This window comes from Salipiger sp. PrR002 (genome assembly GCF_010500775.1).
Taxonomy (GTDB): Bacteria; Pseudomonadota; Alphaproteobacteria; order Rhodobacterales; family Rhodobacteraceae; genus Salipiger.
The window spans coordinates 1-56,108 of the sequence record NZ_JAAGOU010000001.1 but is presented as its reverse complement, the minus strand read 5'-3'; the positions used below and the strand labels follow the sequence as shown (position 1 = coordinate 56,108).

50 protein-coding genes and 2 tRNA genes (1 of these 52 running past the window's edge) are annotated in these 56,108 nt (G+C 67.2%); 21 read left to right on the top strand and 31 right to left on the bottom strand.

Annotated features, from left to right (window positions below; translation table 11 throughout):
* From G0A00_RS00260 to G0A00_RS00235, 6 genes are all read right to left on the bottom strand, one after another.
* Positions 1-511 carry the 5' portion of a hydrogenase small subunit gene (locus G0A00_RS00260; RefSeq protein WP_066101279.1) on the bottom strand. 584 nt of this gene lie to the left of the window's left edge, so only the first 511 of its 1,095 coding nucleotides appear in the window; the start codon lies at positions 509-511; its stop codon lies off the left edge, out of view.
* 251 nt (positions 512-762) lie between these two features.
* Positions 763-3,003, bottom strand: coding sequence for a carbamoyltransferase HypF (gene hypF, locus G0A00_RS00255; protein WP_164178929.1), 2,241 nt, complete (start codon positions 3,001-3,003; stop codon positions 763-765).
* Positions 3,004-3,091: 88 nt separating this feature from the next.
* Positions 3,092-4,522, bottom strand: a complete 1,431-nt coding sequence (locus tag G0A00_RS00250; RefSeq protein ID WP_164178928.1) for a nickel-dependent hydrogenase large subunit — start codon at positions 4,520-4,522, stop codon at positions 3,092-3,094.
* A gap of 20 nt (positions 4,523-4,542) precedes the next feature.
* Positions 4,543-5,535, bottom strand: coding sequence for a HupU protein (locus tag G0A00_RS00245; RefSeq protein WP_164178927.1), 993 nt, complete (start codon positions 5,533-5,535; stop codon positions 4,543-4,545).
* A complete protein-coding gene (locus tag G0A00_RS00240; protein WP_164178926.1) occupies positions 5,532-6,887 on the bottom strand; it encodes a sensor histidine kinase in 1,356 nt (451 codons plus the stop codon). Before G0A00_RS00240 ends, G0A00_RS00245 begins: the two co-directional genes overlap by 4 nt.
* Before the next feature lie 141 nt (positions 6,888-7,028).
* Positions 7,029-8,273, bottom strand: a complete 1,245-nt coding sequence (locus G0A00_RS00235) for a malonyl-CoA decarboxylase (RefSeq protein WP_164178925.1) — start codon at positions 8,271-8,273, stop codon at positions 7,029-7,031.
* 307 nt (positions 8,274-8,580) lie between these two features.
* Here G0A00_RS00235 and G0A00_RS00230 point away from each other — a divergent pair, with 307 nt between their 5' ends.
* The 5 genes from G0A00_RS00230 to G0A00_RS00210 all read left to right on the top strand — a co-directional run bounded on the left by G0A00_RS00230 (position 8,581) and on the right by G0A00_RS00210 (position 14,538).
* Positions 8,581-9,606, top strand: a complete 1,026-nt coding sequence (locus G0A00_RS00230) for a BMP family protein (protein ID WP_164178924.1) — start codon at positions 8,581-8,583, stop codon at positions 9,604-9,606.
* Positions 9,606-11,144 carry an ABC transporter ATP-binding protein gene (locus G0A00_RS00225; RefSeq protein WP_164178923.1) on the top strand — a complete coding sequence of 513 codons (1,539 nt, stop codon included), beginning with the start codon at positions 9,606-9,608 and terminating at the stop codon, positions 11,142-11,144. The genes G0A00_RS00230 and G0A00_RS00225 overlap by 1 nt, the downstream gene beginning before the upstream one ends.
* Positions 11,145-11,260: 116 nt before the next feature.
* Positions 11,261-12,307 (top strand): ABC transporter permease, encoded by a 1,047-nt coding sequence (locus G0A00_RS00220; RefSeq protein ID WP_164178922.1) that lies wholly within the window; start codon positions 11,261-11,263, stop codon positions 12,305-12,307.
* The gene (locus tag G0A00_RS00215) at positions 12,304-13,251 is read left to right on the top strand and encodes an ABC transporter permease (protein WP_164178921.1); all 948 of its coding nucleotides are present in this window, start codon (positions 12,304-12,306) and stop codon (positions 13,249-13,251) included. The genes G0A00_RS00220 and G0A00_RS00215 overlap by 4 nt, the downstream gene beginning before the upstream one ends.
* Positions 13,252-14,538, top strand: a complete 1,287-nt coding sequence (locus tag G0A00_RS00210; RefSeq protein WP_164178920.1) for an amidohydrolase family protein — start codon at positions 13,252-13,254, stop codon at positions 14,536-14,538. It abuts the gene before it with no gap.
* Positions 14,539-14,697: 159 nt separating this feature from the next.
* Here the strand turns inward: G0A00_RS00210 and G0A00_RS00205 are convergent.
* The 6 genes from G0A00_RS00205 to G0A00_RS00180 all read right to left on the bottom strand — a co-directional run bounded on the left by G0A00_RS00205 (position 14,698) and on the right by G0A00_RS00180 (position 20,036).
* A tRNA-Glu gene (locus G0A00_RS00205) sits at positions 14,698-14,772 on the bottom strand.
* A 124-nt stretch (positions 14,773-14,896) separates the two neighbouring features.
* Positions 14,897-14,971 (bottom strand) — tRNA-Glu (locus G0A00_RS00200).
* A 131-nt stretch (positions 14,972-15,102) separates the two neighbouring features.
* Positions 15,103-16,848 (bottom strand): single-stranded-DNA-specific exonuclease RecJ, encoded by a 1,746-nt coding sequence (recJ, locus tag G0A00_RS00195; RefSeq protein WP_164178919.1) that lies wholly within the window; start codon positions 16,846-16,848, stop codon positions 15,103-15,105.
* 226 nt (positions 16,849-17,074) lie between these two features.
* On the bottom strand, positions 17,075-18,043 hold the full coding sequence (gene glpX / locus G0A00_RS00190; protein ID WP_164178918.1) for a class II fructose-bisphosphatase: 969 nt from the start codon (positions 18,041-18,043) through the stop codon (positions 17,075-17,077).
* Positions 18,044-18,167: 124 nt separating this feature from the next.
* Complete coding sequence (locus G0A00_RS00185) at positions 18,168-19,460, bottom strand: homoserine dehydrogenase (RefSeq protein WP_164178917.1); 1,293 nt, start codon at positions 19,458-19,460, stop codon at positions 18,168-18,170.
* 162 nt (positions 19,461-19,622) lie between these two features.
* Complete coding sequence (locus G0A00_RS00180; protein WP_203595214.1) at positions 19,623-20,036, bottom strand: hypothetical protein; 414 nt, start codon at positions 20,034-20,036, stop codon at positions 19,623-19,625.
* Between the two features lie 116 nt (positions 20,037-20,152).
* Here G0A00_RS00180 and G0A00_RS00175 point away from each other — a divergent pair, with 116 nt between their 5' ends.
* The gene (locus G0A00_RS00175) at positions 20,153-20,740 is read left to right on the top strand and encodes a TetR/AcrR family transcriptional regulator (RefSeq protein WP_164178916.1); all 588 of its coding nucleotides are present in this window, start codon (positions 20,153-20,155) and stop codon (positions 20,738-20,740) included.
* Between the two features lie 141 nt (positions 20,741-20,881).
* Here the strand turns inward: G0A00_RS00175 and G0A00_RS00170 are convergent, their stop codons facing one another.
* Positions 20,882-21,382 carry a cytochrome c gene (locus tag G0A00_RS00170; protein ID WP_368667645.1) on the bottom strand — a complete coding sequence of 167 codons (501 nt, stop codon included), beginning with the start codon at positions 21,380-21,382 and terminating at the stop codon, positions 20,882-20,884.
* 199 nt (positions 21,383-21,581) lie between these two features.
* Here G0A00_RS00170 and G0A00_RS00165 point away from each other — a divergent pair, with 199 nt between their 5' ends.
* The gene (locus G0A00_RS00165; RefSeq protein ID WP_164178915.1) at positions 21,582-22,013 is read left to right on the top strand and encodes a DMT family transporter; all 432 of its coding nucleotides are present in this window, start codon (positions 21,582-21,584) and stop codon (positions 22,011-22,013) included.
* 9 nt (positions 22,014-22,022) lie between these two features.
* Here G0A00_RS00165 and G0A00_RS00160 read toward each other — a convergent pair whose 3' ends face one another.
* From G0A00_RS00160 to G0A00_RS00150, 3 genes are all read right to left on the bottom strand, one after another.
* A complete protein-coding gene (locus G0A00_RS00160; protein ID WP_164178914.1) occupies positions 22,023-23,081 on the bottom strand; it encodes a calcium-binding protein in 1,059 nt (352 codons plus the stop codon).
* 97 nt (positions 23,082-23,178) lie between these two features.
* Positions 23,179-23,862 (bottom strand): ABC transporter ATP-binding protein, encoded by a 684-nt coding sequence (locus G0A00_RS00155; RefSeq protein ID WP_066101339.1) that lies wholly within the window; start codon positions 23,860-23,862, stop codon positions 23,179-23,181.
* On the bottom strand, positions 23,855-25,141 hold the full coding sequence (locus G0A00_RS00150) for a lipoprotein-releasing ABC transporter permease subunit (RefSeq protein WP_164178913.1): 1,287 nt from the start codon (positions 25,139-25,141) through the stop codon (positions 23,855-23,857). The genes G0A00_RS00155 and G0A00_RS00150 overlap by 8 nt, the downstream gene beginning before the upstream one ends.
* 239 nt (positions 25,142-25,380) lie before the next feature.
* Here G0A00_RS00150 and G0A00_RS00145 point away from each other — a divergent pair, with 239 nt between their 5' ends.
* The 3 genes from G0A00_RS00145 to G0A00_RS00135 all read left to right on the top strand — a co-directional run bounded on the left by G0A00_RS00145 (position 25,381) and on the right by G0A00_RS00135 (position 27,626).
* Positions 25,381-25,953: a YceI family protein gene (locus tag G0A00_RS00145; protein ID WP_164178912.1), complete on the top strand. Its 573-nt coding sequence runs from the start codon at positions 25,381-25,383 to the stop codon at positions 25,951-25,953.
* Positions 25,954-26,126: 173 nt separating this feature from the next.
* Entirely contained in the window at positions 26,127-27,245 is a 1,119-nt protein-coding gene (locus G0A00_RS00140) for a pyridoxal phosphate-dependent aminotransferase (RefSeq protein WP_164178911.1), read from the top strand.
* Positions 27,246-27,422: 177 nt separating this feature from the next.
* Entirely contained in the window at positions 27,423-27,626 is a 204-nt protein-coding gene (locus G0A00_RS00135; RefSeq protein ID WP_164178910.1) for a histidinol phosphate aminotransferase, read from the top strand.
* A gap of 92 nt (positions 27,627-27,718) precedes the next feature.
* Here the strand turns inward: G0A00_RS00135 and G0A00_RS00130 are convergent, their stop codons facing one another.
* The gene (locus tag G0A00_RS00130) at positions 27,719-28,918 is read right to left on the bottom strand and encodes an alanine--glyoxylate aminotransferase family protein (RefSeq protein ID WP_164178909.1); all 1,200 of its coding nucleotides are present in this window, start codon (positions 28,916-28,918) and stop codon (positions 27,719-27,721) included.
* A 158-nt stretch (positions 28,919-29,076) separates the two neighbouring features.
* Between G0A00_RS00130 and G0A00_RS00125 the strand changes: the two genes are divergently transcribed.
* The 4 genes from G0A00_RS00125 (at position 29,077) to G0A00_RS00110 (ending at position 33,229) form a co-directional block, all read left to right on the top strand.
* Positions 29,077-29,772 (top strand): tyrosine-protein phosphatase, encoded by a 696-nt coding sequence (locus G0A00_RS00125; protein WP_164178908.1) that lies wholly within the window; start codon positions 29,077-29,079, stop codon positions 29,770-29,772.
* The gene (locus G0A00_RS00120; protein ID WP_164178907.1) at positions 29,769-31,571 is read left to right on the top strand and encodes an ABC transporter ATP-binding protein; all 1,803 of its coding nucleotides are present in this window, start codon (positions 29,769-29,771) and stop codon (positions 31,569-31,571) included. Before G0A00_RS00125 ends, G0A00_RS00120 begins: the two co-directional genes overlap by 4 nt.
* A gap of 114 nt (positions 31,572-31,685) precedes the next feature.
* Entirely contained in the window at positions 31,686-32,435 is a 750-nt protein-coding gene (locus G0A00_RS00115) for a folate-binding protein YgfZ (protein WP_164178906.1), read from the top strand.
* Positions 32,432-33,229, top strand: coding sequence for a fructosamine kinase family protein (locus G0A00_RS00110; protein WP_164178905.1), 798 nt, complete (start codon positions 32,432-32,434; stop codon positions 33,227-33,229). Before G0A00_RS00115 ends, G0A00_RS00110 begins: the two co-directional genes overlap by 4 nt.
* Here the strand turns inward: G0A00_RS00110 and G0A00_RS00105 are convergent.
* Together G0A00_RS00105 and efp are read right to left on the bottom strand one after the other, a co-directional pair.
* Entirely contained in the window at positions 33,214-33,699 is a 486-nt protein-coding gene (locus tag G0A00_RS00105) for a GNAT family N-acetyltransferase (protein WP_164178904.1), read from the bottom strand. The two genes, G0A00_RS00110 and G0A00_RS00105, sit on opposite strands and share 16 nt — an antisense overlap.
* A 94-nt stretch (positions 33,700-33,793) precedes the next feature.
* Positions 33,794-34,357 carry an elongation factor P gene (gene efp / locus G0A00_RS00100; protein ID WP_066101374.1) on the bottom strand — a complete coding sequence of 188 codons (564 nt, stop codon included), beginning with the start codon at positions 34,355-34,357 and terminating at the stop codon, positions 33,794-33,796.
* A gap of 219 nt (positions 34,358-34,576) precedes the next feature.
* Between efp and G0A00_RS00095 the strand changes: the two genes are divergently transcribed.
* On the top strand, positions 34,577-34,906 hold the full coding sequence (locus G0A00_RS00095) for a DUF6280 family protein (RefSeq protein ID WP_066101377.1): 330 nt from the start codon (positions 34,577-34,579) through the stop codon (positions 34,904-34,906).
* Positions 34,907-35,103: 197 nt separating this feature from the next.
* On the opposite strand, the gene G0A00_RS00090 is transcribed toward G0A00_RS00095, so the two are convergent.
* The 12 genes from G0A00_RS00090 to G0A00_RS00035 form a co-directional block, all read right to left on the bottom strand.
* Positions 35,104-36,522: a hypothetical protein gene (locus tag G0A00_RS00090; protein ID WP_164178903.1), complete on the bottom strand. Its 1,419-nt coding sequence runs from the start codon at positions 36,520-36,522 to the stop codon at positions 35,104-35,106.
* A gap of 96 nt (positions 36,523-36,618) precedes the next feature.
* Positions 36,619-38,025, bottom strand: coding sequence for a TolC family outer membrane protein (locus tag G0A00_RS00085; protein ID WP_164178902.1), 1,407 nt, complete (start codon positions 38,023-38,025; stop codon positions 36,619-36,621).
* Between the two features lie 45 nt (positions 38,026-38,070).
* On the bottom strand, positions 38,071-38,721 hold the full coding sequence (locus G0A00_RS00080) for a protein-L-isoaspartate O-methyltransferase (RefSeq protein WP_164178901.1): 651 nt from the start codon (positions 38,719-38,721) through the stop codon (positions 38,071-38,073).
* 257 nt (positions 38,722-38,978) lie between these two features.
* A complete protein-coding gene (locus G0A00_RS00075) occupies positions 38,979-39,221 on the bottom strand; it encodes a hypothetical protein (RefSeq protein WP_164178900.1) in 243 nt (80 codons plus the stop codon).
* Positions 39,222-39,302: 81 nt separating this feature from the next.
* A complete protein-coding gene (locus G0A00_RS00070) occupies positions 39,303-39,653 on the bottom strand; it encodes a YqjD family protein (RefSeq protein WP_164178899.1) in 351 nt (116 codons plus the stop codon).
* Between the two features lie 142 nt (positions 39,654-39,795).
* Entirely contained in the window at positions 39,796-41,610 is a 1,815-nt protein-coding gene (gene ggt, locus G0A00_RS00065) for a gamma-glutamyltransferase (protein WP_164178898.1), read from the bottom strand.
* Positions 41,611-41,721: 111 nt separating this feature from the next.
* Positions 41,722-43,983, bottom strand: a complete 2,262-nt coding sequence (locus tag G0A00_RS00060; RefSeq protein ID WP_164178897.1) for a molybdopterin-dependent oxidoreductase — start codon at positions 43,981-43,983, stop codon at positions 41,722-41,724.
* A gap of 149 nt (positions 43,984-44,132) precedes the next feature.
* Positions 44,133-45,290: a FliM/FliN family flagellar motor C-terminal domain-containing protein gene (locus G0A00_RS00055; RefSeq protein ID WP_164178896.1), complete on the bottom strand. Its 1,158-nt coding sequence runs from the start codon at positions 45,288-45,290 to the stop codon at positions 44,133-44,135.
* Positions 45,291-45,470: 180 nt separating this feature from the next.
* Positions 45,471-48,146, bottom strand: a complete 2,676-nt coding sequence (locus G0A00_RS00050) for an ATP-binding protein (RefSeq protein WP_164178895.1) — start codon at positions 48,144-48,146, stop codon at positions 45,471-45,473.
* A 3-nt stretch (positions 48,147-48,149) separates the two neighbouring features.
* Positions 48,150-48,425, bottom strand: a complete 276-nt coding sequence (locus tag G0A00_RS00045) for a hypothetical protein (RefSeq protein ID WP_066101402.1) — start codon at positions 48,423-48,425, stop codon at positions 48,150-48,152.
* On the bottom strand, positions 48,422-48,805 hold the full coding sequence (locus G0A00_RS00040; protein ID WP_164178894.1) for a response regulator transcription factor: 384 nt from the start codon (positions 48,803-48,805) through the stop codon (positions 48,422-48,424). Before G0A00_RS00040 ends, G0A00_RS00045 begins: the two co-directional genes overlap by 4 nt.
* 111 nt (positions 48,806-48,916) lie before the next feature.
* The gene (locus tag G0A00_RS00035) at positions 48,917-50,230 is read right to left on the bottom strand and encodes a helix-turn-helix domain-containing protein (RefSeq protein WP_164178893.1); all 1,314 of its coding nucleotides are present in this window, start codon (positions 50,228-50,230) and stop codon (positions 48,917-48,919) included.
* Positions 50,231-50,452: 222 nt separating this feature from the next.
* Here G0A00_RS00035 and G0A00_RS00030 point away from each other — a divergent pair, with 222 nt between their 5' ends.
* The 6 genes from G0A00_RS00030 to G0A00_RS26845 all read left to right on the top strand — a co-directional run.
* Entirely contained in the window at positions 50,453-51,799 is a 1,347-nt protein-coding gene (locus G0A00_RS00030; RefSeq protein ID WP_066101411.1) for a substrate-binding protein, read from the top strand.
* Positions 51,800-51,903: 104 nt separating this feature from the next.
* Positions 51,904-52,935, top strand: coding sequence for a branched-chain amino acid ABC transporter permease (locus tag G0A00_RS00025; RefSeq protein WP_164178892.1), 1,032 nt, complete (start codon positions 51,904-51,906; stop codon positions 52,933-52,935).
* Between the two features lie 4 nt (positions 52,936-52,939).
* On the top strand, positions 52,940-54,148 hold the full coding sequence (locus G0A00_RS00020; RefSeq protein ID WP_164178891.1) for a branched-chain amino acid ABC transporter permease: 1,209 nt from the start codon (positions 52,940-52,942) through the stop codon (positions 54,146-54,148).
* A 10-nt stretch (positions 54,149-54,158) separates the two neighbouring features.
* Positions 54,159-54,914, top strand: a complete 756-nt coding sequence (locus G0A00_RS00015) for an ABC transporter ATP-binding protein (protein WP_164178890.1) — start codon at positions 54,159-54,161, stop codon at positions 54,912-54,914.
* Positions 54,915-54,926: 12 nt separating this feature from the next.
* On the top strand, positions 54,927-55,682 hold the full coding sequence (locus G0A00_RS00010) for an ABC transporter ATP-binding protein (RefSeq protein ID WP_066101423.1): 756 nt from the start codon (positions 54,927-54,929) through the stop codon (positions 55,680-55,682).
* Positions 55,683-55,930: 248 nt separating this feature from the next.
* A partial coding sequence (locus G0A00_RS26845) for an acetyl-coenzyme A synthetase N-terminal domain-containing protein (RefSeq protein ID WP_164178889.1) occupies positions 55,931-56,108 on the top strand: 178 nt, incomplete at its 3' end.

Here is a 56,108-nt window from a genome sequence, read left to right as displayed (position 1 = left end):
GTTTCGCCGCCTGCACGCAGCCATAGGAGGCGCAGGCCCCCCAGCTGATGATCGCCTTGGCGTGCTCGGCAGCCTCGCGCAGCTGCTCGACGAAGGGACGTCCCCCGACGATGCAGAACATGCCGTCCTCGTTCAGCGGCGGGTTGCCTTCGACCGCGAGGATGTAGTTGCCCTTGTATTTCTCGATGGTGTCGGCCAGCGCCGCCTCGGCCTGATGCCCCGCCGCCGCCATCAGCGTGTCGTCGTAATCGAGGCTGATCATCGACAGCACCACGTCCTTGGCGAGCGGATGCGCGCTGCGGATGAAGCTCTCCGAGCAGCAGGTGCATTCCAGTCCGTGCACCCAGATCACCGGGGTGCGCGGCTTGGTCTCCATGGCGTGGGCGATCTTCGGCACAAAGGCCGGTCCCAGCCCCAGCGCCGCCGCCGTCAGCGAGCAATATTTCATGAAGCTGCGCCGGGTGATCCCCTGCCGCCGCATCACGTCGTAGAAGGTTTCTATCTGGCTCAAGCTGGTCCCTCCCTCGCCTTCAGGTCTGGCCTCATGCTCCGGGCAGCCCACCCGGTGAGACTCTGGCGCGCCAAGTGCAAAGGCGCGTGGTCCCTCCAGAAACCACGGTATGCCGGTGTGTGCGAAGGGAATGCGCGGACGCAGAGGAAGGTTTTAAATAGTTATGATTTTCAGATATTTACGTTGCACTTCTGCAGGGTTTCTGCAGCCGCAGCACGGATAGCGCCCTGCCAGCCCGAGAGCGCAGACGGTCAGGCGCTTTCCAGCCGTGCGAGCGCCACCAGCGCCTGACCCAATGCCAGCCCGCCGTCATTGGCCGGTGTCTTGCGGTGGATCAGCACCGGCACATCGCCCAGCGCGCGCACCGTCAGATCGAGCAGCAGCGCGTTCTGAAAGCATCCGCCCGAAAGCGCCACAGCCGCCGCCTCGCCGCGGTCCACCAGCGCCCGCGCCGGGGCCGCAAAGGCCTCGGCCAGCCCGGCGTGGAACCGCCGCGCCATGACGCCGGGATCCGCGCCCGCCGCCGCATCCTCCGCCCACGCGGCAAAAAGCGGTGCCGGGTCGATCACGCCCCCGTCCGAGGCAAAGCGATAGGCCCCGCATTCCGGTGCCGCTGCCGCCAGCGCCTCAAGCCGCATCGCCGCTTCGCCTTCGAAACTCTGCCCCTCGGCGCAAATTCCCAAGGCAGCCGCGAAAGCGTCAAACAGCCGCCCGGCGCTCGACGACAGCGGCGCGTTCATGCCGCGCTCGGCCATCTGCCGCAGCAGCACCAGCGGCCGCCCCGGCAACAGGCGCTCCGCCTCCGCCCCCAGCCCCGCCTGATCGAGCCGCATCACAAGGTTGCGCCACGGCTCGCGGCTCGCCGCATCGCCCCCCGGCAGCGGCGCGGGCCGCAGCCATCCCCGCCGCTCGAACCCGTGATAATCGCCCAGCAGCAGCTCGCCGCCCCAGACCGTGCCATCGCTGCCCAGCCCCAGCCCGTCGAGCACGATCCCCGCCACCCGCCCGCCCGCCAGCGGCCAGAGGTTTTCGCCCAGACAGGCGACGAGATGCGCGTGATGGTGCTGCACTTCGACCAGCGGCAGGCCGGTGGCGCGGGCGTGGAGGGAGGCGCGGAACTCGGGATGCAGGTCGCAGGCCGCCGCCTCGGGGCGGTGATCGAACAGCGCCGCATAGTCCCGGTCCGCCTGCAGAAACGCCTCCCATGTCAGCGCCTCGTCAAGCTCCCCAAGGTGATGCCCCAGCAGCGCTTGGCGGTTCTTCACAAGGCAGATCGCCGCCTTCATCTGCCCGCCATAGGCCACCACCTGCCGGTCCGCGAAGCCCTCGGGCAGCGGCAAAGTGCCCGGCACCCGCCCGCGCGCCCGGCGCAGCACCATGGGCCCCTGCGGCGTGATCCGCTCGACGCTGTCGTCGAGCCGCCGGGCGATCTGCCGGTCATGCATCAAGAAGGCGTCGGCAAAGCCTGCGAGTTTCTCGCGCGCCTCAGCATTGCCGATGACCTGCGGCTCCCCCGAATGATTGCCCGAGGTCATCACCAGCGGGCGGCCCACCGCGGCGCAGAGCAGATGGTGCAGCGGCGTATAGGGCAGCATCCAGCCAAGCTGCGCCTGCCCCGGCGCCAGTGCCTCGGGCAGGGTCTCCCCCAGCTTGGGCAGCAGCACGATCGGCGCGGCGGGATCTTGCAGCAGCGCCGCCTCCTCGGCGCTCGGGTGGGCGAACCGTTCGAGCACTTCCAGAGGCGCCATCAGCGCCAGCGGCTTGCCCGGACGGCGCTTGCGGGTCCGCAAGCGCGCCACCGCCTCCGCTTGCGTCGCATCGCAGCACAGATGAAAGCCGCCCAGCCCCTTCACCGCGAGGATCTCTCCCGCCAGCAGCGCCTTTGCGGCCAGCGCGAGCCCATCGCCCAAAGCCTCCGCGCCGCCGCGCTCAAGCCAGAGCCGCGGCCCGCAGGCCGGACAGGCGACGGGCTGGGCATGAAAGCGGCGATCGCCCGGATCCTCATATTCCGCGCGGCAGGCGTCGCAGAGCGCAAAGCCCGCCATGGTGGTCTGCGCCCGGTCGTAAGGCAGCCCCTGCAGGATCGTGTAGCGCGGCCCGCAGTTGGTGCAATTGGTGAAGCCATAGCCCCGCCTCCGCCCGGTACCAAAGATTTCCGCCACGCAGTCCTTGCAGGTCGCCGCATCCGGTGCCACCCGCGTCTCGGCCCCAGCCGCCCCCGAAGCGGCGATGACAAAGCCCTCGGCGCGCCCGGACCAGTCAGAGACCTCGACCGTATCCACCCGCGCCAGAGGCGGTGCCTCATCGCGCAGCGCCGCGACAAAAGCGTCAAGATCGCCGCCACAGGCCAGCACCAGCACGCCCTCGGCGTCGTTGGACACTTCGCCCGAAACGCCAAAGCGCCGCGCCAGCGCCCAGACGAAGGGCCGGAACCCCACCCCCTGCACCTGCCCGCGCACCCGTATCCTGCGGCCTATCACCGTTTCGCCCATGGCTTCGTCTAGACCCAAATATCCCGGGGGGTGCGGCGCGCAGGCGCCGCGGGGGGCAGCGCCCCCAAAACCCTCACCCCGCCGGACCTCAATGCACCGTGCAGACCATGCATGGATCGAAACTCCGCACCACATGCTGCACCGACACCGGCGTGTCCTCCGCCTCGCCCACCGGGCAGCCGACCAGCGCCGCCTCCACCGGCCCCGCCGCGCCGCCCGCGTCGCGCGGCGAGAAGTTCCATGTGGTCGGCGCGACGATCTGATAGCTGGCGATCTTACCGCCCTCGATCCGCAGCCAATGGCCCAGCGTGCCGCGCGCCGCCTCGACCAGCCCCATCCCTGCGCCTGCCTCGGGCAGCGTCCATGCGCCCATGAAACGCGCCGCGGGGTCGAGCCGTGCCGCCCAATCCTCAAGCCAGATCTGCAACCGCGCGATCTCCAGCAGCCGCCCGGTGATGCGCGCCCGCACGCCGCCCTCGGCGGCCAGCGCCTGCGCCAGCGGATGGCCGTCCACCGCCTGCCGCGCCAGCGCGCCCACTTCCACCGGCTGCCCACCGAGGCGCGGCGCCTTGCACCAGCTGTAGGCCTCCTCGCGCATCTCTTCGTCGGGGGCGGTGACACCCTGCGCCGGATGCGCCGCACCGCCCAGCATCCACGCGTGGCTGACATCCTCGACGATCTGCGCCGGATCGAACGCCGTGACCGCGCCGCCCTGCCAGACCCCGGCGCGGCTCACCCGGCCTGAAGGCATCGGATAGGCCCCCGCCGACAGATACCGCCCCGGCCCGCGTCCAAGGCTGGCCAGATCGAGATCGCCTGCGATCTCGAGGAACAGCCCCGCGTCGCCCGTGCGCCAGCCGTCGAGATCGCGCAGCGAGGACAGGCCAACGAAGGCCTCCAGCGGCGCGCCAAAGAGGCTGGTCTCAAGAAACCGCCGGAACGCCCGCAGCAGCGTCTGGATGCGCACCTTGTCGCGCGCGTCCGGCGCGCGGGTGACACCGCCGGGCTGGATCGCCAGCGTGTGCGGCCACTTGCCGCCCAGCATCCCGACGATGTGCAAAAGCCGCGCCCGCGCCTCCACCATGGTCTTGGCCGCCGAGCCCTCCATGGCCGTAAAGCGCTGCAGCGCGCGCCCGTGCCACGCGCGGCCCGCATAGGACGGGCGGCAGAAGTCGGGCATGAAGAAGAGATGAAAATGCGTCACATGGTCGGCCATATTCTCGACCCCATGCAGGATCGAGGCGGCCAGCGCCCCCTGCTCGGGCATCTCGGCGCCCCCCGCATCCGCAAGCGCAAAGGCCGCCGCCGCCGACTGGCTGATCGAGCAGATGCCGCAGATGCGCGGCGTCAGGGTCAGCGCATCGCGCGGGTCCTTGCCGGGCAGCATCATCTCGAAGCCGCGAAACAGCGGCGAGTTGGCATAGGCCGCGCGCACTTCCCCGCCCTCGATGTCGAGCCGTATCTCCAGATCGCCCTCGACCCGGTTGAACGGGCCGACCAGAAGCTGTCGTTCACTCATCTCTCACTCACCCGCAGCACTTACTTGCGTTTCACCCGCAGCGTCGGCGCCACGCGGATGCGGTCGGAATGGGCGTTCACGTCGATCCGCTTGGGGGTGGCCGCCTTGCTCAGCGAGGCCAGCGCCATGAACCACGCTTTGGGCATGTCCGACGGCAGCCCCACCGGAATCCCGGCGATGGTCGGCGTCTCGGTGAACGGATGGTTCGGCTCTTCGAACTCGGGGCTGGTGCAGGCGATGCAGGGATAGCCGCCACGGGTGCAGGACCCCTCGCCATTCCACGGGCGGATGTTGCAATCGCCCACCGCCTGCGTGCCGACGCAGCCCAGATGCTCCATCATGCAGCCCATCTCGGACAGGCTGCGGGCGCTGGCCTTATACTCATAGAACTCGTTCTTGGTGCAGCCGTGGTGCACCAGATGATCGGCGTAGAAGCGCGGGCGGCGGAACGGGTCCAAATCGTCCTCACTCATCGCCTCCCCGGCGAGCAGCAGCAGCGTTTCTGTGACCCATGCCGGATGCGTCGGGCAGCCTGCCACATTGATCACCGGCAGGCCCGAGGCCGAGCGGAACGCACCGGGCAGCGCCCCGCCTTCGAGCGTGCCATCCCATTGCAGGCCAAGCGCGCCCGCCGGGTTGCCGCCCGCTGCGGTGATCCCGCCGAAGGCCGCGCAGCTGCCCACCGCCACCACATGCCGCGCCTTGGGCGCCAGCGACTGCACCCAGTCCAGCATCGAGCGCCCGGTGCCTGCGAGCATATGGTATTTTCCGGTGCCGCGCGGGCCTGTGACGATCGAGCCCTCGACGCAGAGCACGTCGAGCGGGATCTCTCCGGCCTCGACGCTTTCAAGGATGCGCCGCGCCTCGGCGCCGGTCTCCAACGAGAAGGACGGGTGCCACAGAAAGCGGATGCCCGCGTCGCCCAGCGTGTCAAAGACATTGGGGTTCTCGGCGCAGAGCAGCGACATGGTGCAGCCGCCGCAGCCCGCCGTTTGCAGCCAGAGCACGTTCATTGCGGGGGCTCCCTCTTCTCAGCTGGCCTCTCAGCTGGCCTCTCCGCCGTCGCGTCCAGCGGCAGTTCCAGCCGGAACGAGCTGCCCGGCCCCTCTTCTAGCACCAGCCGCCCGCCATGCTCCTGCGCGATCTTGGCGCTGATGGCGAGACCGAGGCCGGTGCCCTGCCCCACGGGCTTGGTGGTGAAGAACGGATCAAAGATCGCCGCCCGCACCTCCTGCGGCACGCCGGGGCCATTGTCGGACAGGGTGAGCAGCGCCCTGTCGCCCTCGGTCGCAACGCGCATCACCAACTCGGGCGCCGCATGGCCTTTCAGCGCGTCCATGGCGTTCTGCACAAGGTTCATGACGATCTGCTGCACATGGCCGGGGGCGCCCCAGATCTCCAGATGCTCGGGCCCTTCGTAGCGCACGGCGATGCCGCTTTTCGAGCCGCGCTCGACCCAGCGCGCGGCGACCTTGGCGGTCTCCACCAGATCGAAGCGCACCCGCTCGCCCGAGCCATCCGCCGACAGCCGCCGCAGATCGGCGACGATGTCGCGCACCCGCTCGGCGCCTTCGCGGGCGCCATGGATCGCCTCGCGCAGGTTGCGCAGGTCGCGCTCGAGCTTCAGGTCTTCGCGCAGCGCCACAAGCTCTTCGCGCGTGGCCCCGGCCTGCACCCGCTCGAAATAGGTCTCAAAGCGGGTGACGTATTTCTGCAGCGCATGGGTCGAGGCGTAGACAAAGCTGATCGGGTTGTTGAGCTCATGCGCCACCCCCGCCAGCAGACGGCCCAGCGTCGCAAGCTTTTCGTTGCGCACCAACTGGCCCTGCGCTTCCTTGAGTTGCCGGTGCGAGCGTTCGAGCTCGGCATAAGCGCGGCGCAGCTCGCCCAGCGGCCGCCCGGTGAGCACCGCACCCACATAGCGCCCCCGATCCGACAGCCGCGCCGACAGCGCGATGTCGAAGGGCTGCGCGCCCGAGGGCGAGACCAGATCGGCCTCGAAAGACGCGGTCTCACGCGAGAGCCGCAGATCGGCCAGCGCGCCCTCGATCCGCGCCGCGCCCTCGGCGGTGAAAAGCTCGGCCACGCGCCGCCCCGCCAACGCGCCGGGCTCTGCCTCGGCGGCGCGCATGAGCGAGGCGCTGACCTCTTCGATCACCCCGTCGCGGCCCACCACCGCCATGATGTCGCTGACCGAACCCAGCACCGAGCCGATGAAGCGCCGCGCCTCGTGCAGCGCTTCGTTCTGGCGCTCGAGCCGTTCCTGATATTCCACCAGTTCGGCATAGGTCCGGTCGACCGCCGAGAGCACATCGCCCCAGCTGTCCTCGGTAAATCCGCCGCTCGTGGTATGGCTCTGGCCCATGGCGCCTCCTGACCCGACGATAGGGCCGGGTGTTGGCGGCGGCAAGGGGCGCGCCGATCCCGGGGCGCGCGGCGGGTGGAGAGTGCGGGACCGCCTCCGGCGGGCGTATTTTCAAAGAGAAGAAGCGGGCGGCGGCGCGCCTCAGGCCTGCGCCTTCTCGCGTCCCGCCGAGAGCGATTTCACCGCCGAGGAGGCGATCACCTCGCCGGTGGCGGCAAAGCGGTCGTGGTAGGTCTCGACCTTCGGCAGATCATAGAGATAGTTGACCATCGCCCCGCCGGACTGGCGCTGGCCGTTTTCGGATGTGTCGGCCCCGGCGTGCACCGCATGCACCATGGCGCCATTGCCGAGGTGAAACCGCGCCACCGGATCGCGCGGCCGCCCGTCGCCGCGCTTGGCGGTCAGCAGGTAATGCGCGGCCAGTTGGCTCATCCGTTTGACGTCCTGCGGATCGAAGGCGGTGCCCTGCTCTTCGAGCCAGGCCACCAGCCCCGGGATCGGCGAGAGCGTGACGAAGGTCTTGAGCCCCGGCAGCGCGCTGGAGAGATCCGAGGCCACCTGCTTGATCAGCGAATTGCCGAAGGAGATGCCCGCCAGACCCGGCTGGCAGTTGGAGATCGAGTAGAACACGGCGGTGTCGGCGCTGGCCGCCTCCATCGGTTCGCGGTCCTCGCTGAGCAGCGCCTGCACCGAGCCGGGCACGCCCCGGGTCAGCGCCACCTCGACGAAGATCAGCGGCTCGTCAGGCATCGCCGGGTGGAAGAAGGCAAAGCAGCGCCGGTCCGGCGGCGCGAGGCGGCGGCGCAGATCGTCCCAGCTGTGGATCGCATGCACCGCCTCATAGGCGATGATCTTTTCCAGCACATGCGCCGGGCTTTCCCAGCTGATCGGCCGCAGCACCAGAAAGCCGCGATTGAACCAGCTTTTGAACAGATGGCGGAAATCCTCGTCGAGCGCCTGCAATTCGGGCTCGTCGCGGCTGCGCCGCAGCAGGTCCGAGCGCATCCGCACCAGCCGCTCGGTCGCCCCGGGCACCATGTTGAGACGGCGCAGCAGCTCGGCCCGCGGCGGCTCGGCGGCCGCCATGAAGGCGCGGTAGCTGCGGCCCGAGGGCGCGGCCTCATAGGCGTCGAGCGCGCTGCGCAGGTCGGCGGCGTCGATGTTGAGCGCCGCCAGCCCGCGGAAGGCCTCGAGCTTTTCCGGCCCCGACATGCCGTCATAGCGCTGCAGCACTTGCCGGGCGAGCGCGGTCACCACGCCTTCGCTGCGCGCCTCCAGCAGGTCCGAGACAAGCGTCGGAAGCGGGCGCGGATCGCGGCGCAGGCGCGGCGCGGCGCCCATCCGGCGCTCGAAGATCGTGGTCAGCAGATCGGCAAAGAGACTCATGGCAGGCTCCTGCGGTTCTCTATCAGCGGTGCGTGCCCCCCGGCCCTGCCAAGGGTGCGCAGCGCCGCGCCGCAAGGCAAGCCTGTTCGCGCCAACGCCCCGCAGCGCGCGCGGCACTCCGCCGCGCCATACCCGCCGTTGCTGTCCCGCGCCGCTTTGCCCAATTCCTAGGCAGCACGCCGCCTCCGGGCCATCGGGCGGGCGAATAGTGCAAGCCGCCGCCCGTCCACCGATTGCCCGAATCGGTGCATTCCTTACCGGTTGGTAAAAAAACCAAACAATGCACAGGGATGGATAAGGACCGACGATGAAATTCACCAACACCCACGGGCAGATGACCCGCAGACAGATGCTGCTCAGCACCGGCGGGATCGCCGCCCTCGCCAGCACCGGCCTCGCTGGCAAGCTGATGGCGCAGGAGCCGATCAGCGTCGCGGGCATCTACACGGTGCCGGTCGAGCAGCAATGGGTGAGCCGCATCCATGTCGCCGCCGAGGCCGCCAAGGAGGCCGGGCTGATCAGCTACAGCTTCTCGGAGAACACCGCCAACACCGATTATCCGCGCGTCATGCGCGAATATGCCGAGAGCGGCGCGCAGCTGATCATCGGCGAGATCTTCGGCGTCGAGCAGGAGGCCCGCGAGGTGGTGCTCGACTATCCCGAGACCGCCTTCCTCATGGGTTCGAGCTTCATGCCCGACGAGGCCTATCCAAATCTCGGGGTTTTCGACAATTACATCCAGGACGCCTCATACCTCTCGGGCATCATCGCCGGCGCGATGAGCGAGAGCGGCAATATCGGCATGGTCGGCGGCTTCCCGATCCCCGAGGTGAACCGGCTGATGCACGCCTTCATGGCGGGCGTGAAGGAAGTGAAACCCGAGGCCACCTTCCAGGTCAGCTTCATCGGCTCGTGGTTCGATCCGCCCAAGGCCAAGGAGACCGCCTTTGCGATGATCGAAAGCGGTGCCGACATGCTCTATGCCGAGCGTTTCGGCGTCTCGGACGCGGCGCAGGAGAAGGGCGTTCTGGCGATCGGCAACGTCATCGACACGCAGGCCGACTACCCCGAGACCGTGGTCGCCTCGGCGCTCTGGGACTTCGGCCCGACGCTGGCGGCGGCACTGGCGAAAGTCAGCGACGGCAGCTTCTCGGCCGAGAACTACGGCACCTACAGCTTCATGAAGGAAGGCGGCTGCTCGCTAGCCCCGCTCGGCACCTTCGAGGGCAAGGTCCCGCAAGAGGCGCTCGATCTGGTGGCCGAGAAGGAAGCGGCGATCAAGGACGGGTCCTTCACCGTCGAGATCAACGACGAAGAGCCGACCTCCTCCTGATGACACAGACACAAGAGGCGCAGGAGATCGTCCTGCGCCTTTCCGGCATCACCAAGCGGTTCGGCGCGCTCACCGCCAATGACGGCATCAACGTCGCGCTGGCGCGCGGCGAGGTCGTGGCGCTCTTGGGCGAGAACGGCGCGGGCAAGACCACGCTGATGAACATCCTCTTCGGCCATTACACCGCCGACGCGGGCACGGTGGAGGTGTTCGGCCAGACCCTGCCCCCCGGCCTTCCCGGCGCGGCGCTGGCGACGGGCGTGGGCATGGTGCACCAGCATTTCACCCTCGCGGGCAATATGACGGTGCTGGAGAACATCCTGCTCGGCACCGAGCCGCTGTGGCGCCCCGGCCTTGGGCGCAGCGCGGCCCGGCAGCGCGTGCAACAGCTGTCGCGCGATTTCGGCCTTGCGGTGCATCCCGATGCGCGCGTCGCGACGCTCTCGGTGGGCGAGCGGCAGCGGGTCGAGATCCTGAAAGCGCTCTACCGCGACGCCCGTATTCTCATCCTCGACGAGCCCACCGCCGTGCTCACCCCGCAGGAAAGCGAGGCGCTCTTCGAGACGCTGCGCAAGGCGGTGGCGCAGGGGCTGTCGGTGATCTTCATCTCGCACAAGCTGCATGAGGTCATGGCGGTCTCGTCGCGGGTGCTGGTGCTGCGTCACGGCAGGCTCGTGGGCGAGGTCGCCACCGCCAAGACCGACCGCCACCAGCTTGCCGAACTGATGGTCGGGACCGAGATCACGCCCCCCGCTCCCGCCGAGGCCCGCCCCGGCGCCACGCTGCTGAAACTGCAAGGGGTCTCGACCCCGGCGCGCGGCAACCGCACCGGGCTGCGCGGCGTCGATCTGGAACTCAGGGCAGGCCAGATCCTCGGCCTCGCAGGCGTTTCGGGCAATGGTCAGGGCGCGCTGGCCGACCTGCTGTCGGGCCTCGAGACGCCCAGCGCGGGCGTCATGGTTCTGGCCGATGAGACCGTCACCAACTGGTCGCCGCAAAGCGCGCTCAAGGCCCGCATCGGGCGCATCCCCGAGGACCGCCACAAGACCGGCACGATCGCCGATTTCACCCTCACCGAGAACGCTGTGCTGGAAAGCTACGCCGAGCCCCCGGTGGCCCGACGCGGCTGGATGGACTGGTCCGCCGCGCGCCGCACCGCCGAGCAGATCATCGAAACCTACGACGTGCGCTGCCCCGGCCCCGACACCCGCATCCGCCTGCTCTCGGGCGGCAATATGCAAAAGCTGATCCTTGGCCGCGTGCTCGAAGCGCAGCCGCGGATCATTCTCGCCAACCAGCCGGTGCGCGGCCTCGACATCGGCGCGGTCACCTATGTGCAAGAGCGGCTCATCGCCGCCCGCGACGCCGGTGCCGCCGTGCTGCTGATCTCCGAGGATCTCGACGAGGTGCTGAGCCTTTCGGATGTGGTGCGGGTGATCTGCGAGGGCCGCCTCTCGCCCGAATTCCCGCGCGGCAGCAAGACCCCCGCCGAGCTGGGCCAATGGATGGCCGGACAGGGGTTCGACGATGCTGCCTAAGACACCACCTGACGAAACGCGCCACCTCCCCCCTTCTTCTCTTTCCAAATACGCATATCACGCACCCTCCGCCCACGCCTCAGGCTGGGCAAAGGCCCCCGCCAGCAGAGCCCCTCATGCGCCTTGATCCCATCACCGCCCCCTCGCCCGCCCGCACCTTGGGGCTGCCCGCGCTGGCGCTCGGTGCCACGGTGCTTGTCGCCATGGGGCTCGCGCTCATCGCCGGGGCCGATCCGCTCGCCACGCTGGGGTTGATCATCAAAGGCGCCGCGGGCTCGAAGTTTGCCCTGCTGGAAACGCTCAACCGCGCCACGCCGCTCATTTTCACCGGCCTCGCCATCTCGGTCGCCTTCCGCGCCAAGCTCTGGAACATCGGCGCCGAGGCACAGCTCTACGCGGGCGCGCTGGTCACCGTGGTGATCGGCACGCAGCTTGGCCTGCCGGGGCCTCTCGCGCTGCCGCTGATGGCGCTTGGGGCCGTTCTTGCCGGGGCGCTGGTGCTGCTCGGGCCGGTGCTGCTGAAGACCCGGCTCGGCGTCGACGAGGTGGTCACCACGCTGCTGATCAACTTCATCATGGCACTGTTCATCTCCTACCTGCTCGAGGGCCCACTGAAGGATCCCATGGGCATGGGCTGGCCGAAATCCCCGGCGCTGCCACGCGATGCCCGCCTGCCGCGCATCGTCGAGGGGCTGCGGCTGCACTGGGGCTTCGGGCTGGCGCTCCTCTCGGCGCTGGCGGTCTGGATCATGCAGACCCGCAGCACGCTCGGCTATGAGATCCGCGCCACCGGCCTCAGCCCCGAGGCGGCGCGTTTCGCCGGTATTCCGGTGGGCCGGGTGCTGGTGAAGACCGCGCTGATCTCCGGCGGGCTCGCCGCGCTGGCCGGCTTCTCCGAGGTCGCGGGGCTGAAGGGCAATCTCACCGCCGATCTCTCGCCCGGTTTCGGCTACACCGGCATCGTGGTCGCCATGCTGGCGCTGCTGCATCCCTTGGGGGTGGTCGTCTCGGCGCTCTTCGTGGCCGGGGTCTTCGTCGGCGCCGACAGCATGTCGCGCGCCGCGGGCGTGCCGACGTATATTGCCGACATCCTGCTCGCCACCGCGCTCCTGTTCATGGTGCTGGCGATCCTGCTCACGAAAGTCCGGGTGGTGCGCGGATGACCGAGATCATCGACATTCTCATCTCCGCCAGCTTCTGGGCCGCCGTACTGCGCATCGCCTCGCCGCTGATCTTCGCCACGCTCGGAGAGCTGATCTGCGAGCGCGCGGGCGTTCTGAACCTCGGCATCGAGGGCATCATGGTCTTTGGCGCCTTCGCGGGCTGGATGGCGGTCTACGCCGGGCTGGGGCTCTGGCCCGGGGTGCTGGTGGCGCTGCTGGCGGGCATGGCCTTCGGTGCGCTCCATGCGTTGCTCACCGTGCCCTTTGGCCTGTCGCAGCATGTGGTGGGGCTTGGCATCACCATGCTCGCCACCTCCTCGGCCTATTACGCCTACCGCCTCGCCCTGCCGGAGTTCACCAGCCCGCCGCGCATCGACCCTTTCCAGCCGTTGCACATCCCGGTGCTGTCGGACCTCCCGTGGCTCGGGCAGGCGCTGTTCTCGCAGACCGCGCTCACATGGGCCGCCTTCGGCTGCGCCGCGCTGGTGGCACTGGTGCTCTACCGCACGCCGCTGGGCCTTGCGGTGCGCGCCGCCGGAGAGAACCCGCAGGCGGTCGAGGCGCAGGGGCTTTCGGTGGCCGCGATCCGCATGGGGGCCGTGATCGTCGGCTCGGGGCTGATGGCCGTGGGCGGCGCTTTCCTGACCATGTCTGCCTTCTCCTCCTTCTTCTTCGAGATGGTCAACGGGCGCGGCTGGATCTGCATCGCACTGGTGGTCTTCGGTGCGTGGAAGCCGGGCAAGGCGCTGCTCGGCGCGCTGCTCTTTGCCGGGTTCGATGCGCTGCAGATCCGCCTGCAGCAGACGCCCATGGGACAGCTCGTGCCCTATCAGGTTTTCCTGATGATCCCCTATGTGCTGTCGATCCTCGCGCTTATCCTCATGTCGCGCCGGGCCGAGGTGCCCGCAGCGCTGATGACCCCCTTCAACCGCGGAGAGCGCTGAATGGCCACTTTCGACATCCTCGTCACCGGCGGCACCCTGCCGGACGGGACCATTGCCGACATCGGCATCACCAACGGCCGCATCGCCGCCATTGGCGAACTTGCAGGCTCCGAGGCGGGCGAAACCATCGACGCCAGCGGCGATCTCGTCGCCCCGCCCTTCGTCGATCCGCATTTCCACATGGACGCCACGCTCAGCTATGGCACGCCCCGGATCAACGCCAGCGGCACCCTGCTCGAGGGCATCGATCTCTGGGGCGAGCTGCGCGAAGAGGCAACCGTCGACGAGATGGTCGCGCGGGCGCTGGAATATTGCGACTGGGCGGTCTCGCTGGGCCTTCTGGCGATCCGCAGTCACGTCGACACCACGCCCGATCACCTCAACACCGTCACCGCGATGCTCGAGGTGCAAGAGAAGGTGAAACCCTATCTCGACCTGCAGCTCGTCGCCTTCCCGCAGAACGGTTTCCTGCGCAGCCCCACGGGGCGCGAGAATCTGATCCGCGCACTCGACATGGGCGTCGAGGTGGTCGGTGGCATCCCGCATTTCGAGCGCACCATGGCGGATGGCGCCGCCTCGCTGAAAGAGCTTTGCGAGATCGCCGCCACCCGCGGCCTGCTGGTGGACATCCACTGCGACGAAACCGACGATCCTATGTCGCGCCATATCGAGGCGCTGGCCTATGAGACGCAGCGGCTTGGCCTGCAGGGGCGCGTCGCCGGCAGCCATCTGACCTCGATGCACTCCATGGACAACTATTACGTGTCCAAGCTGCTACCGCTGATCGCGGAGGCGGAAATCTCTGCCATCCCCAACCCGCTGATCAACATCACCCTGCAGGGGCGGCACGACAGCTACCCCAAACGCCGGGGCCTCACCCGCGTAAAAGAGATGCAGGCCATGGGCATCCGCGTCGGCTGGGGACAGGACTGCGTGCGCGACCCGTGGTACTCGCTCGGCACCGGCGACATGCTCGACGTGGCCTTCATGGGGCTGCATGTGGCGCAGATGACCTCGCCGCAGGAGATGGCGCGCTGCTTCACCATGGTGACCGAGGAGAACGCCAAGATCCTGCATCTCGAGGGATATGGGCTGGCGGTCGGCAATATGGCCTCGCTGGTGGTGCTCGACGCGGGCGATCCGATCGAGGCGCTGCGGCTGCGGCCCGACCGGCTCTGCGTGATCTCCAAGGGCAAGGTGGTCTCGAAACAGGCCCGCAACGACGCGCGCCTCGCCCTGCCCGGCCGCCCCGGAAGTGTGCGGCGGCGGCACAAGGTTCCCAGCTGAGGATACGCGCAGCGAAGCGCTGTCCCTGCGGGGACAGCGGCTTTCGCATGCCCCACGGCAACGCCCACAAATGCAAAAAGGCACGCGAAAATCGCGCGCCTTCGGCGTGTTGTCCGGTGTCTTATCCGGCGTCTGGTTCATGGTGCGTGAGTGGTGGGATGGCAGCCCGTAGGGGAATCGAACCCCTCTTTCCAGGTTGAAAACCTGGCGTCCTAACCGATAGACGAACGGGCCATTGCAACGCGACCGCCGAAAACTTTATCCGACGGAGAGGCTGTTGCGAACCTCATGAACCCCAGCTGACCCGGTCTCTGACCCCTGATTTTGCCTGTCCCCGCGGGGACAGAAACAAAACCAGTGGCAGCCCGTAGGGGAATCGAACCCCTCTTTCCAGGTTGAAAACCTGGCGTCCTAACCGATAGACGAACGGGCCGTGCCGGCTGGTGAGGGGCGTTCTAGTCAAAGCGCCCCCCCCTTGCAAGCGGAATTTTACGGTTTTTTTGAGCCTCAGGTGATTTTTTCTCAAACCACTGACAAAAAACGGAAATTCCGCTCGAAAATCGCTTACCCTGCGGCAGGCGCGGCATCCTCCAGCCGCATCTGCACGTTGCGCCGCCCGTTCCACTCGTTGATCTCGAAACGCCCGGCGAGGTGGAATCGTGCGCCCTTGTGCTGGCTCAGCGCCTGCCCCATGGGCGTGTCGAAAGCGCCAAAGCAGATCGCGTCGACCTTGGCCCCCATGCCGTCCCCGGCAGTGATCTTGAGGTGCCCTGTGCCAACCTCCTTGGCAAAGAGGATCTGCGCATCGGGCATGGCAAAGCGCGGCCCCGGCGCGCCCGCCCCGAAGGGGCCGGCCTGCTCCATCCGGTCGCACAGCTCGGTGCTGCACACCCCCGGCATCATCAGCCCGTCGAGCCGCAGGTCCGCCGCGCCGCCCTGCCCCGCGCCCTGTTTGGCCAGCAGCTCCGCCAGCCGTTCCATGGCCGCGTCCAGCTTGTCCTCCGCCACGGTGAGACCCGCTGCCATCTTGTGGCCGCCGCCCTTGATCAGCAGCCCCTCGGCGGCGAGTTTCTGGATGCTCGCGCCCAGATCGACGCCCGAGACAGAGCGGCCCGAGCCCTTGCCCTCGCCGCCGTCGAAGCCGATGACGACCGACGGGCGGTTGGTCATCTCCTTGAGGCGCGAGGCGACGATGCCCACGACGCCCGGATGCCAGCCCTCGCCCGCCGCCCAGACCAGCGGCGCGTCGAGCCCGCGCTCTTCGGCCTGCGCCAGCGCCGAGGCGCGCACCGCCTCCTCGACCTCGCGGCGCTCGGAGTTGAGCTTGTCGAGACGCTCGGCCAGCGCCTCGGCCTCATGCCGGTCGCGGGTGGCGAGCAGCCGCGCGCCAAGGTCCGCCTGCCCGATCCGCCCGCCGGCGTTGATCCGCGGCCCCAGCACATAACCAAGGTGATAGGACGAGGGCGCCGTGTCGAGCCGCGCCACATCCGACAGCGCCACAAGGCCCGGGCGCTCGCGCCGCGCCATGACCTGCAGACCCGAGCGCACGAAGGCGCGGTTGACCCCGCGCAGCGGCGCCACATCAGCGACGGTGGCCAGCGCCACCAGATCGAGCAGCGACATGAGGTTGGGCCCGGGCGTGCCCGCCTCGCGCATCAGCCGCCCGCAATCGACCAGCACCATGAAGACCACGGCGGCGGCACAAAGATGCGCAAGCGCGCCGTCCTCGTCCTGCCGGTTGGGGTTCACCACCGCTACGCAATCTGGCAGCGTCTCGCCGCCAAGGTGGTGATCAAGCACCACCACATCCGCGCCCTCGGCCGCCGCGATGGGCTCATGCGAGAGCGTGCCGCAGTCGACGCAGATGATCAGATCATGCGCGCTGGCAAGCTGCTGCATGGCGGGCACGTTCGGGCCATAGCCCTCGTCGATGCGGTCGGGCACATAAAGCGTCGCCTCCAGACCCAGCTGGCGCAGCCAGTCGATGAGCAGCGCCGCAGAGCTGCCGCCGTCGACATCGTAATCGGCAAAGATCGCGATGCGCTCGCGCCGCTGCACCGCCTGCAGAATCCGCCCCGAGGCCTTTTCCATGTCGCGCATGCTGCGCGGGTCGGGCATGAGGTCGCGCAGTTTCGGCTCGAGAAACCCCGGCACCTCTTCGCCCGCCACACCAAGCCGCGCCAGCACCGCGCAGAGCGGGCGCGGCAGATGGGTCATCTGCGCCAGCGCCTCGGCCTGCCGCTCGACCTCCACCGCCGGACCAACCCAGCGCCGCCCGGTCAGCGACTGCTCCACACCCAGATAGCTCATGCGCCCCTCGCGTCTTGTCATTCTGCCCGCAATCGGCCCCCTCGTAGCGCGAAACGGCGGGAAACGGAACGGGGCGCGCCTGCCCCGCGTCGCAGGGCGGCACGGGCGCGGCGGCGTATTTGGAAAGAGAAGAAGCCGGGACCTCTCGAAAACGAAAAAGGGCCCGCACCGCGAGCCCTCTTCTTCTCTTTAAAAATACGCAAATCCGGCGCTGGCCGGCCCGCGCTCAGCCCTCGAAGGGGTTGCGGTACTGCACGCGGCGCACCGAGCCGGTCTTCGAGCGCATCAGGATGGTCTCGGTCTCGATCCAGCCCGGCTGGCGCTTGATGCCCGAAAGGATCGAGCCGTTGGTGACGCCGGTGGCGGCGAAGATCACATCGGCGGTGACCAGTTCGTCGCGCTTATAGACCTTGTCGAGATCGGTGATCCCGGCCTTGGCGGCGCGGCCGCGCTCGTCGTCGTTGCGGAACAGCAGCTTGCCATACATCTGGCCGCCCATGCACTTCAGTGCAGCGGCTGCCAGAACGCCTTCCGGCGCGCCGCCCGAGCCCATGTACATGTCGATGCCGGTGATCTCGGCCTCGGCGCAATGCATGACGCCCGCCACGTCGCCATCGGTGATCAGCCGGATGCCGGCACCGGTGGCGCGCACTTCGGCGATCAGATCTTCGTGGCGCGGACGTTCGAGGATGCACACGGTGATGTCGGTCATCGCGCAGCCCTTGGCCTTGGCCAGCGCCGCGACCCGCTCGGAGGGGGTCATGTCGAGGGTGACAGTGTCTTCCGCATAGCCCGGGCCGATCGCCAGCTTTTCCATGTAGACGTCGGGCGCGTGCAGCATCGAGCCACGCGGGCCCATGGCGATCACGGTGAGCGCGTTCGGCATGTCCTTGGCGGTGAGCGTGGTGCCTTCGAGCGGGTCAAGCGCGATGTCCACGCCCGGGCCGTTGCCGGTGCCCACTTCCTCGCCGATGTAAAGCATCGGAGCCTCGTCGCGCTCGCCCTCGCCGATCACCACCACGCCGGCGATATCCAGCATGTTCAGCTGGTCGCGCATGGCGTTGACCGCAGCTTGGTCCGCGGCCTTCTCATCGCCGCGGCCAATCAGGCTTGCGGAGGCGATGGCGGCCTGCTCGGCGACCCGGGCGAGGCCCAGCGAAAGCATACGGTCATTAAAATCTGTGGGAGCCGACATGGAGTCTTCCTTGAAAAATTTACCGTTGGGAAGGGTGTAGCGCGCGCGGTTGCCGAAGGGCAAGCCCGCTCGCGCTAACCGCCGCCGCGCAGGACAGCGCGGCGGCGGCTCGGTGTCAGCGCGCTCAGACTGCCTCGATTCGCAGCGCCACGGGGGAGCCATGCACCACGCCGGTCTCTGCCATCGCAGCGAGGGCCGAATCGAGCGCCGCGCGCGTCGTCTTATGGGTCACGATCAGCACCGGCGCGGTGTCCGCCGTGGTGCTCTGCCCGTATTGGCGCAGGCGGTTGATCGACACGCCCGCCTCGCCAAGCGCCGCGGCAACTTTGGCCAGCGCGCCCGGGCGGTCGGCGAGCGCCATGCGCAGATAATAGGGCGCAGGCGTGGTGGCCTGCGCCGAGGTCGCCGCCACCAGCGCAGAGGCCGGGGCGCCGAAGGTCGACAGCCGCGTGCCGCGGGCGATGTCCATCACGTCGCCCATCACCGCAGAGGCGGTCGGCCCCTCGCCGGCACCGGCGCCGCGCAGCACGATCTGGCCCACGTCATCGCCCTCGATCACCACCATATTGGTGCCGCCTTCGAGCTGACCCAGCGGCGAGGTGGCGGGCACGAGGCTCGGCGCCATCGACTGCTCGAGGCCGCGCTCGGTGAGGCGGCAGACGCCCAGCAGCTTGATGCGATAGCCCATGTCGGCGGCCTGACGGATGTCGTCGATGGACACGCGGCCGATGCCTTCAAGCTCCACCGCGTCAAAGGCCACCTGCGTGCCGAAGGCGATGGACGACAGCAGCGAGAGCTTGTGGCCGGCGTCGATGCCGCCCACGTCAAGCTCGGGATCGGCTTCGAGATAGCCCAGACCATCGGCCTCGGCGAAGGCTTCCTGATAGGACAGGCCCGCGCCTTCCATCCGGGTGAGGATGTAGTTGCAGGTGCCGTTCATCACGCCCATGACGCGGGTGATGCGGTTGGCGGCGAGCCCTTCGGTCAGCGCCTTGATCACCGGGATGCCGCCCGCCACGGCGGCCTCGAAGCGCAGCACCGCGCCGGTGCTCTCGGCCAGTTCGGCCAGCGCCTGCCCGTGGTGGGCCAGCAGCGCCTTGTTGGCGGTGACCACATCCTTGCCCGCCTTCAGCGCGGCCTCGGTGGCGGCCTTTGCCGGACCGTCCGAGCCGCCCATCAGTTCGACCAGCAGGTCGACGTCGTCGCGCTTGGCCAGCGCCACCGGATCGTCTTCCCATGCGTAGTCGGCGAGCGAAACGCCGCGATCCTTGTCACGGTTGCGCGCCGAAACCGCGCTGATCACGATCTTGCGGCCCGAGCGGGTCTGCAGAAGATCGGCCTTCTGCTGGACGATTTTCACGACGCCGGCGCCGACAGTGCCAAGGCCCGCAATCCCCAGGCGGAGAGGTTCAGACATATGCGGGATCCTTCTATCTTCGAAACGAGGTTTGTGGCTGTGATTTGGTGTGCGCTGCCTTAGCCGTAACGTCGCGGCTGTGCAACGGCGTGTGACTGCAGAGCGGGGTGGTTTGGGCGGCGGCGGCGCGCTTGGCGGAGCGCCGGGGCGCGCGGGGCAGGCCTATTGGCCGGTCTGGTCGCCGGTCTGCTCGCCCACCTGCTCTTCCGTCTCGGAGGTGCTTTCGGTCGCGCTTTCGGTGGCGCTTGGGGCTGCGCTTTCGGGCGCGATCAGCAGATCCGTCCGCACGCCTTGATCCATGCGCGCGCGGGCACTGGACTGGACCACATCGCCCTGCAGGCCGCTTGCGCGGCGGCGCAGCGCTTCGGCCCGCGCCGAAACGGTCTCGGTCACTTCGGGCTCTGCGCGGATCGGCGCCGGGGCGGCCAGAAGCCCGGACAAAGGCACCAGATCGGGGAACGGCGCGGTGGCGACGCCGGGGCTTTGTGCGCCGTCGAATTCGGGAAAGTTGGTGCAGGCCGCCAGCAGGGCGCTAAGGCAGATAGGCACGAGGCTGTACGAGAGCACGGGGCGCATGGCGGTAAGACGTCTTTCGCTGGACACTGTGCCCGTCTTGCCGCAAGCGGTGGCGCAGGGCAAGGCCGGGACGCATCGCGCTTGATCTGAACAAACGTTCAGATAATAGTGATCGCATGGCCCGTACCGCTGGATCGCATTCCGACATCACCGGGCCGCGGATCCGCGAGGCGGCGCTGCGGCTCTTTGCCAAACACGGCTATGCCGCCGTTTCGATGCGCAAGATCGCGTCGGACGTCGGCGTGCAAGCCGGGGCGCTTTACAATTACATCCCCGACAAGCAGGCGCTGCTGGTCTCGCTGCTGAAGGGCCATATGGATGAGCTGCTCGAGGCGTGGCAGGCCGAGCCGCGGCCCGACGATCCGCTGGCGCGGCTCGAGGCCTTTGTGCGGTTCCACATCGGCTTCACCCTGCGGCACCCGGAGTCGATCTTCATCTCTTATATGGAGCTGCGCAATCTCGAGCCCGAGAATTTCGCGGTGATCGAGGCGCTGCGCGGGCGCTACGAGGCGGTGCTGGAAGAGATCCTGCGCGACGGCCGCGACGCCGGGCAGCTTGCCGTCCCGGATACGCGGATCGCCGCCTTTGCGCTGATCGCCATGCTGACCGGGGTCAACACGTGGTACCGCGAGGGCGGGCGCCTGTCGGAAGAGGAAGTGGCGACGCTTTATTGGGACATGGCGCGCAAGGCGGTGGGCGCCTAGGACTGCCCCTGCCCCTGCCCCTCCCCCTGCCCCGTGGACCGGAGGCAGGAGACCGGAGACTGGAGACCGCCGCGCGTGTTCAGCGCGGCGGGGACAAAAACCTTCGAAGGCTTTTGCAACCTCCTTCGAAGGACGTTGGCCTTATTCAGCCACCTGAATCGATTCGAGGTATTCGAGCAGCGCCACCATCTTGCGCGGCGTCGGCGTCAGCACCCCGTCGCCGGTGTCGAGCGGCAGTTCATCCCCTTTCAGCAATTCGCCGAACTCGGGCATGCCGGGACCATCGAGATCGGCGCGCGTGTAGCCGTCGATCTTCGACAACACCTCGGCGCGCGGGAAGCTGCCCCCGCGATGCGCGGCGATCAGCGTCAGATCCGCAGGCACCACCCCAAGATCTGCCGCCAGCGGGCCGTCGCCCTTGGCCGAGTTGCCGTGGCAGGCCGCGCAATATTCGACGAAGAGCGCCTGCCCGTCCGCCGGTTCCGGCATCGCGGCTTCCATGCAGGCGCCGAGCGCCAGCAGCGCCGCCGCGCCCAGTGCCCAGACCCGCGGTTTCAGCGGCGCGCCCGTGGTTTGATCTGTTATTTGGCCCGTAGTTTGATCTGTGGTTTGACCTGTGGTTTCTGTCAGTTCGGTGCTCATCGGCGTATCCCTCGTCTTGCCTGTCGCCTCATGTCTCGCCCGCCGCGCCCGGCGGATCAAGGCCGCAGCGCCGCTTCGCGGGTCGACAGGCGGCGGGTCAACATTCGAAGCGACATCTGCCGGAGCGCTCCGCGGCGGGGTGACATTCGCGCCGCGCCGGGCCAGTGTCGCGCGGAATCTGACGTTCCCGGAGACCCCCATGCCATCCCAAGCCCTCATCATGCTCGCAGCCGGGATCGGCATTCCGGTGCTCGCGGCGCTCAATGCGCGGCTCGGGGGCTGGCTGGGCTCGCCCGCGGCGGCGGCGGTGATCCTGTTCTGCGTGGCGCTGAGCGCCAGCCTGATCGTGCTCTTCTCGCTTGATCCGCGGCCCATCGCGCGCGCGGCGGATGCGCCCAAGCACCTGTTCCTTGCCGGGCTTTTCGTCGCGTTCTACGTGCTGAGCATCACCTATGTGGCGCCGACCTTCGGCGTCGGGCGGGCGGTGTTTTTCGTGCTGCTGGGGCAATTGATCAGCGCCGCGCTGATCGACCATTTCGGCCTGCTCGGCGTGAAAGCCGCGCCGATCTCGGCGCAGCGCGGACTTGGGATCGCGATGATGGCTGCGGGCGTTTTCCTCGCGCAGCGCTGAGCGCGCGGCTCAGCTTTCGGCGACGAAGGCGAGGCTGGCCGAGGTGATCGGCGCGCTGCGCCCGATCAGCGTCACCGAGGCGCCATTGTCGAGCGTCACCACCAGACCGCTGGAGCTTGCCACCTGCGAGGCGATGGCGGGCGCGGTGCTGCCGCTGTAGCTGAAGACGATGAGGTCTTCCTCCTCGTCGAAATCCTCGACGATCGCGCCATCTTCGAGCGTGAAGGTATCGGCCCCGGCACCGCCAAGCCCGATGTCCCCTTCGCCGAGCATCAGCGTGTCGTCCCCGGTGCCGCCGATCAGCAGATCGCTTTCGCCATCGTCCCCATCCTCGTCCGAGCCCCAGAGCAGATCGTCGCCCGAGCCGCCGAGCAGCGTGTCGGCGCCGGTGCCGCCTTCAAGCGTGTCGCCGCCACTGCCGCCTTCGGCATAATCGTCACCCGCCTCGCCCGACAGGCTGTCGGAGCCGCCGCCGCCGCTGAGCACATCCGCGCCGTCGCCCGCGGCGAGAATGTCGCCGATATCGGTGCCGGTGAGCGTGTCGTCGCCGGAGGTAGCGTCAGAAGTGGTATCGGTGCCCGGGTCTTCGGTGGTGTCTTCGGTGGTCTCGTCAGTGGTGTCATCAGCCGTGTCGTCGGTGGCACCCGAGGTGCTGCTGTCCTCGCCCGCCGTGTCGCCCCCCGTCTCGTCCACTGTATCGTCCGCCGTATCGTCCCCGATCACGTCCGCGGGTGAGCCGGTCTCTTCGTCCGCAGTCTCTTCATCTGCGGTGTCGTCGGTGCTGTCTTCGTCGCCCACGTCATCGGACGCATCCGTATCGCCCGCGTCTTCGGCAACGTCACCGGTGCTGTCTTCGGCAACGTCGTCGGTGGTTTCGTCGGTGCTGTCGTCGGTCAGACCGTCTTCGGTGCCGGTCTCCTCCTCCACCGGCAGGATCATCCCATCGCCGAGGTCCAGCTCGTCGCTGTCGTCTGAGGTGTCCTCTTCGTCATCATCATCGCCCATGGGAAAGGCGACGGCGGCGAAGGGGAAAAGCGCCGCGAGCGCGACAAGAAGTTCCAGCGGCATGAAGGCGGCTCCAGAGAGTTAGTCCCCGGAACCCTGACGCTCAAGTTTGACAAAAATCAGGCGGGGCCGCGGCCCCGCCGGGGTCTTCTCGCGGCGCTCAGAGCGGCACAAGCTGGCCGTCGCGCATTTCGACCTGCCGGTCCATGCGGCCCGCAAGTTCGAGGTTGTGCGTGGCGATCAGCGCCGAAAGCCCGGTCTCGCGCACCAGCGTCATGAGCGCGCCGAACACCCGGTCCGAGGTGGTCGGATCGAGGTTGCCGGTGGGCTCGTCGGCCAGCAGCAGCTTGGGCGCATTGGCCATGGCGCGGCAGAAGGCGACGCGCTGTTGCTCGCCGCCCGACATCGCGGCGGGGCGATGCGCCACCCGGTCCTGAAGCTCGACGCTGGCGAGCAGATCCTTGGCCCGCGCCTCGGCCTCGGCGGCGGGCACCCCATTGGCCAGCTGCGGCAGGGTGATGTTCTCGAGCGCGGTGAACTCGGGCAGCAGGTGGTGGAACTGATAGACAAAGCCCACCTCCTGACGGCGCACGATGGTGCGGCGGCGGTCGGATTTGCCGCCCAGCACCTCGCCCGCGATCGCCACCTCGCCCGCGTCGGCGGTGTCGAGCAGCCCGGCGATATGCAGCAGCGTCGACTTGCCCGCCCCCGAAGGCGCGACCAGAGCCACCACCTCTCCGCGCGCCACCTCGAGCGAGGCCCCGCGCAGCACCTGCACCTCATTGGGCGCGCCGCGGTTGTAGAATTTCTCGATGCCCGACAGGCGCAGAACGGGATCACTCATAACGCAGCGCCTCCACGGGGTTCATGCGCGCGGCGCGGCGCGCGGGAAAGATCGTCACGATGAAGCTGAGGCCGAGCGAGAGCGCCATGGCGCTGAACACATCGCCCCATTGCAGCTTGGCGGGCAGCGCGTAGATGCCGCGCACCGCCGGGTCCCAGACGCCGCCGCCCGCGACGTAGTTCACGAACGAAAAGATCGGGTCGATGTAGATGGCGAAAAGGCAGCCCAGCAGCACGCCCATGATGGTGCCGATCACCCCGGTGAAAACGCCGCAGATGAAGAAGACGCGCAGCACCGAGCCTTCGGTCAGGCCCATGGTGCGCAGGATGCCGATGTCGCGGCCCTTGTTCTTCACCAGCATGATGAGCCCCGAGACGATGTTCATCGTCGCGATCAGCACCAGCACCGACAGGATCACGAACATCACATTGTCCTCGACCTCCAGCGCGCGCAGGAAGCCGCCCGAGGCATCCTGCCACGTCCAGACCAGCGCCCCCTGACCGGCGGCCTGCTGGATCGCCGTGGCCATGCCGTCGACCTGCTCGGGGTCTTCGACCATCACTTCAAGCTCGTCCGCCACGCCTTCGCGGTTGAAATAAAGCTGTGCCTCCTCGAAGGGCATATAGGCGCGGGTGCGGTCGATGTCGTAGCGCCCGGCGGTGAAGATCCATGTCACCTCATAGGCTTTGACGCGCGGCGAGACGCCGAAGGCGGTCTTCACCCCGTCGGGCGAGATCAGCTTGATCTCGTCGCCCACGTCCACGCCCAACTCACGCGCCACGCCCGAGCCGAGCGCAATGCCCTCGCCAAAGCGCGCCAGATCGCCGCGGCCGGTCTCGGGATCGACGATGCGGCGGATGCCCTGCAGATCGTCCGCCGAGATGCCAAAGACCTCGATACCCGCGTTGCGGCCATTGGCGTTGCCCATGACCTGCCCCTTCACCAGCGGCGCGGCGCGGGTGACGCCCGGCACTTCGGCCACCGCGTCGGCGCGCTCGGCGTAATCGGGGAAGGTGCGCACGGTGCGGCCAAACTCATCCTCGCGCGCTGCGGCATAGACGGTGACATGGGCGTTGGAGCCAAGGATCGTATCGACGAACTCGGCCCGAAAGCCCGACCGCACGGCCAGCGTGGCGATCAGCGCAAAGACGGCCAGAGTGATGCCGATCAGGCTGATCCAGGTCATCACGCTGACCCCGCCCTCGGCGCGCCGGGCACGCAAGTAGCGCCAGGCGATCATCCATTCGAACGGGGCAAAGGGTGGCGGGGTACGGGCCATCGGCAATCTTTCCGGGTGATCTCTTCGCGGCGGAACCTGACCTCAACCCATGGCGGGGTCAATCCCTCGCTCCATGCTAGGGCTGCGCCGCGGCATATCCAGCACCGGTGCACATCTGCATATGTCCAGTGTTCGATTTTCAACAGACCCTGTGGGCGCAGGCCGAATTGCCGCGACGCAGCGCTTGCCCCCATGTTCGGGGCATCGAAAACGCAAAAACCCCAGCGGAGTTATCCGATATGAAATCCCTTCTGCTTGCCGGCGCCGTCGCGCTCGCCCCGATCGCCGCAGTTGCAGCGCCCGAAAACTATGTCTTCGACGCCAGCCACACGCAGATCGTGTTCTCTTACAACCACCTCGGCTTCTCGACCGGCTACGGCATGTTCGGCGGCTTTGACGGTGAGATCGCATATGACGCCGAAGACCCCGCCGCATCGACCGTGACCACCTCGTTCGACGTCACCTCGATGATCACCGGCTGGCAGGGCCGTTACGATCACTTCATGAGCGAAGATTTCTTCGGCGCGTCGGACGACAAGACCGTGTCCTTCACCTCGAAGTCGATCGAAGTGACCGGCGACAACACCGCGCTGATCACCGGCGATTTCACGCTGAACGGCGTGACCAAGGAAGTCGTGCTCGACACGGTGATGACCCAAGCCGGTGAGCACCCGATGGAAGGCAAGCCGTGGCTCGGTTTCCACGCCACCACCACGCTGATCCGCTCGGACTACAACCTCGGCATGTTCGCCCCCTACGTCAGCGACGAGGTTGAAGTTGAGATCTCGATCGAGGCGATGAAAGCCGAGTGATCCCTCATTCCGGCCTCCGCCCCGCGCGGGGGCCGGAACGGTAACGAGTGACGCGTCAAGATCGTATTGTCAGTATGCCCCCGGAGCCCATGGCTCCGGGGGTTTTCCTTGTCCAGCGCACCGCACGCGCAGGCTCTTGCCAGAACCCGGACGCTACGGCATATCTCCGGCCCATGACTGGACCTCGCTACACCCCGCTCGTTGCCTCCCTTCCCGAGACCGTGCCCTTCGTCGGCCCGGAAACGCAGGAGCGTGAGCGCGGCGCGCCCTTCCGCGCCCGCATCGGCGCCAATGAGAACGTCTTTGGCCCCTCGCCCCGCGCGATCGAGGCGATGCAAAGCGAGGCGGCGGAGATCTGGAAATACGGCGACTCGACCAGCTTTGATCTGCGCAATGCAATTGCCGCGCATCACGGTGTGGCGCCCGAGAACGTCATGGTCGGCGAAGGCATCGACGGGCTCTTGGGCTATCTGACGCGGCTTGTGGTGGCGCAGGGCGATGCGGTGGTCACCTCCGACGGCGCTTATCCCACCTTCAACTACCATGTGGCGGGCTTTGGCGGCGTGCTGCACAAGGTGCCCTATCAGGACGACGCCGAGGATCTGCCCGCGCTGCTGGCCAAGGCCGCCGAGGTAGACGCCAAGCTGGCCTATTTCGCCAACCCCGACAATCCCATGGGCTCGTGGAAGACCGGCGCCGAGATCGCGGCGCAGCTGGATGCCGTGCCCGAGGGGACGCTGCTGGTGCTCGACGAGGCCTATGTGGAGTTCGCCCCGGAAGGCACGGCTCCCGAGATCGACATCGAAGACCCGCGGGTGATCCGCTTCCGCACCTTCTCGAAGGCCTACGCCATGGCGGGCGCGCGTGTCGGCTACGCGCTGGCGGCGGCGCCGCTCATTCGCGCCTTCGACAAGATCCGCAACCACTTCGGCATGAACCGCACGGCGCAGGCTGGGGCGCTGGCGGCGCTGGAAGACGGCGCATGGCTGGCGCAGACCATCGACAAGGTCGCACAGGCCCGCCTGCGCATCGCCGAGATCGCCACGGACAACGGGCTCACCGCCCTGCCCTCGGCCACCAATTTCGTCGCGGTGGATTGCGGCGGCGATGGCGCCTTTGCCAAGGCGGTGCTGGAGGGTCTCGGCAAGCGCGGCGTCTTTGTGCGCATGCCCTTCGTGACCCCGCAGAACCGCTGCATCCGCATCGGCGCGGGCACGCCCACAGACCTCGACGCGCTGGCCGAGGCGCTGCCCGGCGCGCTGGCAGAGGCGCGCGGCAGCAGCGCCGCCTGACACCCGATCATCTGCACAAATTTTGCGCCGGAGTGTGGCAGCACTTCGCCGCGCAACGATTTGGAAACAAGTTTTGAGCAGCCTGATGCGTGACCCAAGGGAAGGTTGCGCTACCCTTCCTTTATTGACCTTTGTCTTTGTGCCCGTCTCCGACATGGCCCGTCCGAGGAACGCATCATGGCCCCCTATTCCGAACCGCCGCGCCCCGACTTCTTCAGCGCCAATCTCGTCCTGCTCTTTGTGGTGATCTTTTCCCTGCTGCTGCTTTTGTGGATCAGCTATGGCCTTGGAATCGCTCTGATTGCCGGGGTTGCGATGAACCACGTGATCTCGGTGATCGACCATCGCCGCAATGGCAGCGAGACACCGCCGCAGACCTGACCGCGCAGGCCATTTCGAAAAGAAAACGCCAGCCCGTAGGAACGGGCCGGCGCTCTGTATATGAGAATCGCAGCGCTTGCCGCGTGTAAGGCTCAGCCCTTGGCGATCTCGGCCGCGGCGGCGGACATGGCGCCCTGCCCGTGCGGGATGCCCAGCGAGGTGAACCCCGCCTCCAGCACGCCGAGCAGGCCAAGGATCATATGCGCGTTGACGTGGCCCATGTGACCCAGCCGGAAAAAGCCGGTGCCCGCGGGATCATCGGGCTCTGCCATGCCAAGGCCGATGCCCAGCGTCACGCCCGCCTCGGTTTCGCACCATTTGCGCAGCTGTGCGCCATAGGGCTTGCCGAGCCGCAGCGCGGTGACCGCATGGCTGCGCAGCGCCCGATCCTCGATATTGAGCGTCAGCGGACCGCCCTCGCCCCAAGCCTCTGCGGCGGCCCAGATCGCGCGCGCCAGCACCGCGTGGCGGTGCCAGACCTGCTCGATGCTCTCTTCGCGGATCATGTCGAGCGCGGTGCGCAGGCCGAACAGGTGGTGCGTCGGCGCGGTGCCGCCAAAGTACTGATAGAAGAAGTCGGGCGCCCCGCGCGCCGTCCAGTCCCAATAGAGGCTGACGCGCTTCATCTCGGCGCGCCGCGCCTCGGCCTTCTCGTTGAAGAAGACAAAGCCCAGACCCGGCGGCACCATCAGCCCCTTCTGGGAGCCGGTGACCATCACGTCGACGCCCCAAGCGTCCATGCGGAACTCTTCGACGCCCAGCGAAGCGACGCAATCGGCCATCAGCAGCGCCGGGTGGCCGGTGCTGTCCATCGCCGCGCGCAGGCTGGCGATGTCGTTGCGCACCGAGCTTGCGGTATCCACGTGGCTGACCAGCACCGCCTTGATCTCGCGCGCGGTGTCCGCGCGCAGCGCCGCGGCGACCAGTTCGGGATCATAGGTGGATTTCGTGCCGAACTCGATGATCTCGGGCTCGACCCCCAGACCGCGGGCCATCTCGGCCCAGCCATGCGCAAACCGGCCCGTCGCGGGCACCAGCACCTTGTCGCCCTCGCCCACCACATTGGCCAGCGCCGCCTCCCACGCACCGTGGCCGTTGGCGATATAGATCGCCACTTTGGCCGCCTCGGTCTGCGCAACATAGCGCAGGTCGGGGATCAGCCCGGCGACCATCTCGACAATCGCGCCCTCGTAGATATTCGGCGAGGCGCGGTGCATCGCACGCAGCACCGCGTCGGGCATGACGGACGGACCGGGAATGGCCAGATAGGGGCGGCCGTGGGCTAGAGACATGGGGAAACTCCGAAAGCACCCCTTGAAATTCCGGGGCGAGAGCCAACCTAACGGCGGTTGCGCCGAGGTCAATCACCCCCGGACCGCAATACGCGCGGCGCTTGCCAGCAGGGGCCTTAGCCCGTAAACCGCCGCCCGACAGCTACAGGAAGTGAGCAATGCTGACCAAGCTCTGGGAGAAGATCGAGAGCGCCGAGCGGCGTTTCCGCCGGTCCTTCGGAAAGGATATCTCGACGCCCCGCGCCCGGGCGCTGTCGAAATTCCACTATCATGTGTTCGACCACGCTTTCCTGCGCATGTTCTGGACCAACTTCTGGCAGCTCGCCCCCGGGGTCTGGCGCTCGAACCAGCCGACGCACGGGCGCTTTGAGAAATATGCCGCCATGGGCATCAAGACCGTGATCACCCTGCGCGGCGAAGAGAAATACGCCCATTATCTCTTTGAGAAAGAGAGCTGCGAGAAGCTTGGGCTGACGCTGCTGCATGCCAAGCTTTGGGCCCGCATGGCGCCCAAGCGGGAGCGGGTGATCGATCTGATCGACACGCTGCGCAGTGCCGAGCGGCCGATGATCTTTCACTGCAAATCGGGTGCCGACCGCGCCGGTTTCGCCTCTGCCGTCTACCTGATGGTGTTCGAGGGCGTGCCGGTCGAGGAGGCGCGCAAGCAGATGGGCCTGAAATACGTCCACCTTGAATTCACCAAGACCGGTATTCAGGGTTACATTCTGGACACTTACGCCGCACGCAACCGGCGCGATCCGATCTCTTTCGAGGATTGGATCCGCACCGAGTATGATGCCAAGAAACTGCAGACGGGCTTTGACGCAAAGCGTCCGCCGGAAGAGATGGCATGAGCGCAGACAGCAGCAACAGCGACGTCACTGAAACCCAGCCGCCGCGCACCGCCACCGGAAATTCGCGACACCTGCTGGTCTGGCTTGGGCGCAATTACCTGTGGCGCTACCGCTGGCAGATCTCTATCGCGCTGGTCTTCATGATCCTCGAAGGCTCGATGTTCGGCTTTCTGAGCTACATGATGAAGCCGATGTTCGACGATGTGCTGGTCGGCGGCAGCCGCGCCGCGCTGGTCGGCGTGGGGCTGGCGATCTTTGCCATTTTCGCGATCCGGGCCGTTGCGAGCGTTCTGCAAAAAGTGGTGCTGACGCGGGTCTCGCAGCTGACCGTGGCGGATATCCGCAACGATCTGCTGGCGCATCTCATGACGCTCGATGGCAGCTTTCACCAAAAATACGGCCCCGGCTATCTGATGCAGCGGGTCGAGGGCGACGTCGACTCGATCAACAAGGTCTGGCGTATCCTGATCACCGGCGCCGGGCGTGACGTGATCGCGCTGGTCTCGCTGTTTGGCGTGGCGCTGGGGATGGACTGGCGCTGGACGCTGGTGGCGATGATCGGCGTGCCGATCATGGTGGCGCCCTCGATCGTGCTGCAGCGCTACGTGCGCAAGTATGCCCGCCGCGCGCGCGACATTTCGGCGGGCCTGTCGACGCGCCTCAATGAGGTGTTCCACGGCATCGTCCCGATCAAACTCAACCGTCTGGAAGGCTATCAGGCCGCGCGCTACAAGGCGCTGACCAAAGAGCGCATCCGCACCACCGTCGCTTCCAGCCTCGGCCAGTCGGCGATCCCCGGGCTGATCGACATCATGTCGGGCATCGGCATCCTTGGCGTGCTGATCTATGGCGGCGGCGAGATCATCTCTGGCCAAAAGACCGTCGGCGATTTCATGGCCTTCTTCACCGCCATCGGCCTTGCCTTCGAGCCGCTGCGCCGTCTGGGCGCGATCAGTGGCACGTGGCAGATCGCTGCGGCCTCGATCGAACGGATCAAGGAACTGCTCGACATGCAGCCCGAGCTGCGCGACCCGCCGCATCCCCTGCCCGCGCCGCAGGGCGTGCCCGAGATCGTGCTGGACGATGTGGCGCTGTCGTACTCCGGCTCTGCGGTTCTGCGCGGCACCAGCTTTACCGCCGAGGCGGGCAAGACCACCGCATTGGTGGGGGCCTCGGGCGCCGGGAAGTCCACCGTGTTCAACGTGCTCACAAGGCTTGTCGATCCCGAGACCGGCGCGGTTACCATCGGCGGTGTGCGCACCGACGCGATGCGGCTGGCGGATCTGCGCGGCATGTTCTCGGTGGTCAGTCAGGACGCGCTGCTGTTCGAGGACAGCCTGCGCGAGAACATCCTGCTGGGCCGCGAGGATGTCTCGGAAGAGCAGCTTCAGGAGGTGCTGGAGGCGGCGCATGTGTCGGACTTCCTGCCTCGTCTGCCGCAGGGGCTCGACAGCCCCGCCGGGACGCGGGGCAGCAACCTCTCGGGCGGCCAGCGTCAACGCGTCGCCATCGCCCGCGCGCTGCTGCGCGACACGCCCATCCTGCTGCTCGACGAGGCCACTTCGGCGCTTGATGCGGCATCCGAGCAGGTGGTGCAGGCGGCGCTCGACCGACTGTCGACCGGGCGCACCACGCTGGTCATCGCGCACCGGCTGTCGACCATCCGCAACGCCGACAAGATCGTGGTGATGGATGCAGGCCGCGTGGTCGAACAGGGCACACATGATGAGCTTATTGCCCGCGAAGGTGCCTATGCGCGGCTGCACGCCATGCAGTTCGAGGATGAACAGCCGGGCTGAGCCTCGCCCCCTGTCACCCGCCGCGCGTCACGCCTATACTCTGGCCGAAAGATTCAGGCCCCAAAGCCTCGTGGCCGCAGCCTGCGGTGGCGAGGCAGTCACGACGGAGTTCCCATGACCACCACCAATGGAACAGAGCGCAGCGTCCTGCGCGTCAGCGGCCCCGAGGCGCGCGACTTTCTGCAAAACCTCGTCACCAATGACCTTGGCAAACTCAGCGGCGGGCTGGTCTATACCGCGCTGCTGACGCCGCAGGGCAAGTACCGGGCGGATTTCTTCCTTGTGCCGCGCGCGGATGGCTCGATCCTCATCGACGTGGCCGAACCCTTGGCCGCCGATCTGACCAAGGCGCTGACGCTCTACAAGCTGCGCGCCAAGGTCGATCTGGAGCCCACCGGCATCACCGTCAGCCGCGGCACCGGCACCGCGCCTGAGGGGGCCTTCGCCGATCCGCGCGACGCCTCGCTGGGCTGGCGCGGCTATGACGGGCAGCCCTCGACCGAGGCCGACTGGGACGCGCTGCGCGTCGCCGCCTGCGTGCCGGAAAGCGGTGTCGAACTGACCCCGGACACCTTCATCCTCGAGGCCGGGTTCGAACGTCTCAACGGCGTCGACTTCAAGAAGGGCTGCTATGTCGGGCAGGAAGTCACGGCCCGGATGAAGCACAAGACCGAGCTGCGCAAAGGGCTGGCGACCGTCGAAGTGTCGGGCGGCGCGCCCGTCGGCACCGCGATCGAGTCCAGCGGCAAGCCCGCAGGCACGCTCTATACCCAGTCGGGCGGGCTCGGCATCGCATATCTGCGGTTTGATCGTGCGGATGGCGAGATGACCGCCGGCGAGGCAACCCTGCACCGCGCCTCTTGAGCCGCGAGGCGGTTGAGGCGGCGCTTGGCGCTTCGATCACCGGCAGCCGTGCCCTGCATGGCGGCGATCTGTCGGAGGTGGCGCTGGCCGCCCTCTCCGATGGCCGCCAGATCGTGCTGAAACGCGGCGCGCTGGTCGCCGCCGAGGCCCGGATGCTGCGCGCGATCACCGCCGCCGGTGCGCGGGCGCCGCGGGTGCTGGCGCAGTCTGGCGATCTTCTCGCGATGGAGGCGCTGCCCGAGACCGGTGCCAGCCCAGCCGGATGGCAGGCGCTGGGGCGCGAATTGCGCAAGCTGCATGGCGCGTCGGGCGAGGCCTACGGATGGCCGGAGCCCTACGGCTTTGGCGCCCTGCCCCTCGACAACGCGCCGCGCCCGGACTGGCCCAGTTTCTGGGCCGAGGCGCGGCTGCTGCCCTTCGTGCCGCATCTGCCCGCTGCGCTCGCCGCCCGGGTCGAGGACCTTGCAACGCGCCTGCCCGATCTGCTGCCCAAGAGCCCGCCCAAGGCGCTGCTGCACGGCGATCTCTGGACCGGCAACGCGCTCTTTATGGAGGGCGATGCGGCGCTGATCGACCCGGCTTGCCATTATGGGCACGCCGAGGTCGATCTTGCTCTGCTGGAGCTTTTCGGCACGCCGCCCGCCGCCTTCTGGCAGGGCTATGGCGAGACCGAGCCCGGCCGCAACGCCCGCCGTCCGATCTATCAGCTGTTTCCGGCGTTGGTGCATCTGCGGCTGTTTGGGGGCGGCTATGCCGGGATGGTGCGCGGGCTGCTGGATCAGGCGGGCTGCTGAAAGCGCTTCTCCAGCCGCTCAGAACACGTACAAGCGCCAGCGCGGCGCATCAGCGCCCCTGACGCGGCGCTCATCCCCTCCCCTTGTGCCAGCCAGCCGCAGGCGCCCTGCGCGGCGATCTCTGCCTCAAAGGCCGCGATCAGCCGCCGAGCGACCCCGCGCCGCCGCCATGAAGGCTCGACCCAGATGTGATCAAGCTGCGCGCGCAGCGCCGCAGAGCACTCCCCGGAGCCCTCCTTGGGGCCTTCAGTGGAGCATTCCTTGCGCCAGCGCCACATCAGAACCCCGCGCGGCACCGCCTCGGCGCGATAGGCCAGCAGTCGCGCGCCTTCGGACAGCGCAGAGGCGAAGACCACCTCGGGGATACCTCTAGCGCCGCAGGGCAAGCGGGTCGCCTGCACGCCGCGCATTAGACCCGCAAGCGCGGGAATGTCTGCCTCGGTGCAGGCGGTGATCGGGGGATGGAACATGAAAAGGGCCTCCTGGCTTTTGCGCCGGAGGCCCTTTGGATCATCTATAGCTCGCCCCCGGATCGCACGGGGACGGAAGTGGTCGGCGCGCGGGTTATGCGCGTTCCGAATACTCCATGGTTTCGGTGTTCACGACGATGTCCTCGTCCTGCCCGACGAAGGGCGGCACCGAGACGCGCACGCCGTTGTCGAGCACGGCGGGTTTGAAGCTGTTGGCAGCGGTCTGACCTTTGACGACCGGCTCGGTCTCGACGACCTTGCACACCACCTTCTGCGGCAGCGTCGCGTTCAGCGCCTCTTCTTCGTGGAATTCGACCACGATGGTCATGCCGTCCTGCAGGAACGGGCGACGCTCGCCGAGAATCTCGGCGTCGAGTTGCACCTGCTCGTAGGTCTCGGTGTCCATGAAGATCAGCTGACCGGCGTCCTCATAGAGGAACTGCATGTCCTTCTGCTCGAGGCGCACGCGCTCGACCTTGTCCGCCGAGCGGAAACGCTCGTTCAGCTTGGAGCCGTTGCGCAGGTTCTTCATCTCGACCTGAGCGAAGGCGCCGCCCTTGCCGGGCTTCACGTGATCGACCTTCACCGCGGCCCACAGGCCACCTTCATGCTCGAGCACGTTCCCGGGGCGGATCTCGTTACCGTTGATCTTGGGCATGGTCAGAAAACTTTACAGTAAGGTTGAAGGGGTTTTGCGGCCTCCTATATATGGCCGGTTCGCCCCGTGCAAGACAACGTATCTCGTGTTCCCAACAAGCCGAGATATGCGCGAGATGCAACGACGCTATGCGTTTGTGATGTATCCGAATCGAATGGAATGGTCCATAACGCCGCGTACGCCAGAAAAGACAAGAGCAATAATCATAAAGGTCGAAAGATGAAGGATTTCGTGGACAGCACAGCCTACCATGCCGAACAAGGCAACCGCGCGCGGAAACTTTTCGCCGCTGTGGTTTTGGCTGCGCTCGACGATGCAATCGCCGATGACAAGAAATATGGCAACGGCCCCGAGCAGATCGCCCGCTGGGCACGCTCGCGCGATGGTCGTGAAGTTCTCAGCTGCGCCGGTATCGACCCCAACGAGCGGGTTGTCTCGGGCCTGATGGAATTCGTGTCGAAAGGTGTTCGTACCTCTGTTGCGCTGTCGCGCGAAGAGAGCGAGCGTCGTCACGCAGCCGCAGCCGCGGAACAGGCCGAAGCCGCCTGATCCCGGTCCGGGGGTTTCCCCCGAACAGTCGAAGGCGCGCCCCTGCCAGGGCGCGCCTTCGTCGTTTCTAAGCGCCGCATTGGCAAAAGGCCGCCGGTTTGGGCGCTGCACGCAGGCCAAAATCCGCACAACCCAAAGATGAAAAAACCCCGCGCAGCTGGGCTGGCGGGGCTTCTTGATGTGGGTTTGTGGTGAGATCAGTCGACATCGGCACTCATGGCGATGCGCTGGATCTCGTTCCGCACCAGCTTGCGCAGATTGCGCGAGACCCGCTCGCCAATCGCGCCCTGCAGTTCTTCGCGCACCACTTCGGCGACCAGTTTGCGCAGGGTCTCCTGATCCAGAGCCGCGAGCAGATCGCCCCCTTCGTCAGCCTTCTGGGGCTCTGTCACGGGCTCCTGAACGGGCTCGGGCGCGGACGCCACCTCTGCTTCCACTTGCGCAGGCGCGGCAGCCTCTTCCGGTTCGGGTGCTGGCGCTTCCGCGCTCGGCGCGGCGGCAAGCTCTTCGGCCTCGCGGCGCAGGTTGCTCTGGCTGCGTTGCCAAACCGGGTTGCGCAAAATCTTCACCGGGCGGCGCGCCGAGGGCTTCGGCACCTCCGGCACGTCGCTTGCAAGCTCCGGCTCAGCGGCGCTTTCGGCGTCGGGCTCTGCGATCTCAGGCTGAGGGGCACGCTCGGACGACGACCGGCGGAAGGCAAAGGGCGCATCTTCCTCGTCGTCGATGTCCGGCTCGCCGGTCACATCGGTCTCGAATGGGCGGTCCACAAGCTCGGGCTCGGGCATGGGACGGCTCGCCAGCTCGGCGTCGTCCTCATCAAGCTCGGCTTGCGGAGCGTTCGGCGCTTGCGGCGCCTCTGCGGCGGGCGCGGGCTCAGGCGAGGTCACGGGCTGGTGGCGGAAGATCGCCTCGGGGGCCGCCTCGCCGGTTTCCGGCTCAAACTCGGTGGTGCTGCGCGCGATCATCTCTTCAAGCTCGGCGATCTTGCGCGCCAGACTGCCTTCTTTCGGGGTGATCTCGGCGACCGGCTCGGGCGGGGTGGCGCGCGGCGTTTCGCGCAGCTTTGCCGCAAAGAAATCGGCAATCGACGCGCCCTGATCTTCGGGCTCGTCCTCTTCCGCGACCTCGATGAAGGGGGCCTCTTCGGGCTCTGCCATCTCCTCGGGCGCGGGCTCGGCGGCCAGCGGCGGTTCAGAAAGGGCTTCGGGCGCGGGAAGGCTGGAGGGCAGCTCAGCACGCAGCTCAGCGGTCTCGGGCGCGTCTTCGAGGCGCGCCTCCTCGGCCTCTTGGCGCTCTTCGGTCCGCACGGTTTCGAAAGAAGCGCGACGCCACGCCGGGGTCGACATCTCTTCTTCGGAAGGTCTCAGCCGACGGGTGAGGCGCATCTCGTCCGGTCCCGGCTCCTCGCTGAAGGCGGGATGCAGGGGGGTCGCGGGGGGCTGTTTGGGTTCGGCAGCCGCGTCGGGAACCCGCAGCGCGGGCGTCAGCACCAGCCGCTCGGGCACCGCGGGCCGGGTGTCGGCCTGCGGTTGGGGCGCACGGGAATCCTCGGAAACCAGCCTCCGGATGGAGGAAAGAACGTCCTCGATTTCCACATTGGTCACGGGATCGGACATATGTTTACCACTCTTGCCTGTCCCTGAAGTGTAGACGCTGATCGCAGCTCCGACAACGGTGGAGCCACGATCAACGCGCCTGTGTGGCGGGCAAGCTTACTGCTTGCCCATCGCCTTCAGGATGCGGTTCAGGTCTGCGCCCTGACGGGACTGGACCGGAGCGGTCTTGACGAGGTTGTAGTACTCGGCCGGGTCGTAACGCGGCACGTTCAGCGCGAGGTCCTCGGTGGTCAGCTGGCCCATCGCGTAAAGCACCGTATAGGCGGCGATGGTTTCGTCGACCACAGCAGAGATCTGCGTGTTGCGCGCGTCCAGCAGTTCCTGTTCGGCGTCGAGCACGTCGAGCGTGGTCCGGGCGCCGAGGGTGGCCTCTTCGCGGGTGCCGCGGAAGGCGACGGTGGCGGCGCGGACCTGCTCGTCCGAGGCATCCCGCGCGGCCTGTGCGACACGCAGATTGGCGTAGGCGTTGGCCACGGTCTGGGGCACCGATTTGGTCAGCTGAAGCAGCGCCGCACGGTTCTGGTCACGGGTCGCCATCGACTGGCGCTTGGCCGAGCTGAGCGCGCCGCCGCTGTAGATCGGGCCGCTGAAGTTCAGGCCGACGGTGCCGCCGCGGGTGCTGGCCTCGCTGTCGAAGCTTTCGTCATAGCCATAGGTGCCGCGCAGCGCGACCGTGGGGCTCATCTGCGCCTGAGCGATGGCGATGCCGATCTCGGAGGCAGTCACCTGATGCTGCACCTGAATGATGTCGGGGTGGTTGCGCAGCGCGATGGCCTTGGCCTCATCGGCGGTGGCCGGAATGCGCGGCAGCGAGCCGGGCGACACGAGGTTGCCCGGAAGACGACCGACCGACGCGCGGTATTCCTCGCGGGCCTGCGCCAGCGCGCCTTCGGCGGCGGCAAGCAGCGAGCGTGCCGCGGCGCTGCGCGCTTCGGCAGAAGCCACATCGGTGCGGGTCACTTCCCCCACTTCGAAGCGGTCGTTGGCGGCGCGGAGTTCCTCGCCGATCACCCGCACGTTGTTCTGGCGCAGGGTCAGGGTTTCGATGGCGCGGCGCACTTCCATGAAGGCCTGCACGCCCCGCAAAAGCACGTCCTGCTCGACCGAAACGAGGCCCGAACGGGTCGCCAGCACGGCCTCTTTCGCGGCATCGACCGACAGGCGGTTGCTGCCGCCGTCAAACAGCGTCAGCGTCGCGCTGAGGCCGATCGAGGCGGTGTCGGTGGCCGAGCCGGTGCGCTCGAAGCCGGTGGCAAGGCTTTTGGTGGTGCCGTAGCTGCGGCTGATGTCACCGGTCCATGCCACCACCGGACGCAGCGCCGCGATGGCCTGCGCCACATCTTCGTCGGCCGCGCGGAGCACGGCGCGGTTCTGCTCGAGCAGACCGCTGGTGTTGTATGCGCCGGCAAGCGCCTCTGCCAGAGATTCCGCCGAGGCGGGCATTGCAAGCCCTGCCGCGAGGCAGACACCGGTCATCCATGTCTTGAGCGTTTTTCGCGCCATCTTCCTGCCCTCTCAATCCTTTGTCCTGCACCCCTGCCCTGCGGGTCAGAGTGCGAAGGCCACCTCTTTTTCGAACCCGGTCAGCACCGGTGCGGTGGCGTTAAAAGAAAACCGCCAAGTGATGGCTCCGTCGATCTTCCAGCCGACTTTGACCGTCCCCAGCGCCCCATCCATGAAAATACAGGCAATACGCCCGCCGTCCTTGAGTTGCCCGGCAATCGTCTCGGGCAGTTGCTCGATCCCGCCTTCGATGACGATCGCATCGTAGGGGCCGTGCTGCGGCGCGCCTTCTGCGAGCGAGCCGGTGTGCTGGATCACGTTGTCCGCATGTTCCATCAGCAGCGGCAGCGCTTCTCCGGCAAGCTCTTCATCGTCTTCGACGGCCACCACGGCCTCGGCGATGCGAGCGATGACCGCCGCGCTGTAGCCCTGCGCCGAGCCGATATCGAGCACCAGATCGTCGCCATCGACGTTCAGCGCATCCAGCATCTTGGCAAAGGTCCGGGGATCAAGCACCACGCGCCCGCCGCCAAGCTCGATGTTGCGCCCCACATAGGCCGCATCCTTCACTTCGTCGGGCACGAAAAGCTCACGCGGGACACGCAGCATCGCGTCGATAATGGGAAACTTGGTAACGTCCGACGGACGGACCTGTGTATCAACCATCATACGGCGAAGGGTGACGAAATCGGTCATCCGCTAAACTCTTCCGTTCAGATATCCTGACTAAGTTTTTGCCACAGTTGCCTCTGCGGGGCAATGACCGGCTGCCGACAAATGCATGCAGTGGCACCCGACTGTGGCGCGGGTGCTTCGAAAACCGGAAAAATCCGGAGCTTTGAAATATATCGAGAAAAAACGTTAGGCACCGCGATCACGCCTGCGTGTGCCCGAACGCACATTGACCGGACGGGCCCGAAAGGCCCATCCGTCACCGTGCAAAGGCTGCGCGCCTATTCTTTGCGCATCGCCTGCCCTGCGGCGCGACCAGCGAGAAACGCCTCGATCATCGAGCCGACGGGGGCCGAGGCGGGCACCGGCGTTACCGGCACGCGCGGGCGCACCGGCACGTAGAAAAGCAGCAGGGCCAGCACCAGATAAATGCCGCCAAACGCCAGCGCGGCATGGATCGTGCCGTACATCTCGACCAGCGTCAGCCAGCCAGCGATGGAAAAGAAAAGTGCCGCGACGGCCAAACAGACCGCCCCGGCGATGTTGCGGCCGACCCGTGTCAGGCCGGCTCTCAGTCTTGCCTCGAACAGGGCGAACAAACGCGATTACCTCCGGCTGCCGATGTAACCGATCAGGAAGCCGACGGCGGCAGCAAGTCCGATGGCTTGGAACGGGTTGGCCTGAATCTGGCCGCGGGCGTCGTTTTCAAGCTGCGATACGCGCATGCCCGCCTCGCGCAGGGCGTCCTCGCCCTTGCCGCGCATTTCCTGCGCCTTGGCCTCACCGGCTGCCTTGTATTCAGCACCGCGGCGCTTGCCGATGTCGCCGACCAGTTCCGCCAGCGCCGACACATCGCTGCGCAGCGTCTTGATCTGTTCGCTCAGTGCTTCGCTGTCGCTGGGCATGGGCTCGGGGGTTTTGGTGGTGCCGTTCGTCTTGGTTGCAGTCTGGGCCATGGGGACGTCCTCCGTCTGCGATTGCCTTTGGTAAAGCAACACTGGAAGTCTGCGCGAAGTTCCGCTCCGCGCGCAAGTTTCCTTACCACGCGGCAGGCGCTTCGGCCTTGCGCGACATCAATTCCGCGTCTCGCCCGTGTCTTTACTCCCCCAATGCGATCCCCTCGCGGCGCGGATCGGCGCCCCCACGAAGCGTTTCGCCCACTGCGATGACATGAAGCCCCGAGTTGAGGCCGCGCAGATCCGTCTCAAATCCGATCTCGCCCAGAGGGCCCGCCAGCGCCTCGGCCTCGGTGCCCGCTTCGATGTCCATCGTGCCGAAGCGGTTGAGCACATGCGGCGCGGCGACGGCGGCCTGCGGGTCCATGCCCCAGTCGATCTGGTTGATCACCGCCTGCGCCACATAGCCGATGATCCGGCTGCCGCCCGGCGAGCCCACCACCATCACCGGCGCACCCTCTTGCATCACGATGGTCGGCGCCATCGACGAGCGCGGACGCTTGCCCGGCTCCAGCCGGTTGGCGATGGGCCGCCCCTCGTCATGGGTGGCAAAGCTGAAATCGGTCAGTTCGTTGTTGAGCAGAAAGCCCCGCACGAAGAGCCGCGAGCCAAAGCCGTTCTCGATGGTGGTGGTCATCGACAGCGCGTTGCCCTGCCCGTCGACGATCGAGATGTGGCTGGTCGAGGGAAACTCGATGGAGCGGTCATCGGCCCAAAGTTGCGCGTGGTCCCACTGCGGCTCGCCGGGGGCGACCTCGGTCAGCGCGGTCTCGCCCGACAAAAGCTCGGCGCGGTGCTGCAGATAGACCGGATCCGCCAGCCCCTCGGTCGGCATGGGGACAAAATCGCTGTCCGCCATGTAGCGGCCCCGGTCGGCAAAGGCGAGCCGCGAGGCATCGCCGATCAACCGCCACGCCTCGGCGCTGTCCGGCCCAAGGGCGGCCAGATCATAGGGCTCGAGCATCCCGAGGATCTGCCCGACGGTCAGCGCGCCCGAGGATGGCGGCCCCATGCCGCAGACCTCATGGGCGCGGTAGGGCACACAGACAGGCGCACGTTCGATCACGTCATACAGCGCCAGATCGGCGCTGCTGAGCTTGCCGGGGTTGCCCTCGGCCTCGCGCACGGTCCGCACGATATCCTCGGCGATCTCGCCGGTGTAGAAGGCGCGGCTGCCCTCTGCGGCGATGGCCTTCAGCGTGTCCGCATAGGGCTGGTTGGTGATCCTCTGCCCCGCCTGCAGCGCCGTGCCGCCGGGGAAGAAATACGCCTCGGTCTCGGGAAAGCGGCGCAGGCGCTCATCGTCGCCCGCGACCAGTTCGGCCAGACGCGGTGAGACGGCAAAGCCGTCTTCGGCCAGCGCGATCGCCTCGTCGAAGAGGCCCGCCCAATTCGCCGCGCCCCAGCGCCGGTGTGCCTCTTCCATCAGGCGCGGCGTGCCGGGGGTGCCGACCGAGAGCCCGCCGACCACCGCGTCGAAGAACCCTAGCGGCGCGCCAGCCTCATCCTGAAAATGGGTCGGGCGCGCATCCAGTGGCGCGGTCTCGCGCCCGTCGAGCGTGGTCAGGCTCTGGGTCTTGGCGTCATACCAGACAAGGAAAGCCCCGCCGCCAAGGCCCGAGCTTTGCGGCTCGACCAGACCCAGCACCGCCTGCACCGCCACCATGGCATCCGCGGCGCTACCGCCTTCGCGCAGCACCCGCGCCCCGGCCTCTACCGCGAGCGGGTTCGCCGCGGCGATCATCCAGTCGTCGGCCTCGGTGGGCACGCCCTGCGCCTTGGCATCGAGCGCCGCCTGCGCCGCCGGAGAGAGCGTCTCGAACGCCGCGCCGGTGGTGGCCGCTTCGGGCGCAACGGCATCCGCCGCCTGCTGCGCCGCGAGGGGCCCGGCGAAGGGGGGCGCAAGGGTCAGAAGCAGGGCGGCAGCGAGACCGGCGGGATATAGGGTGGCGCGCATCGGGATCCTCCAAGCTGGGCGCCTGACACGTCATTTTGCATCAGCGCTCGATGAAGGATGGTATCGCGCGCGGCGCGTTTCGCAACCGCGCGGAGGTTCTCCGCAGCAGGCTCAGCCCAGCGGCGCGACCTCGACCAGCGCGGTATGCGCCGAGCAGCCCTGCCCCAGCGACGAGGTCCCCTTGTCGCGGGTCAGCACGTTGGGGTTGCCATGCGGGTCGATGTTTTCGGACGCATCGCCGTACCACGCGCCGGTCGGCAGTGCGACGACGCCAAGCCGGATGTCATCGCTGACCACCGCCCGCGCCCGCACCGCGCCGCGGGCATTGCGCAGCATCACCAGATCGCCCGATGCGATGCCGCGCGGGCGCGCATCCTCGGGGTGGATCAGCACCCGCTCGGGCCGCGCGTCTGGCTGATCGGCCAGCGCTGCCTCAAGCTGGCTGTGCAGCTTGTCACCCGGCTGCGGCGAGACGAGATGCAGCGGCGTCTGCGCGCTGGCCGTGCCGAGCCATTCGGTGGGCGGCAGCCAGACCGGATGCCCCGGACAATCCGCGTAACCGAAGCTATCCACCGTCTCGGAAAAGACCTCGATCTTGCCCGATGGCGTGTTCAGCGCGTGCCCTTCGGGATCGGCACGGAAGCGGGCAAGGAAGGACGGCAGCGGCGGCTCCTGCACGATTGGCAGCTTGACCCAGTTGCGCGCGCGCAGCTCGTCGAATTCGGGCACCTCGATGCCTGCCTCGGCGCCGCTGGCGCGGTAGCCCTCGTAGAGATGCCGCAGCCACTCCTCGCTGCTGCGCCCTTCGGTGAAGCGCGCGCCCGCGCCCATCCGCTCGGCCAGCCCGGCGAAAATATCGTAATCGTCGCGCGCCTCGCCGACCGGCGGGATCAGCGCAGGCATGTTGAAGAGATACTCGTCGAGATCGGTGCGGCCGATGTCCTCGCGCTCATAGCTGGTGGTGGCCGGAAAGACGATGTCGGCGCGCTTGGCGGTGGCGGTCCACCACGGCTCGTTGACGATCACCGTCTCGGGGCATTTCCACGCCTCATGCAGGTGGTTGAGATCCTGATGGTGGTGGAACGGGTTGCCGCCAGCCCAGTAGACGAGGCGAATGTCGGGATACGGCGCGCGCTGCCCGTTGAAATCATAGGGCACGCCGGGGTTTTCCAGCATGTCGGCGATCCGCGCCACGGGGATGAAGGTGCCGACCGGGTTCTGCCCCTGATCGAACGTCACGCCGCGCAGCGACTTCATCGATTTGCCGATGCCGCCGATGGCGCCATAGCCATAGCCGACACCGCCGCCCGGCAGGCCGATCTGCCCGAGCATCGCCGCCAGCACCGCCGACATCCAATAGGGCTGCTCGCCTTGCTCGGCGCGCTGCAGCGACCAGGCGACAGTGATCAGCGTGCGGGTCGAGGCCATGCGGCGGGCCAGCGCGCGGATCGTCTCGGGATCGGTGCCGCAGATCGGGCTGGCCCATTCCGGGGTCTTCGGCAGCCCGTCGCTCTCGCCCATCAGATAGGGGCGGAACCGCTCGAAACCGACCGAGTAGCGCGCGAGGAACGCGTGATCCGTCAGCCCCTCTTGTTCCAGCACGAAGGCCAGCGCCAGCATCAGCGCGGTGTCAGAGCCGGGCCGCACCGGCAGCCACTCGCAGCCCTCGGGCGCGTCGCGGCGCTGCGGGCCGATGTTGACGCAGCGCATGCCTTTGTCGTGGAACCGCTCGAACCAGCTTTGCGTGTCGTGGCGGGTGATGCCGCCCATGCTCACCTGCGCGTTCTTGCGGTTGATGCCGCCGAACATCACCAGCGTTTCGGTGTTCTCGGCGATGGTCTGCCAGCTGTCCTGCGAATTGTAGAGATAACGCAGGAAGGGCACGCCGAAGACATGCGGCATGATCGCCTGCGCGCAGCCGGTCGAGTAGCTGCCGAAGGAGGCGACATAGCCGCCGATGCTGTTCAGGAAGCGGTGCACCTGACTTTGCGCGTGGTGAAAGCGCCCGGCGGAGGACCAGCCGTAAGAGCCGCCGAAGATCGCTTCATTGCCGTGAGTCTTGCGGATGCGGTCGATCTCGGCGGCGGCGATATCCAGCGCCTCATCCCACGGCAGCTCGACAAACTCATCGTGGCCGCGGCTGCTGCGGTCGCGGCGCTCGAGCCAGCCGCGGCGGATCGAGGGACGGGTGATGCGGCTGCTGTGATGAACGGCGGCCGGGACGGCTTGCGGGATGTCGCTGGGCTCGGGGTCGCCCGCAAAGGGCGCGGTGCCGGTGATGCGGTCGCCTTCGGTCGTCACCTCGAAAGCGCCCCAATGGCTGGTGGTGACGCGGGTCTGGCGCGCGGCGCGGGGGATGTCGTTGGCGGTCATGGCGGCGGGCTCCGAAGCGAAGTGTCTTGGAGGCAGAGTAACACGATATGGCGCGGCAAATGACAAGGGAGGTCGGGCGGCGCGCGGGCGCTCGGTTCGGCTTCCCTGTGGGCAAGTCGCTCCCTTCTCGCTGCCGAGAGGCCGGGCGGTCACGGATCGTCGGACATCGGGGCGGCGGAGAAGTCGAAATCGAAATCGCTGACCTCCTCTCCGTCCTCGGGCATGGCGGCGGCGGCGTCAAAGCCGCCCGCGAAATCCGCCGCGAAGTCATCCGTCCCGCCGAGCGCCGGAAGATCGGGCAGCCCCGAGGCGATCTCGTCGAGCCCGAACTCCGCCGCCTCGGAGGGGGCAGGCGCGGCATCCACCATCGGCGATGCCGCCGGTGCGGAGGCCACCGGGGCCGGTGCGGCCTGTGCGGCCTGTGCCGCGCTCGCTGCCGCGCCCTGTCCTTTCGGCCAACTGAGGCGGATCGCCCGCATGCCGTTCATCTGGCCCAGTCGCCCGCCCGCCACCGGCTTTGCCGTGACCGGCGACGCCCCGGCGTAGAGCGTCACCCGGTCAAGCACATCGGGCGGAAGCGGCAGGATATCCCCGGGCTTCAGCGCCTGCGCCTTTCCCAGCGGCATCCGCAATGCGCCGAGCACCGCCCGCAGTTGCGCCGGCAGCAGCTCCATCTTGCGGGCGTTGCCGCCGCTATCGGCCTCGCCCCCCGCGCGCTGCGCGCCCGGCCTTTCGGGCAGGAAGAGGCGCAGCCCCCCCTTGCGGCGGCCAAGCGCAAGGTCGATCTCGGCCCGGAAACCAAGGTAGCCCGGCGCGTCCAGCAACATCCCCGCGGCGCGGGCATCTTCGAGCATCGCCCCAAAGCGGAACCCTTCGAGTTGCGCGCGCAAAGGGTGATCTTCCAGAAACCTTGGAAATCGTTCGAGCATCCCCTCAAGCAATGGCGCGCTCATCGCGGCGTCGGTGGCGGTATAGGGGCGCGGATCGGCGGGCATCTGCGTGACCTGCAGCATGGTCTGCACCTCGGTCAGGCCGACCACCAGATCACGCTCCAGCGACACCAGACCGACCACGCCATCCGGGCCGTCGAGCAGCACCAGCAGCGCATCGGGACGCAGTTGCGCCACGACGCCATCCTGATCGAAGTGATCGAGATCGACCGCCCGTGTGACCAGCGCGAGATCCCACAGCACATCGGCGGTGCGCGAGAGCGCCCGCCGCAGCGCCTTGGCGGGCGACATGGCGCGCGCCTCGAACGCGCGGCGCGCGGCATCCGCCTTGCGGCTGAGCACGTTTCCGGCCCCCATAGGCCCGGCACCCTCAGGCCCGGAACCCTGCGGCCCGGACCCGATCGGCGATCTAGCAGCATCCTGAGGTCTGTCGGCGTCTGGCATCTTCCCTTTCGGCCCGATCTGCGGCGCACTCCCGGCACCGCTTATGGGCCAAATTGGTTACCATCGGCTTTAGCCCGGCTTCAGCCGCAGCCACTATTGCGCCGCGATCGCCAGATCGGCGGGCAGGCTGACCCGGAAAGAGGCACCACCCCGCCCCGGCACATAGCTGATCTCGCCGCCAAGCCGCGTGACGATCTGCCGGCAGATCGCCAGCCCCAGCCCCGCGCCGCCCGCCTTCTGATCGCTGACCCGGCTGAACTTTTCGAAAATGAAATCCTGCGCCTCTGCCGACACGCCCGAGCCGTTGTCGGTGAAATCAATGGCCAGCCGCGCGCCAGGCCGGACCGAGATCTCAAGCACCGGCTTTGCCGCGTCGCAATACTTGCGGGCGTTGGCGACCAGATTGATGAACACCTGGCTGAGCCGGTCGAGATCGGTGTGCAGCATGATCTGCTCCGCCGCAGGGTCGCGGCGTATCTCCAGCCGCGCCCCCGCCTCATCCGCCGCAGCAGCCGCCACCGCCCGGTCGAGCAAGTCCGACAGCAGGCCGCTGCGCAGGTTGAGGCTGACCTGCCCGTTCTCCAGCACCGAAAGATCCAGCAAATCGTCGAGCAGACGCGTGAGGCGGATCGCCTCGTCGTGGATGATCGAGGCGTATTTGGTCTTTTCCTCGGGCTTCATGCCGCCGGTGTCGCGCAGGATCTCTGAAAAGGCGCGGATCGAGGTCATCGGGGTGCGCAACTCATGGCTGATCTGGCTCAGGAAGGCATCCTTTTGCACCGACAACCGGGTGAGCTTGGCGTTGGCCTCGCGCAACTGCGCGGCGGTGCGCGCCAGTTCCTGAGACTGCGCCTCGAGCCGGGCCGAATATTCCATCATCTGCGCGGTCTCATCGGCCACGGCCATCAGGTCCTCGACCGAGACCGACATGCCGCCGACGATCTGCCCGACCATGGCGTGCGCCGTTGCCGCGCCCACCGACCCGGCCAGTTCGCGCTCCAGCGTTTCCAGAAACCGCGGCGTCACATCGGGCAGCGGGCCGCGGGCGCCCTGCCGCTCGGCCTCGCGCTCGAACAGCCGCTGCGCGTCGCGCGCGCCCAAGATGCGCTGCGCCATGATCATCAGATCCTCGCTCTGCGCGACGTTGCCGGTCCAGCTGCGGGGGGAGGTCGAATGCTCGAAGACATTGACGAATTGCGCCCCCTGCAGGCGTTCGATGGGCTGCGGGAAGCTGAGCAGCGAGGCGAGGACGAAACCGCCGGTGTTCAGCGTCATCGACCAGAAAAAGGCATGCAGCAGCGGGTCCATGCCCGACAGGCCAAACATGCCCTGCGGACGCAGCCAGCCGATGCCGAACGGCCCCTCGAGCAGCCACGCTTCGGGCAGGAAGACCCCCGGCCCGAAAGACGGCAGGAACAGCGAATAACCCCAGCAGCAGAAGCCGAGCAGCAGGCCGGTGACCGCCCCGAGCCGGGATCCGCCGCGCCAGAAAATGCCGCCCAGCATCGACGGCAGCACCTGCGCGAGCCCCACGAAGGAGACGAAACCGATGGTGGCCAGCGCCTCGCCGCCGCCCGACAGGCGGTAGTAGAGATAGCCCAGCATCACCACGCCGATGATCGACAGCCGCCGCGCCAGCAGCACCACATGCCGCACGTCGCCCGATACCGTCGCGCCGGTTTGCGCAAAGCGCAGCCAGAGCGGCATCACCACATGGTTCGACACCATGGTCGACAGCGCGATGGCGGCGACGATGACCATCGAGGTGGCCGAGCTGAAGCCGCCGAGGAACGACAGCACCGCCAGCCCGCCCTGCCCCTGCGACAGCGGCAAAGTCAGCACGAAGAGATCGGGGTTCGACCCCTCGGGCAGCAGATCGAGACCGATCACCGCGATCGGCACCACGAAAAGGCTGATCAACCCCAGATAGAGCGGAAAGGCCCAGCTTGCGGTGCGCAGGTGGGTCTCATTGTCGTTCTCCACCACCAGCACCTGAAAGATACGCGGCAGGCAGAGGAAGGCCGCCGCCGAGAGCATGATCACCCCGGCCCAGCGGCCGCCGTCGATGCGCCATTGGCCAAGTTCCGAGGCGTCGATCCGCGCCAATGTCTCTGTCAGCCCGCCGCCCAGTCCCCAGACCACGAAGACCCCGACCGCCAGCAGCGCGAAGAGCTTCACCACCGCCTCGACGGCAATGGCCATGACCACACCGTTGTGGCGCTCGTTGGCGTCGAGGTTGCGGGTGCCGAAGATCACCGTGAAAAGCGCCAGCCCGGCGGCGAGCCAGAGCGCGGTGTGCCCCTGCCCATCGCCGGACGCCGGATCGCCCGCCGAGAAGACCTCGAAGCTGAGCGTCACCGACTGCAATTGCAGCGCGATATAGGGCGTGGTGCCGATGACCGCGAGGATGGTTACGCCCACGGCGAGCGAGTTGGACTTGCCGTAGCGCGACGAGATGAGGTCGGCCACCGAGGTGATGCGCTGCGAGCGGCCAATGCGCACCAGCTTGCGCAGGATCCACCACCAGCCGACCAGCACCAGCGACGGCCCGAGGTAGATGGCGAGATATTCGAACCCGGTGCGCACCGCCGAGCCGACCGCGCCGTAGAAGGTCCAAGCGGTGCAGTAGATCGACAGCGACAAGGTATAGACCAGCGGCGAGCGCAGCCAGCGGGCCTGCCCGCGCAGGGCGATGCGCTCGGCGGCAAAGGCGATGACAAAGAGGAACAGCGCATAGCCGAGACAGACGGCGACCAGCGTGTTGAGCATCGCCTAGTCTCCCCCGTCTCCCGGCCCCGGACGCCCCAGCGCCCAGGCGATGCCCGCGGCAAACAGCACCAGCGCCAGCCAGACACCAAAGAGATAGACGATCACCGCCGAACTGCGCACGCCCTCGGTCGGGTCTTCCTGCCAGAGCAGCGGCACCAGCCACAAAAGCGCCCCGAGGAAGGGGAGCACACGCGCCCCGTCCATCACCCGGCGGCGGCGATAGGACTGCCGCTCGAGAAAGACCGGCGGCGTGCCGCGGCGGGGCGCCTCTTCGCTCATGCCTCTTTCGGCGCGCCGCTCAGCAGGGCACGCACGGTCTCGAGCATTTCGCTGTTGGCGAATGGCTTTGACATGAAGGCGCTGACCCCTTCGCGTTCGGCCATCTCGCGGTCGCGGGTCTGGCCGCGCGCCGTCAGCATCAGCACCGGCAATTCGGCGGTGGCCGGATCGGCGCGCAGATCGCGCAGGATGTCGTAGCCGCTCTTTCCGGGCAGCATGACATCAAGGATCAGCAGATCGGGACTCACATCGCGCAGCCGGTCATTGGCCGTGGTGCCGTCGGAATGGGTCTCTACGTCGAGCCCTTCGCGCGACAGGATGAAGCTGATCGCTTCGATGATATTCGGCTCATCCTCGATCAGCAGCACGTGTTTGGACATGCACCCCTCTCTCCATGGCCCCAGCCACTCCCCTGCCCGGCGCCATGGTTTTCTCCCCCATGAGCTTTTGTTATCGCCAATGTTTCACCCCCTGTCAAAAAGAGACGCCGCCTAAAGCGCCTGCTCCGCTGCGTCACCCAGAAGCGACGGCTCGCGCCGCGCCGGACAGTGGGCCCGCGGACAGATGCGGCAGGTGGCGCCCACCAGTTCGGTCTCTTCGCCGCCGCGTTCGGGCCCGGCCGGGGTGATCATCATATGCGCCTCGAAGATCGGGTCGCGGTTGGCCTGCGGCAGACCCGCGGGCTGCGCCACCGCCCAGGCCCGCACCGCGCCGCCCTGCCGCCCGGCAAGCCGCACCCGGCGCGAGAGCACCGCCATGGGGCGGCTGAGCGCCGGGAACAGCGGCCAGAGCGGGCAGTCGGCACCAAAGCGCGGGATCGGGAAATCCGGCAGCGGCTTGCGGAAGGTGAGCGCGCCCGAGGCGTCGCAGATCGCCAGACCCACCGGGCCGCAGGCCGCCTCTGCGGGCAGCGCGGCAAGCCGCCGCATGGCCCGCGCCGGATCGCAGCCGAACCGTTGCAGCAGCGCCAGCGGGTCCGCCCCATCCTGCGAGACGGCAGCAAGCAAGGGCTTTAGCGGCAGCGCGAGCGCGTCCTCGGCATAGGTGGACAGCGCCTGCCGCAGCAGGATCCGCGCGTTGCCCGAGAGGTCCGCCCCAAGCTCCTCCGCCAGCGTTTCGGGATCGAGCCCCTTTTCGAGCGACGGAAAGTGATAGCCCGCCGCCTCGAAAACGGCGGTCACCTCTTCCTGTGGCGTGCCGCTTTCGCGCGCCGCCTTGCCCTCGGCCTCGAGATAGCTGACGAGGCTGCGGCTGCTCTCTGCCAGCCGGGCGCTGTCTTCGTGGATGTTGCGGTGAAAGCGGCGCTGCCAGTCCGGGTCGATCGCCTCGGGCTCGTTGAGGATCGTAGCCGCCGAGCGGATCGCGGTAACGGTCGACAGCATCTCGTGCAGCGCCCCGGCTAGCTGCGGGTCATGGGCGAGCCGGTCGCTGAGGGTCTCGACGCTGCGCTCCAGCGTTTCGACACGGGCATGCGCCTCGGCCAGCAGCCGCGCCCAGCCGGGAAATCTTCCTGCGAATTCATCGACCCGGTCCAATTCCGCCGCGTTGCCGCGCAGGGTGCCCGCCGCCTCGCGCAGTGCGGCAATCAGCGCGGCCTCTGCGCCCTCGGTCAGGATCGACGGTTCGACCTTGAGTATTTCCGCCAGATCGAGCAGCAATTTTCCGCCGATTCTGCGGCGATTGTGTTCGATCAGGTTGAGATAAGATGCGGAAATGCCCGCCTGGCGTGCAAGATCGGCCTGTTTCAAGCCCAGAATCGTGCGTCTTTCGCGGATTCGACTGCCGGTCAGCGTATCGCGGGGCATAGTGGTTCCTGAACCCTTTCAAGGCCTTTCTGCGGCGCCAAATAAATTTCTTTACACTATACCCTAATGCTTTGTGCATTTGTTGACAAAAAAATCGTTAACTCAAAAGCAGTTGTTGCGTGATTTTCTTTCGTGGCCCGATACTGATTTTGCACGGGAATGTGTTTTGCGCCCTAGGGAAGAGGAGCCCGACGGCGCAAATATCCAAATGGGAGGAAATTCATGTCCAAGTCGACTCTGACACGCCGTGGCGTGCTGAGAACTGGTGCCGTGGCGGGAGCCGGTGTGGCCCTGCCGACGATCTTTACCAGTTCGTCCGCGTCCGCCTTCACCAATGAGCCCACCGGCGGTTCGGTCACCCTCGGCTTCAACGTGCCGCAGACCGGCCCCTATGCCGATGAAGGCGCCGACGAGCTGCGCGCTTTCGAGCTGGCGGTCGAGCATCTGAACGGCGGCGGTGACGGCGGCATGCTGAACACCTTCAGCTCGAAGACGCTGGATGGCACCGGCATTCTTGGCAAGAAGGTCGAATTTGTCACCGGCGACACGCAGACCAAATCCGATGCCGCCCGCGCCAGCGCCAAATCGATGATCGAAAAGGACGGCGCGGTGATGATCTCGGGCGGGTCGTCCTCGGGCGTCGCCGTGGCCGTGCAGGGCCTGTGCCAAGAGGCAGGCGTGATCTTCATGGCGGGCCTCACCCACTCCAATGACACCACCGGCAAGGACAAGAAGGCCAACGGTTTCCGCCACTTCTTCAACGCCTATATGTCGGGCGCGGCGCTGGCGCCGGTGCTGGCCAAGCAGTATGGCACCGACCGCAAGGCCTACCACCTGACCGCCGACTACACATGGGGCTGGACGCAGGAAGAGTCGATCAAGGCGGCCACCGAGGCGCTTGGCTGGGAGACCGTCAACACGGTCAAGACCCCGCTCGCCCAGACCGACTTCTCGTCCTACATCGCGCCGGTGCTGAACTCGGGCGCCGACGTGCTGATCCTGAACCACTACGGCGGAAACATGGTCAACTCGCTGACCAACGCCGTGCAGTTCGGTCTGCGCGACAAGCTGGTCAACGACAAGAACTTCGAGATCGTCGTGCCGCTCTACTCGCGCCTGATGGCGCGCGGTGCGGGCGAGAACGTGAAGGGTATCTTCGGCTCGACCAACTGGCACTGGTCGCTGCAGGACGAGGGCTCGAAAGCCTTCGTGCAGAGCTTTGGCACCAAATACGGCTTCCCGCCGAGCCAGGCCGCGCACACCTGCTATGTGCAGACGCTGCTCTATGCCGATGCCGTGCAGCGCGCGGGCTCGTTCAACCCGTGCGAGGTTGCGGCGGCGCTCGAGGGCTTCGAGTTCGACGGTCTGGGCAATGGCCCGACGCTCTACCGCGCCGACGATCACCAGTGCTTCAAGGACGTTCTGGTGGTGCGCGGCAAGGAGAACCCGGAGTCGGAGTTCGACCTGCTGGAAGTGGTCGAGGTCACCCCGCGTGCGCAGGTGGAATATGCCCCCGATCACCCGATGTTCGCTGGCGGCAGCCTCGGGTCCTGCAACCCGGGCGCCTGAGCTCAACCAGACAGCGGGCCGCGTCGCGTTGCGCGGCCCCCATCCAAGCGTTCCCGGCCCCGCGCCGGGAGCGCCCGCACTTCCTTTGACCTGAAGGCCGGGACATGGACGCAATCATTCTTCAAATCCTGAACGGGCTCGACAAGGGCTCGGCCTATGCGCTGATCGCGCTGGGGCTCACGCTCATCTTCGGCACGCTCGGGGTGGTCAACTTCGCCCATGGCGCGCTCTTCATGATCGGCGCCTTCTGCGCCGTCACCCTCAACCGCATCCTGACCCTGTCGCATCAGGTGGTCGACGAAAGCCGCAAGGACTTCCTCGGCAACCCGCTGAAGGTCGACGTGCCCTATGTGAACGACTGGTTCGGAGAGGCTGCGGGCGCCGCGATCATCGACTGGTCTGTGCCGCTCGCCATCCTCTTCTCGATCCCGGTGATGATCGCCATCGGTGTGATCATGGAGCGCGGGCTGATCAAGCATTTCTACCGCCGCCCCCACGCCGACCAGATCCTCGTGACCTTCGGCCTCGCCATCGTGCTGCAGGAGATCATCAAGTATTTCTATGGCGCCAACCCGATCCCGACGCCCGCCCCCGACGTGTTCCGCGGGTCTTTCGATTTCGGCGTGTTGCTGGGCTTTGATCCCAATGTGATCATCTACCCCTACTGGCGCCTCGTCTACTTCGGCTTCGCCGCGCTGATCGTCGGCGCCGTCTTCGCCTTCCTGCAGTTCACCACCTTCGGCATGGTGGTGCGTGCGGGCATGGCCGACCGCGAGACCGTGGGCCTGCTGGGCATCAACATCGACCGCCGCTTCACCATCATGTTCGGCCTTGCCGCCGCCGTGGCGGGGCTTGCGGGGGTGATGTACGCGCCGATCAATTCGCCCAACTACCACATGGGAATGGATTTTCTGGTGCTGAGCTTCGTCGTGGTGGTCGTCGGCGGCATGGGCTCGCTGCCCGGTGCGGTGCTGGCGGGCTTCGTTCTGGGCGTGCTCGAGAGCTTTGCGTCGATGAACGAGATCAAGTCGATCCTGCCCGGCATCGACCAGATCATCATCTATCTCGTCGCCATCATCATTCTGCTGACCCGTCCTCGGGGCCTTATGGGCCGCAAGGGCGTGATGGAGGACTAAGACCATGTTCGGACTTGGCAAAAAAGATACCACCGTCTTCGTGGTCGTCATCATTCTGGCGCTCTGCGCGCCGTTCATCCTCAACCCCTTCCCCACCGGCAGCTCGCTGGCGCAGTTCAACGCGGGCTATCCCGACCTGATGCAGCGCTTCGTGATCTTCGGCATCTTCGCCATCGGCTTTAACCTGCTGTTCGGCCTCACCGGCTATCTCAGCTTTGGTCACGCCGCCTTCCTCGGCATGGGCTCTTACGCCGCGGTGTGGATGTTCAAACTGCTGAGCATGAACGTCATCCCGGCGATCCTGCTGTCGATGATCGTGGCGGGGCTGTTCGCGGTGGTGATCGGCTACGTCAGCCTGCGCCGCTCGGGCATCTACTTCTCGATCCTGACGCTGGCCTTCGCGCAGATGAGCTACAACCTTGCCTATTCGGTGCTCACCCCGATCACCAATGGCGAGACCGGCCTGCAGATCACCCTCGATGATCCGCGCATTCTGGGCAGTTCGGCCACCGCCGACGGCGGCATCCCGGTGACCAACCTCTTCGGGCTGGAGATGCGCAACTTCACCACGCTCGACATCGCCGGGTGGAGCTTCAACTTCTCGGTCGGCTACTACCTCTGCGCCGCCATCATGATCATCGCCTTCTATGTGGCGATCCGCATCTTCCGCTCGCCCTTTGGCATGATGCTGCGCGCCATCAAGTCGAACCAGCAGCGACTTTACTACACTGGCCTCAACGCCCGCCCCTACACGCTCGCCGTCTTCGTGATCTCGGGCATGTATGCGGGGCTCGCGGGCGGGCTCATGGCCTCGATGGATCCGCTGGCCGGCCCCGAGCGGATGCAGTGGACCGCTTCCGGCGAGGTGGTGCTGATGACCATCCTCGGCGGCGCGGGAACCCTGATCGGCCCGGTGCTGGGCGCGGGTTTCATCAAGTATTTCGAGAACATCTTCTCGAAGATCAACGACAGCGTGCTGCACGGCTGGTTCGCCTTCCTGCCCGACGGGCTGGAGAATTTCATCGTCACGCTTGTCCATCCCTTCGTTGGCAAGGGCTGGCACCTGACGCTGGGCCTGCTGTTCATGCTGGTGGTGATCTTCCTGCCCGGCGGACTGGTGGAAGGCGGTCAGCGGATCGCGAGGGCGCTCAAGCGAGACAAGCCCGAAGACAATGGCGCGGCCAGCAAGGCCAGCCAAGAACCCGCAGAGTAAGGAGGCGCAGATGGGCATTCTTGAAGTCAAAGACGTCAACAAGCGCTTCGGCGGGCTCAAGGCGCTGTCGGAGGTGAACCTCAGCGTCACCGAAAACACCGTGCACGCGATCATCGGCCCCAACGGCGCGGGCAAATCGACCCTGCTCAACTGCCTCGTCGGCAAGCTGATCCCCGACACCGGATCAGTGATGTTCGACGGGCAGTCGGTGCTCGGCCGCAAGCCCTTCGAGATCAACCAGATGGGCATCTCCCGCGTGTTTCAGACGCCCGAGATCTTCGGCGATCTGACGGTGATGGAGAACATGATGATCCCGCTCTTCGCCCGCCGCGACGGGGCCTACCGGCTGCACGCCTTCCGCTCGGTCGAGAGCGAGGCGGAGCTGCGCAGCCGCGCCGAGGCCATGCTCGAGGATGTGAAGATGCTCGACAAGCGGCACATGCATTCGGCCTCCATGTCGCGCGGCGACAAGCGGCGGCTCGAAATGGCCATGTGTCTGGTGCAGGAGCCGCGCCTCTTGCTGCTCGACGAGCCCACTGCGGGCATGGCGCGCGCCGACACCAACAACACGATCGACCTGCTGAAAGAGATCAAGGAAAAGCGCGACATCACCATGGCGATCATCGAGCACGATATGCATGTGGTCTTCAGCCTCGCCGACCGGATCACCGTGCTCGCTCAGGGCACGCCGCTGGTCGAGGATTCCCCCGAAAACATCAAGGGCCACCCCAAGGTGCGCGAAGCCTACCTCGGCGAAGCGGCGTAAGGAGAGAACCAGATGAACGTCAGACCGGATTTTTCCAAGAACGCCAATATGGCCGAAACGGCCCCGGCCTTCCTGTCGGTGTGGGACATGCATTCCTACTACGGCGAAAGCTACATCGTGCAGGGCATCAGCTTCAACGTGCATGAGGGCGAGATCGTCGCCCTGCTTGGCCGCAATGGCGCCGGCAAGACGACGACGCTGCGCTCCATTGCCCGGCTCAACTCGCCGCAGGTCCAGCGCGGCGAGATCTGGCTCGATCACAAGCCGCTGCACACGATGTCCTCTTACGAGGCGGCGACCGCCGGGCTTGGCCTCGTGCCCGAAGACCGGCGGATCATTCCCGGGCTGACGGTCGAGGAGAACCTGCAACTGGCGCAGATCGCCCCGCCCATCGGCTGGTCGATCGAACGGCTTTACGATCTCTTCCCGCGCCTCGGCGAGCGCCGCAAGCAGGAGGGCGTGACCCTCTCTGGCGGCGAGCAGCAGATGCTGGCCATTGCTCGTGCGCTTGCCCGCGACATCAAGGTGCTGCTGCTCGACGAGCCCTATGAGGGGCTGGCGCCGGTGATCGTCGACGAGATCGAAAAGACCCTGCGCCACATCAAGGAACAAGGGATGACCACGATCCTCGTCGAACAGAACGCGGTGCGCGCGCTGCAACTGGCGGACCGGGCGATCATCCTCGACACGGGCTCGATCGTCTTTGACGGCACCGCCGCCGAAGTGCTCGAGAACGAAGAGCTGCGGGCGGAATATCTGGCGATCTGAACGCCATCCGCCCCGGGCCTTCCGCGGAAGGCCCCGCGCGCGGGTCGATGGGGACCGGCCCGCGCGCATTTCCAATCAGGGCGCCTTATCCGGGCTGCTCCGGTTGCCGCAGACACCTCGCCATACGGCCTGCGATCGCTCCCGCATCTCCGCCTGCACACGCGCCTCCGTGATCCGCTTTCACGCAAAGTGCCCTTGCTTTCGCCGCCGCAAGGCGCATCCTGCTCCGCAAAACAGGAGGAGACATCATGACGGACCCCGTCCTTCACGCCCCGTCCGAGGAGTTCGCCGAGAACGCTCTGATCGGCGCCGAGCAATACGACGAGATGTACGCGCAATCGATCTCCGACCCCGAGGGGTTCTGGGCCGCGGCGGCCCAGCGTCTGGAGTGGATGGCGCGGCCGACGAAGATCAAGGACACCTGCT

Excerpts from the sequence above, each read along its gene's own strand:
- G0A00_RS00235 (WP_164178925.1), bottom strand. The coding sequence starts at position 8,273 with ATGAGTCTCTTTGCCGATCTGCTGACCACGATCTTCGAGCGCCGGATG.
- G0A00_RS00055 (WP_164178896.1), bottom strand. The coding sequence starts at position 45,290 with ATGGGGGCCGGAAACGTGCTCAGCCGCAAGGCGGATGCCGCGCGCCGC.
- efp (WP_066101374.1), bottom strand. The coding sequence starts at position 34,357 with ATGCCCAAGATCAACGGTAACGAGATCCGCCCCGGGAACGTGCTCGAG.
- G0A00_RS00250 (WP_164178928.1), bottom strand. The coding sequence starts at position 4,522 with ATGAGTGAACGACAGCTTCTGGTCGGCCCGTTCAACCGGGTCGAGGGC.
- G0A00_RS00105 (WP_164178904.1), bottom strand. The coding sequence starts at position 33,699 with ATGTTCCATCCCCCGATCACCGCCTGCACCGAGGCAGACATTCCCGCG.
- glpX (WP_164178918.1), bottom strand. The coding sequence starts at position 18,043 with ATGTCGGCTCCCACAGATTTTAATGACCGTATGCTTTCGCTGGGCCTC.
- G0A00_RS00030 (WP_066101411.1), top strand. The coding sequence starts at position 50,453 with ATGTCCAAGTCGACTCTGACACGCCGTGGCGTGCTGAGAACTGGTGCC.
- G0A00_RS00035 (WP_164178893.1), bottom strand. The coding sequence starts at position 50,230 with ATGCCCCGCGATACGCTGACCGGCAGTCGAATCCGCGAAAGACGCACG.
- G0A00_RS00010 (WP_066101423.1), top strand. The coding sequence starts at position 54,927 with ATGAACGTCAGACCGGATTTTTCCAAGAACGCCAATATGGCCGAAACG.
- G0A00_RS00050 (WP_164178895.1), bottom strand. The coding sequence starts at position 48,146 with ATGCTCAACACGCTGGTCGCCGTCTGTCTCGGCTATGCGCTGTTCCTC.
- G0A00_RS00170 (WP_368667645.1), bottom strand. The coding sequence starts at position 21,382 with ATGAGCACCGAACTGACAGAAACCACAGGTCAAACCACAGATCAAACT.
- G0A00_RS00180 (WP_203595214.1), bottom strand. The coding sequence starts at position 20,036 with ATGCGCCCCGTGCTCTCGTACAGCCTCGTGCCTATCTGCCTTAGCGCC.
- G0A00_RS00020 (WP_164178891.1), top strand. The coding sequence starts at position 52,940 with ATGTTCGGACTTGGCAAAAAAGATACCACCGTCTTCGTGGTCGTCATC.
- G0A00_RS00215 (WP_164178921.1), top strand. The coding sequence starts at position 12,304 with ATGACCGAGATCATCGACATTCTCATCTCCGCCAGCTTCTGGGCCGCC.
- G0A00_RS00140 (WP_164178911.1), top strand. The coding sequence starts at position 26,127 with ATGACTGGACCTCGCTACACCCCGCTCGTTGCCTCCCTTCCCGAGACC.
- G0A00_RS00045 (WP_066101402.1), bottom strand. The coding sequence starts at position 48,425 with ATGAGCGAAGAGGCGCCCCGCCGCGGCACGCCGCCGGTCTTTCTCGAG.
- G0A00_RS00115 (WP_164178906.1), top strand. The coding sequence starts at position 31,686 with ATGACCACCACCAATGGAACAGAGCGCAGCGTCCTGCGCGTCAGCGGC.
- G0A00_RS00165 (WP_164178915.1), top strand. The coding sequence starts at position 21,582 with ATGCCATCCCAAGCCCTCATCATGCTCGCAGCCGGGATCGGCATTCCG.
- G0A00_RS00130 (WP_164178909.1), bottom strand. The coding sequence starts at position 28,918 with ATGTCTCTAGCCCACGGCCGCCCCTATCTGGCCATTCCCGGTCCGTCC.
- G0A00_RS00060 (WP_164178897.1), bottom strand. The coding sequence starts at position 43,983 with ATGACCGCCAACGACATCCCCCGCGCCGCGCGCCAGACCCGCGTCACC.
- G0A00_RS00185 (WP_164178917.1), bottom strand. The coding sequence starts at position 19,460 with ATGTCTGAACCTCTCCGCCTGGGGATTGCGGGCCTTGGCACTGTCGGC.
- G0A00_RS00025 (WP_164178892.1), top strand. The coding sequence starts at position 51,904 with ATGGACGCAATCATTCTTCAAATCCTGAACGGGCTCGACAAGGGCTCG.
- hypF (WP_164178929.1), bottom strand. The coding sequence starts at position 3,003 with ATGGGCGAAACGGTGATAGGCCGCAGGATACGGGTGCGCGGGCAGGTG.
- G0A00_RS00175 (WP_164178916.1), top strand. The coding sequence starts at position 20,153 with ATGGCCCGTACCGCTGGATCGCATTCCGACATCACCGGGCCGCGGATC.
- G0A00_RS00095 (WP_066101377.1), top strand. The coding sequence starts at position 34,577 with ATGAAGGATTTCGTGGACAGCACAGCCTACCATGCCGAACAAGGCAAC.
- G0A00_RS00245 (WP_164178927.1), bottom strand. The coding sequence starts at position 5,535 with ATGAACGTGCTCTGGCTGCAAACGGCGGGCTGCGGCGGCTGCACCATG.
- G0A00_RS00120 (WP_164178907.1), top strand. The coding sequence starts at position 29,769 with ATGAGCGCAGACAGCAGCAACAGCGACGTCACTGAAACCCAGCCGCCG.
- G0A00_RS00220 (WP_164178922.1), top strand. The coding sequence starts at position 11,261 with ATGCGCCTTGATCCCATCACCGCCCCCTCGCCCGCCCGCACCTTGGGG.
- G0A00_RS00015 (WP_164178890.1), top strand. The coding sequence starts at position 54,159 with ATGGGCATTCTTGAAGTCAAAGACGTCAACAAGCGCTTCGGCGGGCTC.
- G0A00_RS00080 (WP_164178901.1), bottom strand. The coding sequence starts at position 38,721 with ATGACCGATTTCGTCACCCTTCGCCGTATGATGGTTGATACACAGGTC.
- G0A00_RS00160 (WP_164178914.1), bottom strand. The coding sequence starts at position 23,081 with ATGCCGCTGGAACTTCTTGTCGCGCTCGCGGCGCTTTTCCCCTTCGCC.
- G0A00_RS00125 (WP_164178908.1), top strand. The coding sequence starts at position 29,077 with ATGCTGACCAAGCTCTGGGAGAAGATCGAGAGCGCCGAGCGGCGTTTC.
- G0A00_RS00070 (WP_164178899.1), bottom strand. The coding sequence starts at position 39,653 with ATGGCCCAGACTGCAACCAAGACGAACGGCACCACCAAAACCCCCGAG.
- ggt (WP_164178898.1), bottom strand. The coding sequence starts at position 41,610 with ATGCGCGCCACCCTATATCCCGCCGGTCTCGCTGCCGCCCTGCTTCTG.
- G0A00_RS00040 (WP_164178894.1), bottom strand. The coding sequence starts at position 48,805 with ATGTCCAAACACGTGCTGCTGATCGAGGATGAGCCGAATATCATCGAA.
- G0A00_RS00240 (WP_164178926.1), bottom strand. The coding sequence starts at position 6,887 with ATGGGCCAGAGCCATACCACGAGCGGCGGATTTACCGAGGACAGCTGG.
- G0A00_RS00155 (WP_066101339.1), bottom strand. The coding sequence starts at position 23,862 with ATGAGTGATCCCGTTCTGCGCCTGTCGGGCATCGAGAAATTCTACAAC.
- G0A00_RS00145 (WP_164178912.1), top strand. The coding sequence starts at position 25,381 with ATGAAATCCCTTCTGCTTGCCGGCGCCGTCGCGCTCGCCCCGATCGCC.
- G0A00_RS00210 (WP_164178920.1), top strand. The coding sequence starts at position 13,252 with ATGGCCACTTTCGACATCCTCGTCACCGGCGGCACCCTGCCGGACGGG.
- recJ (WP_164178919.1), bottom strand. The coding sequence starts at position 16,848 with ATGAGCTATCTGGGTGTGGAGCAGTCGCTGACCGGGCGGCGCTGGGTT.
- G0A00_RS00135 (WP_164178910.1), top strand. The coding sequence starts at position 27,423 with ATGGCCCCCTATTCCGAACCGCCGCGCCCCGACTTCTTCAGCGCCAAT.
- G0A00_RS00230 (WP_164178924.1), top strand. The coding sequence starts at position 8,581 with ATGAAATTCACCAACACCCACGGGCAGATGACCCGCAGACAGATGCTG.
- G0A00_RS00090 (WP_164178903.1), bottom strand. The coding sequence starts at position 36,522 with ATGTCCGATCCCGTGACCAATGTGGAAATCGAGGACGTTCTTTCCTCC.
- G0A00_RS00085 (WP_164178902.1), bottom strand. The coding sequence starts at position 38,025 with ATGGCGCGAAAAACGCTCAAGACATGGATGACCGGTGTCTGCCTCGCG.
- G0A00_RS00150 (WP_164178913.1), bottom strand. The coding sequence starts at position 25,141 with ATGGCCCGTACCCCGCCACCCTTTGCCCCGTTCGAATGGATGATCGCC.
- G0A00_RS00225 (WP_164178923.1), top strand. The coding sequence starts at position 9,606 with ATGACACAGACACAAGAGGCGCAGGAGATCGTCCTGCGCCTTTCCGGC.